The sequence below is a fragment of the Arthrobacter sp. Dra40 genome (genome assembly GCF_059091905.1).
Window position 1 is genome coordinate 1 of the sequence record NZ_JBNHHB010000017.1, and the last position, 55,837, is coordinate 55,837.

The 55,837-nt window shown below is 66.3% G+C and carries 55 protein-coding genes, 1 tRNA gene and 1 riboswitch (1 of these 57 cut by a window edge); of the genes, 39 read left to right on the top strand and 17 right to left on the bottom strand.

Going from position 1 to position 55,837, the window contains the following annotated elements:
* The coding region (locus AC5RWT_RS10375) for an HNH endonuclease (protein ID WP_494080156.1) at nucleotides 1-1,520 on the top strand (1,520 nt) is incomplete at its 5' end.
* 58 nt (nucleotides 1,521-1,578) lie between these two features.
* Here AC5RWT_RS10375 and AC5RWT_RS10380 read toward each other — a convergent pair.
* Nucleotides 1,579-2,346 carry a MerR family transcriptional regulator gene (locus tag AC5RWT_RS10380; protein ID WP_494080157.1) on the bottom strand — a complete coding sequence of 256 codons (768 nt, stop codon included), beginning with the start codon at nucleotides 2,344-2,346 and terminating at the stop codon, nucleotides 1,579-1,581.
* Nucleotides 2,347-2,471: 125 nt separating this feature from the next.
* Between AC5RWT_RS10380 and AC5RWT_RS10385 the strand changes: the two genes are divergently transcribed.
* Nucleotides 2,472-3,512, top strand: a complete 1,041-nt coding sequence (locus tag AC5RWT_RS10385) for a DMT family transporter (protein WP_494080158.1) — start codon at nucleotides 2,472-2,474, stop codon at nucleotides 3,510-3,512.
* 50 nt (nucleotides 3,513-3,562) lie between these two features.
* Here the strand turns inward: AC5RWT_RS10385 and AC5RWT_RS10390 are convergent, their stop codons facing one another.
* The gene (locus AC5RWT_RS10390; protein ID WP_494080159.1) at nucleotides 3,563-4,735 is read right to left on the bottom strand and encodes an acyl-CoA dehydrogenase family protein; all 1,173 of its coding nucleotides are present in this window, start codon (nucleotides 4,733-4,735) and stop codon (nucleotides 3,563-3,565) included.
* Between the two features lie 107 nt (nucleotides 4,736-4,842).
* Between AC5RWT_RS10390 and AC5RWT_RS10395 the strand changes: the two genes are divergently transcribed.
* Nucleotides 4,843-5,727 (top strand): hypothetical protein, encoded by an 885-nt coding sequence (locus AC5RWT_RS10395; RefSeq protein WP_494080160.1) that lies wholly within the window; start codon nucleotides 4,843-4,845, stop codon nucleotides 5,725-5,727.
* Between the two features lie 13 nt (nucleotides 5,728-5,740).
* On the opposite strand, the gene AC5RWT_RS10400 is transcribed toward AC5RWT_RS10395, so the two are convergent.
* Complete coding sequence (locus AC5RWT_RS10400) at nucleotides 5,741-7,741, bottom strand: acyl-CoA dehydrogenase family protein (RefSeq protein WP_494080161.1); 2,001 nt, start codon at nucleotides 7,739-7,741, stop codon at nucleotides 5,741-5,743.
* A gap of 167 nt (nucleotides 7,742-7,908) precedes the next feature.
* Between AC5RWT_RS10400 and AC5RWT_RS10405 the strand changes: the two genes are divergently transcribed.
* Nucleotides 7,909-8,946 (top strand): LLM class flavin-dependent oxidoreductase, encoded by a 1,038-nt coding sequence (locus AC5RWT_RS10405; protein ID WP_494080162.1) that lies wholly within the window; start codon nucleotides 7,909-7,911, stop codon nucleotides 8,944-8,946.
* Here the strand turns inward: AC5RWT_RS10405 and AC5RWT_RS10410 are convergent.
* Nucleotides 8,943-9,683, bottom strand: a complete 741-nt coding sequence (locus AC5RWT_RS10410) for an alpha/beta fold hydrolase (RefSeq protein WP_494080163.1) — start codon at nucleotides 9,681-9,683, stop codon at nucleotides 8,943-8,945. The genes AC5RWT_RS10405 and AC5RWT_RS10410 overlap by 4 nt on opposite strands.
* Nucleotides 9,684-9,871: 188 nt before the next feature.
* Between AC5RWT_RS10410 and AC5RWT_RS10415 the strand changes: the two genes are divergently transcribed.
* Nucleotides 9,872-11,242, top strand: coding sequence for an NAD(P)/FAD-dependent oxidoreductase (locus AC5RWT_RS10415; RefSeq protein ID WP_494080207.1), 1,371 nt, complete (start codon nucleotides 9,872-9,874; stop codon nucleotides 11,240-11,242).
* Nucleotides 11,243-11,266: 24 nt separating this feature from the next.
* Entirely contained in the window at nucleotides 11,267-11,815 is a 549-nt protein-coding gene (locus AC5RWT_RS10420) for a hypothetical protein (protein ID WP_494042805.1), read from the top strand.
* A 93-nt stretch (nucleotides 11,816-11,908) separates the two neighbouring features.
* On the opposite strand, the gene AC5RWT_RS10425 is transcribed toward AC5RWT_RS10420, so the two are convergent.
* A complete protein-coding gene (locus tag AC5RWT_RS10425) occupies nucleotides 11,909-13,297 on the bottom strand; it encodes an aspartate aminotransferase family protein (RefSeq protein ID WP_494080208.1) in 1,389 nt (462 codons plus the stop codon).
* A gap of 74 nt (nucleotides 13,298-13,371) precedes the next feature.
* Nucleotides 13,372-13,866, bottom strand: a complete 495-nt coding sequence (locus AC5RWT_RS10430; RefSeq protein ID WP_494042804.1) for an Lrp/AsnC family transcriptional regulator — start codon at nucleotides 13,864-13,866, stop codon at nucleotides 13,372-13,374.
* A 371-nt stretch (nucleotides 13,867-14,237) separates the two neighbouring features.
* Between AC5RWT_RS10430 and AC5RWT_RS10435 the strand changes: the two genes are divergently transcribed.
* The 17 genes from AC5RWT_RS10435 (at nucleotide 14,238) to AC5RWT_RS10515 (ending at nucleotide 29,939) form a co-directional block, all read left to right on the top strand.
* Complete coding sequence (locus AC5RWT_RS10435) at nucleotides 14,238-15,461, top strand: ABC transporter substrate-binding protein (RefSeq protein ID WP_494042803.1); 1,224 nt, start codon at nucleotides 14,238-14,240, stop codon at nucleotides 15,459-15,461.
* A complete protein-coding gene (locus tag AC5RWT_RS10440; protein WP_494042802.1) occupies nucleotides 15,461-16,624 on the top strand; it encodes an ABC transporter ATP-binding protein in 1,164 nt (387 codons plus the stop codon). The genes AC5RWT_RS10435 and AC5RWT_RS10440 overlap by 1 nt, the downstream gene beginning before the upstream one ends.
* Complete coding sequence (locus tag AC5RWT_RS10445) at nucleotides 16,624-17,574, top strand: ABC transporter permease (RefSeq protein WP_494080164.1); 951 nt, start codon at nucleotides 16,624-16,626, stop codon at nucleotides 17,572-17,574. Before AC5RWT_RS10440 ends, AC5RWT_RS10445 begins: the two co-directional genes overlap by 1 nt.
* Before the next feature lie 12 nt (nucleotides 17,575-17,586).
* Entirely contained in the window at nucleotides 17,587-18,384 is a 798-nt protein-coding gene (locus AC5RWT_RS10450) for an ABC transporter permease (protein ID WP_494080165.1), read from the top strand.
* 42 nt (nucleotides 18,385-18,426) lie between these two features.
* Nucleotides 18,427-19,782: a transaminase gene (locus AC5RWT_RS10455; protein WP_494080166.1), complete on the top strand. Its 1,356-nt coding sequence runs from the start codon at nucleotides 18,427-18,429 to the stop codon at nucleotides 19,780-19,782.
* A 37-nt stretch (nucleotides 19,783-19,819) separates the two neighbouring features.
* Nucleotides 19,820-20,158 carry a YnfA family protein gene (locus tag AC5RWT_RS10460; RefSeq protein WP_494080167.1) on the top strand — a complete coding sequence of 113 codons (339 nt, stop codon included), beginning with the start codon at nucleotides 19,820-19,822 and terminating at the stop codon, nucleotides 20,156-20,158.
* A gap of 70 nt (nucleotides 20,159-20,228) precedes the next feature.
* Complete coding sequence (locus AC5RWT_RS10465; protein ID WP_494080168.1) at nucleotides 20,229-21,002, top strand: SGNH/GDSL hydrolase family protein; 774 nt, start codon at nucleotides 20,229-20,231, stop codon at nucleotides 21,000-21,002.
* Between the two features lie 95 nt (nucleotides 21,003-21,097).
* Nucleotides 21,098-21,847, top strand: coding sequence for a VIT1/CCC1 transporter family protein (locus AC5RWT_RS10470; protein WP_494042797.1), 750 nt, complete (start codon nucleotides 21,098-21,100; stop codon nucleotides 21,845-21,847).
* 117 nt (nucleotides 21,848-21,964) lie between these two features.
* A complete protein-coding gene (locus AC5RWT_RS10475; protein ID WP_494042796.1) occupies nucleotides 21,965-22,456 on the top strand; it encodes a MarR family winged helix-turn-helix transcriptional regulator in 492 nt (163 codons plus the stop codon).
* A gap of 400 nt (nucleotides 22,457-22,856) precedes the next feature.
* Complete coding sequence (gene rpmB, locus AC5RWT_RS10480; protein ID WP_127512990.1) at nucleotides 22,857-23,093, top strand: 50S ribosomal protein L28; 237 nt, start codon at nucleotides 22,857-22,859, stop codon at nucleotides 23,091-23,093.
* Nucleotides 23,093-23,260 carry a 50S ribosomal protein L33 gene (rpmG, locus tag AC5RWT_RS10485; protein ID WP_127512989.1) on the top strand — a complete coding sequence of 56 codons (168 nt, stop codon included), beginning with the start codon at nucleotides 23,093-23,095 and terminating at the stop codon, nucleotides 23,258-23,260. The genes rpmB and rpmG overlap by 1 nt, the downstream gene beginning before the upstream one ends.
* A gap of 2 nt (nucleotides 23,261-23,262) precedes the next feature.
* Entirely contained in the window at nucleotides 23,263-23,568 is a 306-nt protein-coding gene (gene rpsN, locus AC5RWT_RS10490; protein ID WP_494042795.1) for a 30S ribosomal protein S14, read from the top strand.
* Between the two features lie 394 nt (nucleotides 23,569-23,962).
* Nucleotides 23,963-24,247, top strand: coding sequence for an HU family DNA-binding protein (locus tag AC5RWT_RS10495; RefSeq protein WP_353918931.1), 285 nt, complete (start codon nucleotides 23,963-23,965; stop codon nucleotides 24,245-24,247).
* A 149-nt stretch (nucleotides 24,248-24,396) separates the two neighbouring features.
* Nucleotides 24,397-25,008 carry a hypothetical protein gene (locus tag AC5RWT_RS10500; RefSeq protein WP_494080169.1) on the top strand — a complete coding sequence of 204 codons (612 nt, stop codon included), beginning with the start codon at nucleotides 24,397-24,399 and terminating at the stop codon, nucleotides 25,006-25,008.
* Between the two features lie 35 nt (nucleotides 25,009-25,043).
* Entirely contained in the window at nucleotides 25,044-25,709 is a 666-nt protein-coding gene (locus AC5RWT_RS10505) for a copper resistance CopC family protein (RefSeq protein WP_494080170.1), read from the top strand.
* On the top strand, nucleotides 25,702-27,903 hold the full coding sequence (locus tag AC5RWT_RS10510) for a bifunctional copper resistance protein CopD/cytochrome c oxidase assembly protein (RefSeq protein WP_494080171.1): 2,202 nt from the start codon (nucleotides 25,702-25,704) through the stop codon (nucleotides 27,901-27,903). The genes AC5RWT_RS10505 and AC5RWT_RS10510 overlap by 8 nt, the downstream gene beginning before the upstream one ends.
* Nucleotides 27,900-29,939, top strand: a complete 2,040-nt coding sequence (locus AC5RWT_RS10515; protein WP_494080172.1) for an NHL domain-containing thioredoxin family protein — start codon at nucleotides 27,900-27,902, stop codon at nucleotides 29,937-29,939. The genes AC5RWT_RS10510 and AC5RWT_RS10515 overlap by 4 nt, the downstream gene beginning before the upstream one ends.
* 82 nt (nucleotides 29,940-30,021) lie before the next feature.
* On the opposite strand, the gene AC5RWT_RS10520 is transcribed toward AC5RWT_RS10515, so the two are convergent.
* Complete coding sequence (locus AC5RWT_RS10520; RefSeq protein ID WP_494080173.1) at nucleotides 30,022-31,008, bottom strand: hypothetical protein; 987 nt, start codon at nucleotides 31,006-31,008, stop codon at nucleotides 30,022-30,024.
* A gap of 111 nt (nucleotides 31,009-31,119) precedes the next feature.
* Nucleotides 31,120-32,871 carry a helicase HerA-like domain-containing protein gene (locus tag AC5RWT_RS10525; protein ID WP_494080174.1) on the bottom strand — a complete coding sequence of 584 codons (1,752 nt, stop codon included), beginning with the start codon at nucleotides 32,869-32,871 and terminating at the stop codon, nucleotides 31,120-31,122.
* Nucleotides 32,872-32,941: 70 nt separating this feature from the next.
* On the opposite strand from AC5RWT_RS10525, the gene AC5RWT_RS10530 reads away from it, so the two are divergent.
* Complete coding sequence (locus tag AC5RWT_RS10530) at nucleotides 32,942-33,421, top strand: nucleoside deaminase (protein WP_494080175.1); 480 nt, start codon at nucleotides 32,942-32,944, stop codon at nucleotides 33,419-33,421.
* Between the two features lie 29 nt (nucleotides 33,422-33,450).
* On the opposite strand, the gene panD is transcribed toward AC5RWT_RS10530, so the two are convergent.
* Complete coding sequence (gene panD / locus AC5RWT_RS10535) at nucleotides 33,451-33,864, bottom strand: aspartate 1-decarboxylase (protein WP_494042787.1); 414 nt, start codon at nucleotides 33,862-33,864, stop codon at nucleotides 33,451-33,453.
* A gap of 126 nt (nucleotides 33,865-33,990) precedes the next feature.
* On the opposite strand from panD, the gene AC5RWT_RS10540 reads away from it, so the two are divergent.
* Nucleotides 33,991-34,905, top strand: coding sequence for a YrzE family protein (locus tag AC5RWT_RS10540; protein WP_494080176.1), 915 nt, complete (start codon nucleotides 33,991-33,993; stop codon nucleotides 34,903-34,905).
* Nucleotides 34,906-34,966: 61 nt separating this feature from the next.
* Here AC5RWT_RS10540 and AC5RWT_RS10545 read toward each other — a convergent pair.
* The 5 genes from AC5RWT_RS10545 to AC5RWT_RS10565 form a co-directional block, all read right to left on the bottom strand.
* Nucleotides 34,967-35,040: transfer RNA gene (locus tag AC5RWT_RS10545), tRNA-Gly, on the bottom strand.
* A 75-nt stretch (nucleotides 35,041-35,115) separates the two neighbouring features.
* Entirely contained in the window at nucleotides 35,116-36,384 is a 1,269-nt protein-coding gene (locus AC5RWT_RS10550; protein WP_494080177.1) for an ABC transporter ATP-binding protein, read from the bottom strand.
* 24 nt (nucleotides 36,385-36,408) lie between these two features.
* The gene (locus AC5RWT_RS10555) at nucleotides 36,409-37,251 is read right to left on the bottom strand and encodes a carbohydrate ABC transporter permease (RefSeq protein WP_494080178.1); all 843 of its coding nucleotides are present in this window, start codon (nucleotides 37,249-37,251) and stop codon (nucleotides 36,409-36,411) included.
* Nucleotides 37,251-38,228, bottom strand: a complete 978-nt coding sequence (locus tag AC5RWT_RS10560; RefSeq protein ID WP_494042783.1) for a carbohydrate ABC transporter permease — start codon at nucleotides 38,226-38,228, stop codon at nucleotides 37,251-37,253. Before AC5RWT_RS10560 ends, AC5RWT_RS10555 begins: the two co-directional genes overlap by 1 nt.
* Nucleotides 38,225-39,544: an extracellular solute-binding protein gene (locus AC5RWT_RS10565; protein WP_494080179.1), complete on the bottom strand. Its 1,320-nt coding sequence runs from the start codon at nucleotides 39,542-39,544 to the stop codon at nucleotides 38,225-38,227. The genes AC5RWT_RS10560 and AC5RWT_RS10565 overlap by 4 nt, the downstream gene beginning before the upstream one ends.
* Nucleotides 39,545-39,767: 223 nt before the next feature.
* Between AC5RWT_RS10565 and AC5RWT_RS10570 the strand changes: the two genes are divergently transcribed.
* The 4 genes from AC5RWT_RS10570 to dcd all read left to right on the top strand — a co-directional run bounded on the left by AC5RWT_RS10570 (nucleotide 39,768) and on the right by dcd (nucleotide 43,086).
* Nucleotides 39,768-40,583 (top strand): DUF1684 domain-containing protein, encoded by an 816-nt coding sequence (locus AC5RWT_RS10570; protein WP_494042781.1) that lies wholly within the window; start codon nucleotides 39,768-39,770, stop codon nucleotides 40,581-40,583.
* A 66-nt stretch (nucleotides 40,584-40,649) separates the two neighbouring features.
* Complete coding sequence (locus AC5RWT_RS10575) at nucleotides 40,650-41,267, top strand: DinB family protein (protein ID WP_494080180.1); 618 nt, start codon at nucleotides 40,650-40,652, stop codon at nucleotides 41,265-41,267.
* 92 nt (nucleotides 41,268-41,359) lie between these two features.
* Nucleotides 41,360-42,229, top strand: coding sequence for a tryptophan 2,3-dioxygenase (locus AC5RWT_RS10580; RefSeq protein ID WP_494080181.1), 870 nt, complete (start codon nucleotides 41,360-41,362; stop codon nucleotides 42,227-42,229).
* Between the two features lie 275 nt (nucleotides 42,230-42,504).
* The gene (gene dcd, locus AC5RWT_RS10585) at nucleotides 42,505-43,086 is read left to right on the top strand and encodes a dCTP deaminase (protein ID WP_494042778.1); all 582 of its coding nucleotides are present in this window, start codon (nucleotides 42,505-42,507) and stop codon (nucleotides 43,084-43,086) included.
* An 82-nt stretch (nucleotides 43,087-43,168) separates the two neighbouring features.
* On the opposite strand, the gene AC5RWT_RS10590 is transcribed toward dcd, so the two are convergent.
* The gene (locus AC5RWT_RS10590; RefSeq protein ID WP_494080209.1) at nucleotides 43,169-44,527 is read right to left on the bottom strand and encodes an MFS transporter; all 1,359 of its coding nucleotides are present in this window, start codon (nucleotides 44,525-44,527) and stop codon (nucleotides 43,169-43,171) included.
* A gap of 236 nt (nucleotides 44,528-44,763) precedes the next feature.
* Between AC5RWT_RS10590 and AC5RWT_RS10595 the strand changes: the two genes are divergently transcribed.
* Genes AC5RWT_RS10595 through mnhG form a run of 6 tightly spaced genes read left to right on the top strand, consistent with a single transcriptional unit; the run spans nucleotide 44,764 to nucleotide 51,183 of the window.
* Nucleotides 44,764-47,766 carry a Na+/H+ antiporter subunit A gene (locus AC5RWT_RS10595; protein WP_494080182.1) on the top strand — a complete coding sequence of 1,001 codons (3,003 nt, stop codon included), beginning with the start codon at nucleotides 44,764-44,766 and terminating at the stop codon, nucleotides 47,764-47,766.
* Nucleotides 47,763-48,236 carry a Na(+)/H(+) antiporter subunit C gene (locus AC5RWT_RS10600; RefSeq protein WP_494042775.1) on the top strand — a complete coding sequence of 158 codons (474 nt, stop codon included), beginning with the start codon at nucleotides 47,763-47,765 and terminating at the stop codon, nucleotides 48,234-48,236. The genes AC5RWT_RS10595 and AC5RWT_RS10600 overlap by 4 nt, the downstream gene beginning before the upstream one ends.
* The gene (locus tag AC5RWT_RS10605; protein ID WP_494042774.1) at nucleotides 48,233-49,855 is read left to right on the top strand and encodes a Na+/H+ antiporter subunit D; all 1,623 of its coding nucleotides are present in this window, start codon (nucleotides 48,233-48,235) and stop codon (nucleotides 49,853-49,855) included. The genes AC5RWT_RS10600 and AC5RWT_RS10605 overlap by 4 nt, the downstream gene beginning before the upstream one ends.
* Nucleotides 49,852-50,412 carry a Na+/H+ antiporter subunit E gene (locus AC5RWT_RS10610; RefSeq protein ID WP_494042773.1) on the top strand — a complete coding sequence of 187 codons (561 nt, stop codon included), beginning with the start codon at nucleotides 49,852-49,854 and terminating at the stop codon, nucleotides 50,410-50,412. Before AC5RWT_RS10605 ends, AC5RWT_RS10610 begins: the two co-directional genes overlap by 4 nt.
* Nucleotides 50,413-50,423: 11 nt before the next feature.
* Entirely contained in the window at nucleotides 50,424-50,693 is a 270-nt protein-coding gene (locus AC5RWT_RS10615) for an MrpF/PhaF family protein (protein WP_494043479.1), read from the top strand.
* The gene (gene mnhG / locus AC5RWT_RS10620; protein WP_494080183.1) at nucleotides 50,683-51,183 is read left to right on the top strand and encodes a monovalent cation/H(+) antiporter subunit G; all 501 of its coding nucleotides are present in this window, start codon (nucleotides 50,683-50,685) and stop codon (nucleotides 51,181-51,183) included. The genes AC5RWT_RS10615 and mnhG overlap by 11 nt, the downstream gene beginning before the upstream one ends.
* Before the next feature lie 61 nt (nucleotides 51,184-51,244).
* On the opposite strand, the gene AC5RWT_RS10625 is transcribed toward mnhG, so the two are convergent.
* Nucleotides 51,245-51,505, bottom strand: coding sequence for a DUF4235 domain-containing protein (locus AC5RWT_RS10625; RefSeq protein WP_494042772.1), 261 nt, complete (start codon nucleotides 51,503-51,505; stop codon nucleotides 51,245-51,247).
* Nucleotides 51,506-51,675: 170 nt separating this feature from the next.
* A riboswitch (TPP riboswitch) is annotated at nucleotides 51,676-51,809 on the top strand.
* A gap of 43 nt (nucleotides 51,810-51,852) precedes the next feature.
* Here AC5RWT_RS10625 and AC5RWT_RS10630 point away from each other — a divergent pair.
* From AC5RWT_RS10630 to AC5RWT_RS10640, 3 genes are read left to right on the top strand one after another with little or no spacing between them, the layout of a single operon-like run.
* Nucleotides 51,853-52,473: an ECF transporter S component gene (locus tag AC5RWT_RS10630; protein WP_494080184.1), complete on the top strand. Its 621-nt coding sequence runs from the start codon at nucleotides 51,853-51,855 to the stop codon at nucleotides 52,471-52,473.
* Between the two features lie 8 nt (nucleotides 52,474-52,481).
* Nucleotides 52,482-53,999: an ABC transporter ATP-binding protein gene (locus tag AC5RWT_RS10635; protein ID WP_494080185.1), complete on the top strand. Its 1,518-nt coding sequence runs from the start codon at nucleotides 52,482-52,484 to the stop codon at nucleotides 53,997-53,999.
* Nucleotides 53,996-54,793, top strand: coding sequence for an energy-coupling factor transporter transmembrane component T family protein (locus AC5RWT_RS10640; protein WP_494080186.1), 798 nt, complete (start codon nucleotides 53,996-53,998; stop codon nucleotides 54,791-54,793). The genes AC5RWT_RS10635 and AC5RWT_RS10640 overlap by 4 nt, the downstream gene beginning before the upstream one ends.
* A 34-nt stretch (nucleotides 54,794-54,827) precedes the next feature.
* Here AC5RWT_RS10640 and AC5RWT_RS10645 read toward each other — a convergent pair whose 3' ends face one another.
* On the bottom strand, nucleotides 54,828-55,700 hold the full coding sequence (locus tag AC5RWT_RS10645) for an aminodeoxychorismate lyase (protein ID WP_494080187.1): 873 nt from the start codon (nucleotides 55,698-55,700) through the stop codon (nucleotides 54,828-54,830).
* Nucleotides 55,701-55,783: 83 nt separating this feature from the next.
* Between AC5RWT_RS10645 and cls the strand changes: the two genes are divergently transcribed.
* A protein-coding gene (gene cls / locus AC5RWT_RS10650; protein ID WP_494080188.1) for a cardiolipin synthase crosses the window boundary here: on the top strand, nucleotides 55,784-55,837 show its 5' end (the start). Its footprint extends 1,425 nt past the window's final position; 54 of the gene's 1,479 nt are visible here — the first part of the coding sequence; its start codon is at nucleotides 55,784-55,786; its stop codon lies beyond the right edge, outside the window.

Sequence of the window (55,837 nt, forward strand, 5' to 3'; positions counted from 1 at the left end):
TCACCGCACGGGAGGACGCCAAGGACGCGATCGCCGCGGAGCAGGCCAAACTCATGGTCGCCCTGGATCAGCGGATGCGGGCCGAGCGGGCCGCCAAAGGCGTCCCGGCCGCCCGGCAGGGCGAGGGGATCGCCAAGCAGGTCGGGCTGGCGCGCCGGGAGTCCCCGAACCAGGGCGCTTTGCTGCTGGGCCGGGCCAAGGTCCTGGTCAATCAGATGCCGCACACGCTCAAGGCACTCAAGGCGGGGTACCTGAACGAGCGGCGGGCGGCGATCCTGGTCAGTGAAACCGACTGCCTCACCCCCGAGCACCGGGCGGCGGTGGATGAGGAACTGGCCGGGAACCCGGACCGGCTGCACGGGCTCGGGAACCGGCGGCTGGAGGCCGAAGCCAAACGCGCCGCCTACCGGCTGGATCCGCACGCGGTGGTGAAGCGGGCCGCGAAGGCCGAAGCGGACCGGTATGTCTCCTCGAGGCCCGAACCAGACACCATGGTGTCCGTGAGGACGTTGCTGCCGGTGGTGCGGGGGGTCGCGATGATGGCCGCGCTGCAGCAGGAGGCGGACCGGCTGGCCAATGCCGGGGACCCCCGGACCCGGGGCCAGGTGATGGCCGATACCGTGTTTGAACGCGTCACCGGTCGCAGCACCGCCGACCCGGCCGACCTGGAAGTCCAACTGGTCATGACCGACCGGACGATGCTGCAGGGCGAGAATGAACCGGCCTGGCTCACCGGCTACGGCATCGTCCCGGCTCAGTACGCCCGGGACCTGATCCGCCTGCCCCAGGACCCACCCGCAACATCCCAACCCCGCAGAGGAGGCATCCCGCCGGGAACGAACCAGCCTGGCACGAGCCCGCCGGGAACCGGGCAGAAGGCTCCGCCGGCCGGAACCGAGCCGGGCTGGAAGACCGCCCGCGAGCAGGCCCGGCAGGAAAGGCTGCGGAACCTGAAAATCGGCGGCGTGGAGGACGTCTGGATCCGGCGGCTGTATACCGCTCCCGAGGACGGGCAGCTGCTGGGCATGGACTCGAAGGCCCGGAAGTTCCCCGACGGGATCCGGCGGATGGTCATGGCCCGGGACGCGATCTGCGCCGCTCCCTGGTGCGACGCCCCGATCCGGCACATCGACCACATTGTCGCCTGGTCCGAGGGCGGGCCCACCACCCTGGCCAACGGGCAGGGGCTGTGCGAGCGCTGCAACCACGCCAAGGAAGCCGACGGCTGGTCCACCACACCCGTCGACGGGCCACGCCACGCCGTGGAAACGACCACACCCACCGGCCACACCTACACCTCCACCGCACCACCCCTACCCGGCACCATTGCTGGCGGACCGACAGCAGAGGCAGTGGCTGCGCCGGGTGGAAAGCGCACCGCAAGAGAACCGCTGTTGCTGGTGGAGGCGGCCCTCCGGCAAACGGCTGCGGGGGACGGTGGGCGCCTTGCTGCTAGCGCTGCGAGAGGATGGGCGGTTGTTCGGATTCCGCGGGAGGATCTGGTCCGCCCTGCAGCCTGACAGGGAGAACGGCGCGGGGACAAGCTCGAGGCTGGTTCCCACGCCGCTTCTGCGGAACCTATGCCAGGTGTTTGTCGGCGTAGATCTTCATGGCGTCCCTCACGAAGGATGCGCGTTGCTCGCCGCCGTAGTTGGCGCCGAACCGCGGGTCGGCCACATACATTTCGCCCAGGCCAGTGAAATAGCCGAAGGACACTTTCTGGCCGCCGTTGGCGCTGGAGAGCCAGTCGAATTGACGCCGTGCCAAAGTCTGGGCCTCATCGCTACTTGCAGCCAAACCGGCCTGCGCGGTGGCAACCCAATCTGCCATCAACTGCTTTGAGTGTTCCTTCCAAGATGTCCGCTCGGCGTCGGACATGCCGCGCCACCACCGGTCGCCCGTGGCGTAAGCGTCCTTTCCCCAGCGCTCTTCGACTTCCTGCTTGTACTGGGTGTGGTCGAATCCGTCGAACATTTCATCTGCCATGAGCTGTTCGCCCCTTTCCGTTTTGTTGATAGTGGTCCGTACTGAGGCGATCTGCCTTTCAAGTCGATCGCGCTCCTGCAGGAGAAGTTCCAGATGCCCGCGCAGAGCGGCCGTCGTATCCCGTGTGCCTTCCAGCACCTTGTTGATTTCAGGCAGACCCAATCCAAGCTGGCGCAGCAGGAGGATCCGCTGCAGCCGAACCAAGGCCTCGTCGTCGTAATAGCGGTAGCCGTTGTGGCCCGTGCGGCTCGGCTCCAGCAGGCCAATGTCCTGGTAGTGCCGCAAGGTCCTGCTGGTAGTCCCGGCAGCTCTGGCGATTTCCTGAATCGAATACGTTTTGACCTCCGGTGTCATACCCATAGCAACAACTATGAACCTTGACGCAACGTCAAGGTCAAGAAGTGTGGTGGCGGATTCATCGGCGCATTGTGCGGTCGGCATCGGCAGACGCAGACAGGAGCTACCGGGCGGGATAACATCGGCACGTGCACGCAGACCGGCCCGCTGATTCTCCCCGCGGCAGCCGCGGCAGGGTGCATCTGCCGGGCGGGAGGGCTCCTACTAAACGCCACGGCATCCAATTGCCGGTCCCACTGGCACTGCTGCTGGCGCTGCTCGCAGGAGTGGGGCTGGCCGTGCAAAGCCGGCTCAACAGCCAGCTGGGAATCGAACTGCAGGACAGTGTGGGAGCAGCCTTGGTCAGCTTCGGCACGGGCTTCGGGGCGGTGGTGCTTTTTGCGCTCGTGCGGCCGAAGGCGCGGGCCAAATTGCGTGCCGTTCCAGGACTGCTGCGACGGCGGGTGTACCCGCGCTGGTACCTGCTGGCGGGCGTCGTCGGTGCCCTCTACGTGTTTGCACAGGCGGCAACTGTGGGGCCAATCGGATTATCCCTGTTCACCATAGCGATCGTGACCGGCCAGATGGCCTCCGGCCTGCTGATGGACCGGTTGGGCATCGGGGCAGGCCGGAAGATTGCGGTCAGCGGGGCCCGGATCACTGGTGCCGTGCTCGCCTTCCTGGCAGCGATCCTCGCCGCCAGCGCCCATTTCGGGCCATCAACTGCAGTTGGCCCGCTGGTGTTGTTCATGCTCATCCCACTGTTGTCTGGGCTGTTGCAGAGCGTGCAGCAGGGCGTCCTGGGCCAGATCGGTACGGCGCATGGCAGCCCGGTGATCTCCACGCTGCTGAACTTCGGTGTGGGAACGGTGGCCCTGCTGGCGGTCTGGATCGTGCAGGCGATGATCATCGGGCATGCCGACCTCCTCACCGGGCAGTGGTGGCTGTATCTGGGCGGTCCGCTCGGTACCCTGATCCTTGCCGCTGCCACAGTTTGCGTGGCCAGCACCGGCGTGCTGCTGATGACGCTGACGGTGATCAGCGGACAGTTGGTGGGAGCGTTGGCTGTGGATATTTTCTGGCCGTCGGCGGGGAGCGTAGTCGGCCCGGAAACGCTGCTGGGCATCGGATTGACTGGCGTGGGACTGCTGATTGCGTCGCGTGCCGGCCGCCTTCGCCGCGCGGGCTGACTGAGGCAGGGTCGGCTCACCGCGAGCCCGGCCCGCATCCCCGCACCCCCTCAGCGGAAGGCGGGGAAGCCGGTGATTTTCTGGCCGAGGATCAAGGTGTGGACTTCGTCGGTGCCTTCGTAGGTGCGGACGGATTCGAGGTTGTTGGCGTGGCGCAGCGGTGAGTAGTCCAGGGTGATGCCGTTGCCGCCGAGGATGGTGCGGCATTCGCGGGCGATCTCGATGGCTTCGCGGCAGTTGTTGAGCTTGCCGACCGAGATCTGGTGCGGCTGCAGGTTCCCCGCGTCCTTGAGCCGGCCCAGGTGCAGGGCGAGCAGGAAGCCCTTGTTGATCTCCAGCGCCATGTCGACCAGTTTCTGTTGTGTGAGCTGGTAGCCGGCCAGCGGTTTGTCGAACTGCAGGCGTTCCTTGGAGTAGTCGACGGCGACTTGCCAGGCGTCGCGGGCGGCGCCCATCGCGCCCCAGATAATGCCGTAGCGGGCTTCGTTCAGGCACTCGAACGGCCCGCGCAGTCCCTTCGCGTTCGGCAGCAGCGCGTCGGCGGGCAGACGGACGTCGGTGAGTTCGATGTCGCACTGGATGGAGGCGCGCATGGAGAGCTTGGGCTCGATCGGGGTGGCTTTGAAGCCGGCGGTGTCGGTGGGAACGATGAACCCGCGGACACCGTCCTCGGTGTGGGCCCAGATGATCGCGACCTTGGCGACGGAGGCGAGGCCGATCCAGCGTTTGGAGCCGTTAAGCACCCAGTCGGCGTCGGGACCGGAGCCGTCGCGGCGGGCATAGGTTTTCATATTGGCGGGGTCGGAGCCGGCGGAGGGTTCGGTCAGGCCGAAGCAACCGATAGCTTCGCCGGCGGCCATCTGCGGCAGCCACTGCTTCTTCTGCTCCTCGGAGCCGTGTTTGTGGATGGCGCTCATGGCCAGCGAGCCCTGCACGGAGACGAAGGTGCGCAGGCCGGAGTCGCCTGCTTCGAGTTCGGCGCCGGCCAGACCGTATTCGACCGCGGAGCGGCCGGCGCAGCCGTAGCCGTCCAGGTGCATGCCGAGCAGGCCGAGCTTGGCCATCTCGGGCACGATCTCCAGCGGGAAGACCGCCTTTTCGTACCAGCCGCCGATGTTCGGCTTGATCGCGCTGTCCACAAAGGCACGGACGTCGCTCCGCAGCGCCAGCTCGGCATCACTGAGCAGCGAGTCGAGATTGATCAGATCGGCTTCGGCGGACAAGTGGAGCCCCTTCGTTCGGAACAAAGTTTCCGGCTCGGTGGCAGCCGGTTGTTCCCACGATAACCGCTGGCAGGAGCAGCGCGCCGTTGCGGCGCTACCATGGGCCAATGGACGACGGCGGTGCCTCCTTCGGCCAGATGCGCTCGGTAGGCGGAACAGACCCGGAGGACCGGGCAGCGTTGGCCATCCTGCAGATGCTGCAGGATTTGGAACCATGGCTGCAACGGGACCAGGCCTCCGTTGAACCGGGATCCCCGCTGGCCCAGCTGGACGAACAATTCACCGCGGCCCAAAGCGTGAGCAGTCTGCTGCGCCAGTCCTTGGCAGCGGCCACCGACAATGTGCTGGCCCTGCGCCGGCTGTTGTTCGAGGAACACGGCGGTCAGGGGCCGGCGGAATACCGGTTGCAGACGCACGCGCCGTACTCGCTGGTGCGGACGGTTATCGAATGCACGTCCACCGTGTTGTGGGCGCTGCTGCCGGCCGAGGGCACGGAGCGGGCTCGACGCAGTCTGGTGCTCGTTGCACGGGATGTGTTCAACGCGGCGTCGTTCTGGGATGCCTATCTGGCGGACTTTCAGCCCGAACGGCATGCCCGGGCGATGGAGTATTTTAACGGGCTGCGCCGCACGGTCAACGAGGTGGCGGAGTCGCTGCGGCTGCCGCCGATTTTTTCCAGGAAGGCCGACAATTCCTGGGGCTACGCCACCAAGAACCGGACACAGACCTCCATCCTGAAGGACCTGCGGACCGAGGACCTGCCGCCGTCGTTGATGTATGTCTGGCAGTTCTGCAGCGGTCACTCGCACGGCCTGGAGTGGGCGGCCATGGGGGGATCGCGCTACCCGGATCCGTTCAACGAATTCGGCACTGGGACATTCCGGGCGGGGAGCATGGAGCAGCTGCGGCAGATGTGCGATGTCTCGCTGAATCTGGTGCCGCGGGCCTGGGAGGTCTTCGACGCGCAGCGCCGGGTGTGGCCGGTGCTGTAGGTGGCTGGTTGAATCAGCGGTAGGCGCGGTGCAGGTTCTCCTTGGTGGAGACCCCGGTTGGGCGTTCCGAGATCCACGGTCCGGTGCCCTCCGATGGATCCAGGATGCCGGCTTCGAACCACGTGTAGTCGCCGGCGAGCACCCGAGCGGCGAGCTTGCCGTCGCTGGCGTCCGAATTGCGCCAGAGTTCGCCGAAGAGCTGGTGGATCCGCTCCCTGGACTGCAGGCAGAAGGCGTCCGCCAACTGGTACGCTGCCTTGCCTTGTGCAGGGTCCTGGCTCCGCAGCATTTCGGCATGGCTGCAGCTGGCGGCCATGGCGAAGAGTTCGGCGCCAATATCCACAATCCTGCCCAGGAACGCTTGCCGCTTCTCCAGCCCCGCCTGCCATCGGCCCATGCCAAGGAACGTCTGCCGGGCCAGCCGGCGGGACGAACGCTCGATGTAGCGCAGATGCTTAGCCAGCAGGCCGAAGTCTTTATAGGCCGTGGGATTCATGCCTTGGCCGGCGAGCAGCTGAGGAAGCCATTTGGCGTAGAAGCCGCTGGCACCCACGGCCGCCTTTGCCTTGGCCTGGAGATCGGCGTCGGCCGAGGCCAAATCTCCGGCGGCGGACAAGTGCGCGTCCACAGCCTCGCGGGCAATCAGCAAATGCATGATTTCGGTGGAGCCTTCGAAGATCCGGTTAATCCGCATGTCGCGCAGCGATTGTTCGGCCGGCACGGCGCGTTCGCCGCGGGCGGCCAACGACTCGGCGGTCTCAAAGCCTCGGCCACCGCGGATCTGGACCAACTCGTCGGCAATTTTGAAAGCGAATTCGCTGGACCACAGCTTGGCCAGCGCTGCTTCAATCCGGACGTCCTTCATGCCGGCATCGGCGAGTCCGGCAGACAGCTCAAAGACTGCGTTGAGGGCAAAAGAGCTGGCGGCGATGAAGGCGATCTTCTTGCCGACCGCCTCATGCTTGCCGACGGGCTTGCCCCACTGCACGCGCGCGTTGGACCATTCCCGGGCGATCTTCAGCGACCATTTACCGCCAGCCGCGCAGAGCGCGGGGATCGAGAGGCGACCGGTGTTCAGCGTGGTCAACGCGATTTTCAGGCCCTGCCCTTCACGGCCCAGGCGGTTGGCCGCGGGGACACGGACGTTGTCGAACCGGGTCACGCCGTTTTCGATGCCCCTGAGGCCCATAAAGGCGTTTCGGTTTTCCACCGTGATGCCCGGGGAGTCAGCTTCCACCACGAACGCTGAGATGCCGCCATGCTGCCCGTCGTGCTCCGGGACCTTGGCCATCACCACCACCAGTTCCGCGATCACCCCGTTGGTGGTCCAGAGTTTGCTGCCATTGAGCAGGTACCCCTCGCCGTCCTCGGTGGGAGTGGCGGTGGTGCCGAGCCGCGCGGGGTCGGAGCCGACGTCGGGTTCGGTGAGCAGGAAGGCGGTCACGGCGCCGGCCGCGCAGCGGGGCAGGTATTCGCGCTTTTGTTCTTCGGTGCCGAAGACCTTGACCGGCTCGGGAACGCCGATGGACTGGTGGGCCGAGAGCAGCGCTCCGAGCGAAGGATGTACCGATCCCAGCAGCATCAGGGCGCGGCCGTAATAGAGCAGCGACAGCCCCAGACCGCCATATTCGACCGGGATCTTCATGCCGAAGGCGCCCAGTTTGGCCAAGCCGTCGAGGTATTCGTCCGGGATCTTCGCGTCGCGTTCTATCCGTGCCCCGTCCATGCTGCGGGCGTACTCCTCCAGCGCCGCCAGGAACGCCTCGCCGGCCGCACGCTCGGACGGGCTCGGCAGCGGATGCGGGTGGATCAGGTCGAGTTCGAACCGGCCCATGTACAGGCCCTTGGCGAAGCTCGGCCGAGTCCATTCCGTTTCGCGCGACGCCTCGGCCAGTTCGCGCGCGTCCCGTTCGCTGGTCTCCGCCGGGCCGGCCGTCCCTGCTTCGGCGGGCAACGGTCCAGCGGCGGCCTCCGCGCTGGCGCTGGCTTTTTTCTGGTCGGTCTCGGCGCTCATGGCAGTCCCCTTCGACGCGGGCCTGCCGGGCTTCAGGCCCTGTGCTGTCCCCTCATGTTACTTCCCGGTAGCTCTTTTGCCGAGGGTCTTTTTCGCGCCTGGGGAATATCCCGGATTACCTGAAGCTTCAACTAATGGAACACTGCACGCGACCCCCGGGAGCATTAATGGACTTCGGCATCTTCACCTTCGGCGAACTGACGCACGGCCCGGACGGTGAGGCGTTGTCGCCCCGGCAGCGCCTGGAGGAACTGGTCCAGCTGGCGAAGATCGCCGATCAGGCGGGCATCTCCTTCCTGGGGCTCGGCGAGCACCATCGCAAGGACTTCGCCATCTCGGCCCCCGAAGTGGTGCTGGCCGCCATCGCGCGAGAGACCACCACGCTGCGCCTGGCCACCGCCGTCACGGTGTTGTCCACCCAGGATCCGGTTCGGCTGTTCGAGCAGTTCGCCACGCTGGACCTGCTCTCCGGCGGCCGGGCGGAAATCATCGCGGGCCGCGGTGCCTTCACCGAGTCCTATCCGCTCTTCGGCTACGACATGGCCGACTATGACGGCCTGTTCGAAGAGAAGCTGCAGCTCCTGCTGGCCGCCCGCGAGCAGGAGAACCTGAGCTGGAACGGAACGCACCACCACAGCATCCGCGGCATGGACGTGGCGCCGCGGCCGCTGCAGGAGAAGCTGCCGGTCTGGGTCGGCGTGGGCGGCACGCCCTCTTCCTTCGAGCGCGCCGGCCGGCTGGGCCTGCCGTTGTACTTGGCGCTGCTCTCCGGACCGCAGCACTTCACCCGGCACATTGAGTACTACCGCGAATCCGCCGCCGCGCACGGGCACGACCCGGCCACGCTGCCGGTGGGAACGGGCGGCCATTTCTTCGTGGCGCCTACCTCCCAACAGGCCCGCGATACGTTCTACCCGCACTACCGCGCCTACTTCGAGCAGAACATGCCGCGGCCGGCGGGGCATTTCCCGCGCGAGACCTTCGAAGCCTGGGCTGGCCCAGGCGGGGGACTCTTGGCCGGAAGCCCGCAGGAAGTGATCGACAAGATCATGGAGCAGTACCAGTTGTTCGGCCACGACCGCTACATGGCGCAGGTGGGCCTGGGCGGACTACCGTTCGCGGACACCGCCCGGTCCATCGAACTGCTCGCCACCGAAATCATGCCGGTCATCCAGCGCGAAACCCACCCGGCCAAACGGCCCTAGCTGTTCTCCGCGGCCTCTACATGCCGCAGGATCGCCTCGGCGCAGGCCGCCGGCTGCTCCCAGTGCACCATGTGCCCGGCATCCTGCACCGAGGTGTGCCGCCAGTCCGGGTGCGTGGCCAGAAAATCCGCGACGGCGCCAGGCGGCCGGGTGGGATCCCGTGTGCCGGTCACCACCAGGGTCGGTGCCGATACCAACTCCGCCACCTCCGGCGCCGCACCGGTCACGCCGGCCAGCAAACTCTGGCGAACGACGGCGGGGTGTCGCCTGAAGGTGGCCAGGAACGTTTCGCGGTCGCCGCCTTCCGGCTCGGTGCCGCCCCGAAACCACGCTCCGAGCAGCTCCTCGCCGGCGGCCAGGTCTGCTTCCGGATCGGAAGATTCGTCGCCGAACAGCCGGGTCAGCTTGTCGACGGTTGCCGCCGACGGTGCCACCGGAACCATCCCTACCAAGGTGAGCGACGCCGTCGTGCGCGGGAAGCGTGCCGCGATGGTGGCGGCGATGCTGCCGCCCAAGGAGTGCCCCACCCAGTGCACAGGCCCGCCGCCGAATCGTTCGGCCATGCTGGTGGCGGCGTTCTCCACCGTCCAGTCGAAGCCCGCGCGAGGGTCGCTGCCGTAGCCGGGGAGGTCCGCGGCCACCACCCTGCGGCCGCCGGCGGAGAGTAGGTCCGCCAGCGGTTTCCAGTACGCCGCGGAGCAGGCCCAGCCGTGGAGCAGGACGATGGGTTGGGGCATGACTTGATTATGCACGGGCCGGCGCCCGCTCCCGGGGGTGCGTATGCCAGCTGCTCTGGGCGTGGACCGCAAACAGGTGGCCTTCATGGGGTACTGGCGGGCCGGTAAGGCCGAACTGTAGCGGTTGCCATTAGCCTGTCCCTAGCGGGCCGCCGCTCCGGCGGCCGGGACAAGGAGTTGGTGTGGCGATTGTCAACGGCGAAGTCTCTTTTTGGTATGCCGACGGCGGGCTGCCCGAGCCCGGCCCGGCACTGACGGAGAGCACGACGGCGGACGTCGCCGTGGTCGGGGCGGGCTACACCGGTTTGTGGACGGCTTACTACCTGAAGCAGGCCCGGCCGGATCTTGACGTGGTGGTGCTGGAGAGCCGCTTCGCCGGCTTCGGCGCGTCGGGCCGCAACGGCGGCTGGCTGACCAACAGCATGACCGGCGGCCGCGACCACTATGCCGCCAGCCACGGCCGCGAGCTGACCGGCCGGTTCCAGACGCTGCTGAACCAGACCGTGGACGAGGTCATCCGGGTGGCCGCGGCCGAAGCCATCGACGCGGACATGTACAAGGGCGGCGAACTGATCGTGGCCCGGAACCCCGCGCAGCTGCAGCGGCTGCAGGCCTGGGCCGCGGCGGAATCGGTCTGGCCGGAGGCCGGCGCCCGGCTGCTGGATGCGGCGCAGACCAACCAACGCATCCGGATCGACCGGGCAGTCGGATCGCTGTTCCAACCGCACTGCGCGCGGATCCAACCGGCCAAGCTGGTCCGCGGGCTGGCCGACGCCGTCCGGCGGATGGGGGTGCGGCTGTACGAGGGAACCACCGTCACCGACATCCAGCCCGGCCATGCCCGCACTGACCGCGGGACCGTCCAAGCGCGGTACATCCTGCGCGCTACCGAAGGCTTCACCGCCGGCCTGAAATCGGCGCGCCGGGACTGGCTGCCGATGAACTCCTCGCTGATCGTCACCGAACCGCTGCCGAAGGACGTCTGGTCGGAGATCGGCTGGGACGAGGCAGAGGCCCTGGGCGACATGGCCCATGCGTACATGTACGCCCAGCGCACCGCCGACGGACGGATCGCGCTCGGCGGCCGGGGCGTGCCCTACCGCTACGGCTCCGCACTGGACTCCGACGGTGCCACGCAGCCGAAAACCGTGGCACAGCTGGCCGATATCCTGCATTCGATGTTCCCGGCCACCCGCGGCGCCCGCCTGGAGCATGCCTGGTCCGGCGTGCTGGGCGTCCCGCGCGACTGGAAGGCCACGGTCGGCCTGGATCCGCAGACCGGGCTGGGCTGGGCCGGTGGCTATGTGGGCACCGGCGTCGCCGCCACCAACCTGGCCGCCCGCACCTTGCGCGACCTTATCGTCGATCCGGACAGCGAGCTGACACGGATGCCGTGGGTGAACCGGAAGGTGCGCCGCTGGGAGGTGGAACCGCTGCGCTGGATCGCCGTCCAGGCCATGTACGCCGCCTACCACGCGGCCGACCGCGCCGAGGACGGCCGGCTGGAATCCACCTCGCTGGTTGCCCGGATTGCGGATAAAGTTTCCGGGCGCGGCTGACCCCGCCACTGCCATACTGAATCCATGGACGTTGACGGACAGGTGGAGCCGGACGGGTTCTGGGCCATGGTGGCCGAAGGTGAACAACGCATCCGGGAGACGTTCCCCGAGCTGCCCTGTTTCGCCCTCGCCAATTGGGACGGCCCCGTCATGGTGGGGGAATGGATTGAAGATAACGGACCGCACGGGCTGCTGCACGGCGATCCAGGACTGGGTGTGCCCCATGCCCAGGTCTTGACCACCGTGCACGGCGTGAACCAGAGCATCCGAACGATGCGGCTGGGGTCGGGCCCGATGGCGACGGACACGGACTCCTTTCGGCAGAAACTCAACGAGTTGGAGCTCCAGGAACCGCGGATGGTTGGCATCGCCGTCGACGGTGACGAGGTGGAGTTTGCGCTCTGGCAGGACGGCGGCAAATGGTGGGCCGGCGCGGAGCGTGACGGCTACGGCATCATGATCGAGGCCGCCGGGCTCGACCCGGACCGGGTGGCGCTGCAGAGAGTGGCCAGCATCGAACCGTACCTGGACGCGCGGCGCGTCTGGCTGCGGCAGGTCCGCGGCGAAGTCTAACTACGACGGCGGGTGGCCGGCTGTGAGCCGGCCACCCGCCGCCTTCTCATCCCAAGGTCGGGCTCCCACCCCTTGGGGGTCAAGGGGTGCTGGTCAGAGGTGGTTCATGCCCTCCACCAGCACGGAGCGCAGGATCTGTTCAATCTGGTCGAACTCGCGCTGACCCACGGTCAGCGGCGGGGCCAGCTGGACCACGGGGTCGCCCCGGTCGTCGGCGCGGCAGTACAGGCCGGCGTCGAACAGCGCGTTGGACAGGTAGCCGCGCAGCAGGTGCTCTGATTCTTCGTCATTGAAGGTTTCCTTGGTGGCCTTGTCCTTGACCAGTTCGATGCCGTAGAAATAACCCTCGCCCCGGACATCGCCGACGATCGGCAGGTCCAGCAGCTTCTCCAGCGTCTTGCGGAAGGCCGGAGCGTTCTCCTTGACGTGGTTGTTGAGGCCCTCGCGCTCGAAGATGTCCAGGTTGGCCATCGCGACGGCGGCGGAGACCGGATGCCCGCCGAAGGTGTAGCCGTGGTAGAACGTGGTGTCGCCGTGCTTGAAGGGTTCGAACAGCCGGTCGGAGGCGATCATCGCACCGATCGGGGAGTAACCGCTGGTCATCCCCTTGGCGCAGGTGATCATGTCCGGCACGTAGTCGAAATCGGTGGAGGCGAACATGGAACCGATCCGGCCGAAGGCGCAGATGACCTCGTCGGACACCAGCAGGACGTCGTACTCGTCGCAGATTTCGCGCACCCGCTCGAAGTAGCCGGGCGGCGGCGGGAAGCAGCCGCCGGAGTTCTGCACCGGTTCCAAAAACACCGCGGCCACGGTGTCCGGGCCCTCGAACTCAATGGCTTCGCCGATCCGGTCGGCAGCCCAGCGGCCGAACGCCTTCGGGTCTCCCAGACCCTCGGGTGCGCGGTACTGATTGGTGTTGGGAACGCGGAAGGCGCCCGGGACCAGCGGTTCGAACGGCGCCTTCATGTCCGGGATGCCGGTGATGGAGAGCGCGCCCTGCGGGGTGCCGTGGTAGGCGACGGCGCGGGAGATCACCTTGGTCTTGTTGGGTTTGCCCTGCAGCTTGAAGTACTGCTTGGCCAGCTTCCACGCCGATTCCACGGCTTCGCCGCCCCCGGTGGTGAAGAAGACACGGTTCAGGTCGCCCGGCGCATGGTGGGCCAGGCGCTCGGCCAGTTCGATGGCCGCCGGGTGGGCGTAAGACCACAGCGGCATGAAAGCCAGTTCCTTGGCCTGGCGGGCGGCGGCCTGGGCCAGTTCTTCGCGGCCGTGGCCCACCTGCACCACAAAGAGCCCGGCGAGCCCGTCGATGTACTCGCGGCCCTGGTCGTCGTAGATGAGGTGGCCTTCGCCGCGGGTGATCACCGGAACGTTGCCTCCGGCGGCCAGCGGCGCATGCCGGGCCATGTGCATCCACAAATGGTCGCGGGCAGCCTGCTGGCGGTCCGTTCCCATCGGCGTGGTGTAAGTCCGGCGCATCGGTGCGTCGGTGGTGGTCCCGGCCGGTGTGCCTTGGCCCGGAATGCTGGTGCTTGGCGATGCGGATGTCTGTGTCATCGGGTTCCCCAGTTGTATTCCTGCTTGCGCAGCGAGAGGTACATGAATGTTTCAGTGCTCAGGACGCCGGGAATGCCGCGGATCTGGTTGACCAACCGCAGCAAATCCTGGTCGTTTTCGCAAATAACTTCGGCCAGAATGTCGAATGACCCGGCGGTGACCAGGCAGTAATCCACCTGGTCCAGTGCGGCGATCTTGTCCGACACTTCCAGCAGATCGGCGGCGGTCTTGATGCCCAGCATGGCCTGCCGGGCGAAGCCCAACTGCAGCGGGTTGGTCACCGCAACGATCTGCACGATGCCGGCGTCGGTCAGCTTCTGTACGCGTTGGCGTACCGCCGCTTCGGAGAGGCCAATGGCCTTTCCAATCGCGGCGTAGGAGCGCCGGCCGTCTTCCTGCAGCTGCTCGATGATGGCCTTGGAGACCTCGTCAACCGCAGCGCTGTGGGAGTTGCCGATGTGGCCGTGCCCGGCACCGGGGAGCAAGGTCAAGCGTATCCACCTCCTGTGAAACGGATCGCCGCCATCGGCGGGATTGCTTGCTATTGAATCCGTTGTCTGCGGCTTGCGCAAGTAGTGGATTCGAAAAATTTTGCGGCTGTAACTATCGAAATACGAACTCCTTGAGGTTACTATCTGTTGTGAAGCGGGTCACAGGCCTTTTCTGGTGCGGGAGTCCGGTGAGCAGTGCATACTTCGCGGGTGCATTGCGCCCGGATCGGGGAAATCGCAACCAAAGGGGCATGTCCCGCTTCGGATTCCGTCGTGTAATCAAAAATTTACAACTGAAACTATTGTCGGTCGCTCGGGTGTCTGGGAGTATCAACGCAACGAGGTCCACTCCGACGACTGGGGAGCATCAGATGCCGAAACGACTACCTGAAGACCCACGCCTGCGCGGCCTGATTGCCGCGCAGATGTCCCGCCGCAACGTACTCATGGGCGCCGGAGGACTCACCCTGGCGGGGCTGCTGGCCGCCTGCGGCACCGGCGGTACCGGCAGTTCGTCGAATACCAGTGCGGCGGGCGGACTGACGCCGGCGGAAGACGTCTCGGACCAGGAAAAGGTAGTCAATTGGGCCAACTGGACCCTGTACCTGGACTACGACGACTCCAACCAGACGTACCCCTCCCTCGAGGCCTTCAGCAAGCAGAGCGGTATCAAGGCCAGCTACTCCGAGGATATTGACGGCAACGACACGTACTTCGGCAAGATCCAGGGCCAGCTCGCCGCCGGGCAGGACATCGGCCAAGACGTCATCACGCTGACCGACTGGATGGCCGCGCGCTTGATCCGGCTGGGTTATACGCAGGAACTGGACCACGCAAACATCCCGAACATGGCCAATCTGCTGAAGCCCCTGCAGGATGTGGACTTCGACCCCGGCCGGAAGAATTCCCTGACCTGGCAGTCCGGCTATGCCGGCATTGCCTGGAACAAGGAAGCGGTTCCTGGCGGGCTGAAGACCGTGGCCGACTTGTGGAAGCCGGAGCTCAAGGGACGCGTGGAAGTGCTGGACGAAATGCGCGACACGATGGGCCTGCTGATGCTGGAGAACGGCGTGGACATCTCCGGTTCTTGGGGGACGAAGGAATACGACGCCGCGCTGGAAGTGCTGCAGAAACAGATTTCCAGTGGCCAGATCCGGCAGGTCAAGGGCAACTCCTATAAGGAGGACCTGATTTCCGGCGATGCCCTGGCAGTGATCTGCTGGTCCGGCGACATCACCCAGCTGAACTTCGAGGAAGGCGACAAATGGGAATTCGCCCTTCCGGAAGCCGGTGGCACCCTGTGGTCGGACAATCTGATGGTGCCGATCGGATCCCCGCATAAGAAGAACGCGGAAGCCCTGATGGACTACTACTACGACCCGGTGAACGCAGCGACCGTCGCCGCCTACGTTAACTTCATCTGCCCGGTGGAGGGCGCCAAGGAGGCCATGGAGAAGATCGACCCGGACCTGGTGGACAATCCGCTGATCTTCCCCACCGATGAGGACCTGGCCAAAGTCAGCGTGTTCCGCAGCCTGGAACCAGACGAGGAAACCGACTTCAGCGACCGGTTCCAGCAGACGATTGGCAACTGATGACTCAGGCATCCCTGCGGACAGAGAATGCGAGCGCCGTCGGCGAAGAGAGCGGAGCGGACTTGGTGCTGGGAGCCATCACCAAGCGGTTCGGTGATTTCGTCGCGGTGGAGGACCTTGACCTGACCATCCCGGCAGGAAAGTTCTTTGCCCTGCTGGGGCCCTCCGGTTGCGGCAAGACCACCACGCTTCGCATGGTGGCCGGTCTGGAACAGCCCACCTCCGGGACCATCAGCATTGGCGGCAAGGACATCAGCAGGTCCGGCGCCCATCAGCGGCCGGTCAACACGGTCTTCCAGAACTATGCGCTGTTCCCGCATATGAGCGTGCTGGACAACGTCTCGTTCGGGCTTCGACGGCGCAAAGTCCGCGATGCCCGGGCACAAGCCGCGGCGGCGCTGGAACTGGTCGAGTTGTCGCACCTGGCCGCACGCCGGCCGGCCCAGCTCTCCGGCGGACAGCAGCAGCGGGTGGCATTGGCGCGCGCGATCGTCAACCACCCGGCCGTGCTGTTGCTGGATGAGCCGCTGGGTGCGCTGGACATGAAGCTGCGCCGGCAGATGCAGGTGGAACTGAAGAAGATCCAAACCGAGGTCGGCCTAACCTTTGTGCACGTAACCCACGACCAAGAGGAAGCCATGACCATGGCGGACACGGTGGCCGTCATGAACGCCGGCAAGGTGGAGCAGATGGGGGCCCCGCGCGAACTGTACGAACTTCCGCGCACGGTCTTCGTGGCGAACTTCCTGGGCAAGTCCAACCTGGTCGCCGGCGACATTGTGGAGGACCGCGGCGACGCCGTCGTCGTCAATGCCAACGGGAACAGGCTGGCCGTGCTCAAGGAGCGCTCCACCGTGCACCAGGGCCGGGCCCTGATCGGCATCCGGCCGGAAAAGCTGAGGATGATGTGGCCGCAGGAGGCGCCGGCCGACGCGGCCAACGTCCTGCACGGCACGGTGCTGGACACCTCGTTCACCGGAGTCAGCACCGATTACCTGGTGGAGGTGCCAGGGGTCGGTACCGTGGGCGTTTTCAGCCAGAACCACGGCCAGCAGTTGGCCCAGCCGGGCGACGGCGTGGTGCTCAGTTGGGACACGGAGCACGCCTTCGGCCTGGGCGGCGCCGATGACGCGCAGTACGGGGCGCCAGAGGTCGACGACTGATGAGCGTGCAGGCCACGGCGGACAAGACACCGGCGCCGGACAAGCGGCGCGGCGGCAGTGAGCGCGGCAGCGGCGAACTCAAGGAGGAGCGCCGCCGGGGGCGGATGGGCTACTGGCTGATCCTGCCGGGGTTCTTGTTCCTGCTGCTGTTCTTTGTGCTGCCCGTGTTCTCGCTGCTCGCGACGTCGCTCTATGCGAAGCCGCCGGGAGCGGACATCGGCCAGTTTGTGCCCGCGCTGGAATTCAACAACTACGTGCGGATGCTGGGCAGCTACTGGCCGGAGCTGCTGCGTTCCTTCGGCTTCGCCCTGATCGCGACGACCGCGGCGCTGCTGATCGGATATCCGATGGCCTACCTGATTGCTGTCCGGCTGCGCAACCATGCCCTGCTGCGCGGCATCCTGCTGGTGCTGATCATCGCCCCGTTCTTCACCAGCTTCATCTTGCGCACGCAGGCCTGGAAGCAGATCCTCGCCGACGAGGGGCCGGTGGTTTCCGTGCTCCGCACGTTCGCTGTGCTGCCGGACGACGGCCGGCTCACCGCCACCGCCTTCGCCGTGGTCTGCGGCCTGACTTACAATTTCCTGCCGTTCATGGCCCTGCCCATCTACGCGAACCTGGAACGGCTGGACATCCGCTTGATCGAGGCCGGAAACGATTTGTATGCCAGCGGCTTCACCACCTTCCGGACGGTGACGCTGCCGCTGTCGATGCCCGGCGTGATTGCCGGAACGCTGCTGACGTTCATTCCCGCTACCGGCGACTACATCAACGCCGCGCTGTTGGGCAACAACCGGGACACCACCATGATCGGCCAGGTCGTGGACTCCAGATTCTTCCGAGTGGTCGACTATCCCGGGGCCTCGGCGCTGTCCTTTGTGTTGATGCTGGCGATCCTGGCCCTGGTCTTCATCTACGTGCGCCGCTTCGGCACCAAAGAACTGCTGTAGGGGGAAACCACGGTGAAAAACTCTTTCGGCCGCTGGCTAATTCCTGTGATCGGCGGACTGGCGTTCGTCTTCCTGCTGGTCCCGATCGCCTACGTCTTCGCGTTTTCCTTCAATGACGCCGGGCGCACCAACCTCACGTGGCGCGGCTTTACCTGGGACAACTGGCGCAACCCGTGCGGCGCTCCGGAAGTCTGCTCGGCGCTGGGCAACAGCTTGCAGATCGGGGCCACGGCCACGCTGATCGCCGTCGTCCTCGGAACGGCCATCGCCATTGGGCTGGTCCGCTACCGGTTTAAGTTCAATGCCACCGCCAACATGCTGATCTTCCTGCCGCTGGCCACTCCGGAGGTTGTCCTGGGGGCCTCGCTGCTGGCCCAGTTCCTGAATGTGGGCGCGGAACTGGGCAAGGGAACCATCATCATTGCGCACACCGTTTTCTGCATCTCGTTTGTGGTGGTTACGGTCAAGGCCCGGGTGGCCAGCCTTGACCCGAAGCTGGAGGAGGCAGCAGCCGACCTGTACGCCTCGCCGATGCAGGCGTTCTGGCGGGTGACCTTCCCGCTGCTGTTGCCGGGAATCGTGGCGGCCGGCCTGCTGAGCTTCGCGATCAGCTTCGACGATTTCATCATCACCAACTTCAACTCCGGCAATGTGGACACCTTCCCGAAGTTCATCTACGTGGCCGCCACCCGCGGCATTCCTGCGCAAGCCAATGTGATCGGCTCGGCGATGTTCATCATCGCGCTGCTGATCGTCATCGGCGGCCAGATCCTTGCGCATCGCCGCGCCAAGATGCTGGCCGCTCGCTGACGCCCCGCCCGGCTGCTGCCGGCTCGTAGTGAGGAGTACTACATGATCGATCGGAACCGGCTGGCCGAGCTGTTCGAGCGCGAACTGCAGGACTTCGAAGCCAAGCACCCCCAGTCCAAGGCGCTGTATGACGGCGCCGCCCACCTCTTCGGCAAAGTCCCGATGACGTGGATGAACAAGAAGGCGGGCGGCTTCCCCCTCTATCTGGAGCGCGCCCGCGGTTGCCGGGTGTGGGACGTGGACGGCCTGGAGTACGTCGATTTCGCGCTGGGGGACACCGGCGCGATGGCCGGCCATTCCCCGCAGCCCACCGTCGACGCCATCATCCGGCGTGTCGCTGACGACGGCGGACTGGCCACCATGCTGCCGACTGCCGACGCCGAGTGGGTGGGCGCCGAGCTGGCGCGGCGGTTCGGTGTGGAACGCTGGAGCTTCTCGCTCACCGCTACGGATGCCAACCGCTGGGCCATCCGGCTGGTTCGCGCGCTGACCGGCCGGGGCAAGATCCTGTTCAACCCGTACTGCTACCACGGGTCGGTGGATGAGTCACTGATCGTGGCCGGTTCCGACGGCGAGGGAATGAGCCGCCCGGGCAATGTCGGCGCGCCGGTGGATGTCACGGAGACCAGCAGGGTGGCGGAGTTCAACGATCTCGCTGCCCTGGAGCGGCAGCTTGCCCACGGCGACGTGGCGGCGGTGCTGATGGAGCCGGCACTGACCAACATCGGCATCGTGCTGCCCGAACCGGGCTACCTGCAGGGCGTGCGGGAGCTGACCCGCCGGCACGGGACGCTGCTGATCATCGACGAGACGCACACCTTCTCCGCCGGTCCCGGCGGGGCTACGGCGGCTTGGGCGCTCGAGCCGGACATCGTGGTGATCGGAAAATCGATTGGCGGCGGCATTCCGTGCGGTGCCTACGGGCTCAGCGCCGACCTGGCTGAGCGGGCGCTGGGCCGGGCCGACTTGGACCTGGTGGACATGGGCGGCGTCGGCGGCACATTGGCCGGTAACCCGCTGTCCGTGGCGGCCATGCGGGCCACGCTTCAACACGTCTTGACGGACCGGGCCTTCGATTCCATGATCGGCCGGGCCACGGAATTCGCCGCCGGCGTGCAGAGAGTGATCGACACCTATTCGCTGCCGTGGTCGGTTTCCCAACTGGGCGCGCGTGCCGAATACCGGTTCGCCAACCCGCTGCCCCGGAACGGCACCGATTCGGCGGCCAGCCACGACGGTGCGCTGGAAGACTTCCTGCACCTGTATCTGGCCAACCGCGGCATCCTGCTCACCCCGTTCCACAACATGGCCCTGATGTGCCCGCAGACCACCAGCGCCGACGTCGAACGGCATCACGAGATTTTCGAAGAAGCCATCCGGGAGCTGACTAACCACTGAGGCGCCGGGCCCGCCGACGGCTTGGGACAATGGCTGCATGACGTTCGCCAAATCCGCCATCCTGTTTGTCCTGGCCGCCGTTGCCGAGATCGGCGGCGCGTGGCTGGTCTGGCAGGCCGTCCGCGAGGACCGCGCCTGGTGGTTTGCGGGGTTGGGCGTGATGGTACTGGGTCTTTACGGTTTCATCGCCGCGCAGCAGCCGGATGCCAACTTCGGCCGGGTGCTGGCCGCGTACGGCGGCGTGTTCATTGCGGGGTCGCTGGCCTGGGCCATGCTGCTGGATGGATTCCAACCGGACCGCTGGGATTACCTTGGGGCCGGAATCGCGCTCGCCGGCGTCGCGGTGATCATGTACGCGCCGCGCAGCGGCAGCTAACGGGCCATAGCCGGCCGGAAGATTAGTGAACCGAGCCGCGGCCGGAGCCGTTCTTTGTTAATCTGTTCCGGTGACATTTACACAGCGTTTTGTGGCTCTGGGGGATTCATTCACCGAAGGAGTAGGGGATTACGACCCCTCGTTGCCCAACGGCGTGCGCGGCTGGGCGGACCGGGTGGCCGAGCAGCTCATGCTGGCCGACTCGGGCTGGGGCTACGCCAACCTTGCCATCCGGGGCAAGAAGATTGCCCAGGTGCTGGACGAACAGGTCGACGCGGCCGTCGCGCTGAAGCCGACCATGGTCACCCTCTACGCCGGCGGCAATGACATCCTGCGCCCGCGGGTAGACATCGACGCTTTGATGGCCGGCTACGAGACCGGCGTCGGCAAGCTGGCTGCCACCGGCGCCGACGTGGTGCTGTTCACCGGCTTTGACAGCGTCGCCTCGGCGGTCTTCGGCAAGACCCGCGGCCGCACGGCCATCTACAACGAATGGGTGCGGGAGATTGCCGACCTGCACGGAGCGAAGATCGTTGACTACTGGCGGATGCGCGAGTTCCGCGACTGGCGCTACTGGGACGCCGACCGGCTGCACATGTCCACCGCGGGCCACACGTTGATGGCCAAAAAGGTGCTGGAACTGCTGCAAGCGGAAGACGTGATCGATCTGCCCACGCTGCCGGATCTGGCGGTGCTGTCCCGCCGCGCTGCCATGGTGGCCAACGTCCGCTGGGCGCGCGAGTACCTGGGGCCGTGGATCGGGCGGCGGCTGCGGGGCACCTCCTCCGGCGATTCGCTCACGCCAAAGTACCCTCAGCTGACCGGGCTCCACGCCACCGCCTGAACAACCCTGCTCCGGCCGGACCAAGTTCCCGGCCAGCTGCTGAGGGTTGGCTGTCCTGTCTGGAAGCTGGGCGCGCGGAGTGCTTGGCTTGTTCCATGGACTCAGACTCCCGGATCCAGCCAGCGAACCAACCCGAGTTCCACGACGACGAACCGCACGACGTCGTTGGTCTCGCCGCCCGCCTGAACTGGCTGCGCGCCGGTGTTCTCGGGGCGAACGACGGGATTGTTTCCGTTGCCGCGCTGGTAGTCGGCGTCGCGGGCGCCACCAGCGACTTTGGCACGCTGCTGACGGCGGGCCTGGCAGCGGTGATCGGCGGCGCCATCTCCATGGCCTTGGGCGAGTATGTCTCCGTTTCCAGCTCCAGCGACAGCCAGAAAGCGCTGATCGCCAAGGAAAAACGCGAACTGCAGGAACAGCCGGAAGAAGAGCTTGCCGAACTGGCCGCGCTCTACCAGGACCGCGGGCTGACGCCGGGAACGGCAATGCAGGTGGCCAAGGAGTTGACCGCACACGATGCGCTGGCCGCACACTTACATGCGGAACTGAATATTCAGGACGACGACGTGGTCAGCCCGTGGCATGCAGCCTTCGCCTCCGCGGTAGCCTTCCTGCTCGGTGCCACCTTGCCGATGCTGGCCGTGCTGCTGCCGCCGGCCGAACTGCGGATCCCGATCACCTTCGCAGCCGTTCTCGTGGCACTGGCCGCCACCGGAGCGGTCGGAGCCTGGCTCGGCGGCGCCAAGGTCTTCCGGGCGTCATTCCGGGTGGTTCTGGGCGGCGCGCTGGCGCTGATGGCCACCTTGCTGATCGGCACCTGGCTGGGCGGCACCGGGGTGGTCTAGAGCCCAGTTCAAGCGTGGTGTGGCGCATTTCACAAAACTCGTGTCAACGCCAGTGCGTCCTGCTGGCCCTTCCCGAGCCAACAGTTGAAGGATCAAGTTTTGTGGCAGAATGGAGGCATGACCTCTGCACGCTGGCTCGATCCCGAAGAACGCCAGGCTTGGCTGGCTTTGCTGGCGGTGTCCACCCTGTTGCCCGGCACCCTTGACGCCCCGCTATACCGCGAGGGCAAGCTGACCCTGTTTGACTACCATGTCCTGGCCATGCTGTCGGAAACTCCGGACCGCTCGCTGCCGATGAGCGAACTGGCGTCCCGGACCTATTCCTCGCTGTCCAGGCTCTCGCATGTGGTGAAGAAGCTCCAAGGCCGCGGCTGGGTCGAGCGGGCCCAATGCGCCGAGGATGCGCGGGTCACCATGGCACTGCTCACGGAGGCGGGGATGGAAGCGATCCAGTCCCTGGCGCCGGGGCATGTCGAAGCCGTCCGCCAAGCGGTTTTCGATGGGCTGGACCGCCGGGATGTGCAGGACCTAGAGCGGATCGGCAAGAAGATTGTGCAGCAGTTGGAGCCCGGCAGTTGGGTGCTGCGCGAGCCCCGATTGAACGCCTGAGGCGCGCATTCGCGGCCGAGGGGGCGGCCGCCGTCGTTGGTTTGATCCAAACGGCTGCTACCCCTAAGATGGAAAGGCGTTAAGTCACGCAGCATCGGCACCTCCTTGCCAAGGTAAGGCGGTGCGGGTACTGTGTGGCGTCCGTGTTTACCTAGAAATGAGGATCGCGGATAGGCCGTTCTTCCCCCGGGAAGATGTGGTTTATTTGCACCTGACTTCACCGTCTTCCCCGCGGCGAGGCACTTCGGCTGGATCTCACCCCGCCAGGTTCACCTCCGGAAAGTCGCAGTAATAACGGTGTCACAACTGGTGGCGGGCGCTCTTACACGCAGATTCGCAGGCCGCTTTACTTCGTCTCTGCGTCAGGTCCGTCATATTTACTACAACTGGAGGAGAGATCATGGCAGCACACTGCCAGGTGACCGGAGCCGAGCCCGGCTTTGGCCACAGCATTTCGCACTCGCACCGCCGCAACAAGCGCCGGTTCGACCCGAACATTCAGAAGAAGCGCTACTGGGTTCCGTCCCTGCGCCGCAATGTCACGCTGCAGGTTTCGGCCCGCGGCATCAAGACCATTGACGTCCGCGGCATTGACGCAGTCGTCACCGAGCTCCTCGCGAAGGGTGTGAAGCTCTAGTGGCAAAGGACAAGGACGTACGTCCCATCATCAAGCTGAAGTCCACCGCTGGCACCGGCTTCACCTACGTGACCCGGAAGAACCGTCGTAACGACCCGGACCGCATTGTCCTGAAGAAGTACGACCCGGTCATCCGCAAGCACGTCGAATTCCGAGAGGAGCGCTAAACATGGCCAAGAAGTCCAAGATTGCTCGCAATGAGCAGCGCAAGGTCGTTGTCGAGCGTTACGCCGCGAAGCGTGCCGAGCTGAAGAAGACCCTGGTCGACGCGAACGCGACCGACGAGGCCCGCGAAGAGGCACGCCTGGGCCTGCAGAAGCTGCCCCGCAACGCCTCTCCGGTCCGCGTCCGCAACCGCGACCAGATTGACGGCCGTCCCCGCGGCACGCTCCAGAAGTTCGGCATCTCCCGCGTGCGGTTCCGTACCATGGCGCACGCCGGCGAACTGCCGGGCATCAAGAAGTCCAGCTGGTAAAAACCTGCTGGCTTCATCGTGAAGCTGCTTGAAGGGCGGCGGTCCCAGTCCGGGACCGCCGCCCTTTTTCATGCCCGGAGGGCTTCTTCGGAGCACCTTCGGCCCGCCCGGGATCACCCTCAGGGACCCATAAAATCACGACGACGGTGCCCGCGGTTGCGGGGGAACGGTGCGCCCTCCGCGACGCGCGGAGGGCGCACATCATATGCTCTGGGCGGAAAAAGCGTGCCCCCGAGGGCAGAATCGGCCCAAATTCCGGGTAATTCGCTAAAAATTCCGCCAGATTCCGCGGATTTTGCCGGATCTTGGTGGCCAAGCTGGTAAGTTTTCGCACAGTAGCTTTACGCAGCCGCGGAAGCTCTGACCAAACCAAAGCAGTCCAGGAGGACAAAAATTGGCTATCAACCGCAGTGAACTTGTTGCAGCTGTTGCAGACAAGGCTGGCACCAGCCAGACCGCAGTGAACGGTGTCTTGGACGCTGTCTTCGACATCTTCGCAACCTCCGTCGCCAAGGGCGAGAAGATCACCATCCCGGGCTGGCTCGCAGTCGAGCGCACCGACCGTGCTGCCCGCACCGGCCGCAACCCGCAGACCGGCGAATCCATCCAGATTCCGGCCGGCCACAGCGTGAAGCTGACCGCTGGTTCCAAGCTGAAGGCTGCTGTCTCCAAGAAGTAGTCCACACCTTTGCTTCCGCAGGACCGTCACCGGCAACCGGTGGCGGTCCTGCTGTTTAACCCTTGGCTTCTACGGGCGGTAAAATAGAGCCCGGGTGTGCGCCGTATGGTGCCGCATCCGAAGAATTATCGGGACGGAGGACTGAGGGCATGGTCCAGCGGGAAGGTCGGCTGCTGCGCGGCTGGCTGGGCGCTGCCGTAGCCACTTCCCTCGCCTCGCTCTCGCACTTGGCCGGCGGCGGCCACGTCCCTGCGCCGGCCGTCTGGCTTCTGGCGTTTGCCCTCGCCGGGCTGGTCTGCGTCGGCTTGGCCGGCAAGTCGCTGTCCTGGACACGTCTGCTGGCCGCCGTGGGAACCAGCCAAGCGATCTACCACCTGCTGTTCCAGTTGGGCCACGCCGCTCCTGCGGGTGTCCCGACGGCGGTCGGCCATGCGGGCCATCACGTTGCACTGCTGCCGGCCGGATCGCTGGTCTCCGAAGCGTCTGCCCAGACGGCCACGGCCGCGACTCCCGCCATGCTGGCCGCCCATCTGGCTGCCGCTGCGGCCACTGTCCTGCTGCTGCGCCGAGGCGAGCATGCTGCGGCCGCGCTGGCCGGGACGGTGGCCCTAGCCGCGCCCCGCAGGCTGAGCAGTTGGCGCCCGATTCCCCGGCCCCGGCTGGCCGCCCCGGTGCAACTGCTGATCCAGCCATTCGCGGCCCTGGGGGTTCCGTTTCTGGCCTTGCGGCACCGGGGGCCGCCGTTGCGTCACGCTTTCTGACCCGCGCCCTGCGCATCCCCCGACGAAAGAACGTGATGAACCCTCATCTGAACATCCCTGTCCCGGTGCGTGTCAGTACCGACGAGTCTCCGGCTGCCCGGCGGCGCCAGGAGGAAGGCCTCCGTGCTGCCCGGCAAGCCACCGCCCGCCGGCTGCTCGCGTCCGCCCTGATCGCCATGCTGCTCTGGCTGGCCTTGGCGCTTGCGCTGGCTCGCCCGGCCGCGGCCCACGACGAACTGATCAGTTCGACGCCCGAGAACGGTGCCGTCCTGGACACCCAGCCGGGGGAGGTCACGCTCACGTTCAGCGCGACCGTGATGGACATCGGCGCCACTACCCAGGTGCTGGACGGAGAGGGCACCGATTGGGCGGCCGGGGCTCCAGTGCTGAGCGGCAGCAAGGTCAGCATTCCCCTGCGGGACGGCATGCCGGACGGTGACTACCAGCTGGGCTGGCGGGTGGTTTCCAGCGACGGCCACCCGATCGAGGGCACGCTGAAGTTCTCCGTGGCGGCGGCGAGCCCTGCGGCGTCTTCCGCCGCCGACGGCGTCGGCAACGCCGCCGAGGCCGCCGGACCAGAGGATGGTCCCAGCAACATCGGACTCTTCGTCGCCCTGGGCGCCGGCGCGCTGGCCATCGCTGCAGGCCTGGCCGCTTTTGTGATCAGCAAGCGTGGCGGAGGCACGGACGGTCGTGGCTGAGCGGTTGGCTCCACCAGCTAAACCACGTCCCGCGGCGATTACTGCCGACGGGATCGGCAGGGGATGGGTCCTGGCCGGAGCCGTGGTTCTGGTCCTGGCCTTGGTTGCCGCCCTGCTCTATTCCGGGGCTGCCGCCGCCCGGCAGCTGTCCGATCCCGGCGCCCTGACCCGCTGGGCGCTGCCAGTCGCCAAGGCCGCCAACAACACGGCACTGTCCGTGGTCATCGCTTCGCTGCTGTTCGCCGTCGGGATCCTGCCCAAGCAGCTGCGTCCCAACCGCAGGCCCGGCAGAGGCGACGAGGGGCCCGAGCACCCGGCCTTCACGGCCGCGCTGCGGCTGGCCGCGGTCGCGGCGGTCGTCTGGACGCTGGCCGCGACGGCCGTGCTGGTCTTCAGCTTCTCCGACATTGCCGGTCTGCCGGTCAGCGGGGATGCCAGCTACACGGCCGGATTCGTGGGATTCATGACGGACATCGGCACCGGCCAGGCGTGGCTGTCCATCACCATCGTGGCCGCCATCGTCGCCACGCTCATTTTAGGGATCCGCTCGCTTCCCGGCCTGGGCATGACGCTGGCGCTGGCCACCGTGGGCGGGCTGCTGCCGATGGCGCTGATCGGGCACTCCGCCGGCGGCGACGACCACTACGGAGCCGTCAACTCGATCGGCCTGCACCTGCTGGGCGCCTGCCTTTGGGTGGGCGGCATCATTGTACTCGCGGTCATTTCCGGAACGCTGGGCACCAAGGACATTACCGGCCAGGTGCTGCGCCGCTACTCGTCGCTGGCGCTGATCAGCTTCTTCCTGGTCTTCTTCTCCGGCATCATCAACGCGTCCATCCGGATCACCTCGCTGGACCAGCTCTCCAGCCCCTACGGCGTGCTGGTGGTCATCAAGGCCCTCGCCACGCTGCTGCTGGGCGCGATCGGTTTCATGCACCGGCAGTGGATCATTCCGGAGCTGGGCACCAAGTCCGGCAAGCGGGTCCTATGGCAGCTCATCACCGTGGAACTGCTGGTCATGGCGGCCGTGTTCGGGATCGCCACGGCACTGGCGCGCACGGCGCCGCCCACGCCGGAAGAACTGCCGGTGGATGCCTCCCCGGCTCGCATCCTGACCGGTTACGACCTGCCGCCCGAACTGGTCAGCGGCAGCTGGCTGACCGTCTGGCGCTGGGACTGGTTGTGGGTCACGTTCGCCTTGGTCACCGGCATTGCCTACCTGGTGGCCGCCGTCAGGCTGCACCGCCGCGGCGACCGCTGGCCGGTGGGGAGGACCGTCAGCTGGATTGTCGGCTTGCTGGCGCTCACCTACGTCACCTCCGGTGCCCCGGCCGTTTACGGGATGGTGCTCTTCAGCGCGCACATGCTCGACCACATGGCGCTGACCATGGTGGTGCCGCTGTTCCTGGTCCTGGGGTCGCCGATCACGCTGGCGCTGAAGGCGCTGCCGCCCCGCGGGGACGGGAGCAAGGGCCTGCGCGAATGGATCCTCTGGCTGGTGCACTCGAAATACTCGCAGGTCATCACGCACCCGCTCTTTGCCGCGGCGAACTTTGCCGGCTCGATCATCATCTTCTACTACTCGCCGCTGTTCCGGTTTGCCCTGGACGAACACACCGGCCACGAGCTGATGAACCTGCACTTTTTGTTGACCGGCTATATCTTCATCCTGACGATGATCGGCCAGGACCCGCTGCCGCGGCGGGCCCCGTACCCCATGCGGTTGTTGATCCTCTTCGCCACCATGGCGTTCCACGCCTTCTTCGGTGTGGCCCTGACCAGCTCGACGGCCCTGATCCAGGCCTCCTGGTTCGGCAGCATGGGGCGGGAGTGGGGCCTGTCGGCCATGGACGACCAGCAAGTCGGCGGAGCCATCATGTGGGGCGTCGGCGAAATTCCAACCCTTTGCGTAGCCGTCGGAGTGGCGATCATGTGGTCGCGTTCCGACGCCCGGGAAACAAAGCGTAAAGATCGTTCAGCCGAGAGGAATAACGACGCCGAGCTGGCAGCTTATAACGATATGTTTGCCAAGATGGCCCGGCAGGACGAACGCATGGTCCCGCCCGGGGCCGTCAGGCCGGCCGCCGGTCACCGCGCGTCCGGAGGCCACCATGACGCACCGAAAACCACCAACGGGCAGGAGCCCGCTCCGGACCCGGATAACGCCGGCCGGACCCAAGGAGAATCCAGATGACTGAGGCTGCCGAGACCATCCGCACCAACTACCGGGTCCGCGGATCCGACCTAGTGGGCCGCAACTGGCTCAACACCGGCGGCAAGCAGTTGGGCCTGGAAGACCTGCGCGGCAAGATTGTGCTGTTGGATTTCTGGACGTTCTGCTGCATCAACTGCCTGCACGTGCTGGACGAGCTGCGGCCGCTGGAAGCGAAGTACAAGGACGTGCTGGTCACGGTCGGCGTGCATTCGCCCAAGTTCGAGCATGAAGCTGACCCGGTGGCGCTCGCCGCGGCGGTGGAGCGCTACGAGATCCAGCATCCGGTGCTGGACGACCCCGAGCTGGACACGTGGCAGGCCTACGCAGCCCGGGCCTGGCCGACGCTGGTGGTCGTCGACCCCGAGGGCTACATCGTGGCGCACCTGTCCGGCGAGGGGCACGCCGGCGGCCTGGAGTCGCTGGTGAAGGAACTGGTGGCCGAGCACGAAGCCAAGGGCACGCTGCACCGCGGCGACGGCCCCTACGTCCCCGCGGAAACCACCGCCGGCGACCTGCGCTTCCCGGGCAAGGTCATCCCGCTGCCGGACGGAGTCGGGTCCGAGGGCGGCTCCTTCCTGGTCACCGACACCGGACACCACCGGCTGGTGGAACTGGCGGCTGACCTCTCCACGGTGCTTGCGACCTATGGCTCCGGCGAGAAGGGCTGGCAGGACGGACCTGCCGGCGAAGCCAAGTTCAACGAACCCCAAGGCCTGGCCCTGCTGCCGGAAGAGATCCGCAGCCAGGCGGGCTACGACGTCGTGATTGCAGACTCCGTGAACCACCGGCTGCGCGGGCTGTCGCTGGCCACCGGCCAGGTGACCACGGTGGCGGGCAACGGCGTGCAGCGCCTGCTGGATGCGAACACCCAGCGCACTGCACCGGGCATGGCGCAGGCGGGTCCCGGGTCGGTCGCGGACGAAGCCCCCTCCGGCGAGGCGCTGGAAGAGGAACTTGCCGAAGCCATCGCTTCGAACTGGACGCAGCTTGCTGCCGATCCGCTGGCCGTCTCGCTCAGTTCGCCCTGGGACGTCTACTGGTCCACTCGGCTGAACGCAGTAGTGATCGCCATGGCCGGCGTGCACCAGATCTTCACCCTCGATCCGGTCTCCGGCAAGGTGGCCATCCTGGCCGGCACCGGGCTGGAGGGCCTGCAGGACGGCGATGCCACCGTGGCCTGGTTCGCCCAGTCGTCCGGCCTCGCCGGTGACACGGCCGGCAACATCTGGGTTGCGGATTCGGAAACGTCGGCGCTGCGCAAGATCTCCTTCGTGGACGTCAACGGCGAAAACCGGGTGCAGGTGTCCACCGCCATCGGCGCCGGTCTCTTCGACTTCGGCTTCCGCGACGGCGCGGCCGCCGAGGCGCGGCTGCAGCATCCTTTGGGCGTGGCGGTCCTGCCGGACGGCTCCGTGGCGGTGGCCGACACCTACAACGGGGCGGTACGCCGCTACGATCCGGCCACGGAGACCGTCTCCACGCTGGCGCGGGGCCTGGCCGAGCCGTCCGACGTGCTGCTGGACACCACGGCCGTGGCCGACGGCGGCGAACCGCTGCTGCTGGTGGTCGAGGCGAACAAGCACCAGCTCATCCGGCTGCCCATCCCCAAGGAAGCGCTGACCGTGGACGAGGGCGCCTCGCAGACGCAGCGGCCCAAGACCGAGGTTTCGGCCGGCCCGCTCGCGCTGACCGTCCGCTTTGCCGCCCCCAAGGGCCAGAAGCTGGACGACCGCTGGGGCGATCCCACCCAGTTGAAGATCTCCTCCTCGCCGGAGAATCTGCTGGTCTCCGGCGGCGGCACGTCGGTGGGCCTGCTGCGCGAACTGGTGCTGTCCGACGAAGTCACCGGGGGCGTCCTGCACATCACCGCCCGCGCGGCGGCGTGCGACGGCGAGCCAGGCGGCGAGATCCCGGACCACGCCGCCTGCCACCTGTACCAGCAGGACTGGGGCATCCCGGTAGTCATCGGCTCGGGAACCGGGGAGCTGACGCTGGACCTGCGCGGGCTGGACTAAACAATCCCCGCAGCAGATCAATGCCGGAGGCGGACAGGGATTCCTGTCCGCCTCCGGCATTGATCTGGCGGGGCCGAGGCTGCTAGTACTCCACCACGGGGGTCAGGGTGACGTTTTCGTCGTTGACGGAGAGCCGGCCGGTGAAATCGAACTCCTGCTTCAGTTGGCGTTCCACAGAGGCCCCGGTGAACAAGTCGATTTCCACCACGTTCAGCTTCGCCACCCCGCGCAGCGGGCTGAGTACCCAGCTGCCCTTGAACGGCTCCACCCTGACCTCGGGATACTCCTCGATCGACCAATCGATGGTGTCGTCTTGGACCCGGTCCATTGATGCGCTGAACGGACAGCCGGAGGGCTGCAGCACGCGCTGCTCCGCACACGAGTCGAGGAAGGCATTGACCTGGCCGCTCAGATCGTCCACCAGCTTAGGCGTGGCGGCCGTTGCCAGCGAGAGCCGGGCGTCCTGGGCGTTATGCGGGCCGGTCAATACGGATTCGACCACCGGTGCGGCGAAGTAGTCGCTGGCGTAGTGGGCCTCAAAGCTGCCGGGGTAGAACACGGCGAAGGAACTCTTGCCCTCCGGCAGGGCCACCCGGGTGCCGTTCAGCGAGGCCTCGTTTTCGTTGACTACTTCCACGCTGATGGTGGGCAGCGTGCTGGGCACGAAGGACCACTGGTTGAAGAAAAGCCACGTGGTGCCGGTCTTTTCCAGGGTGAAGGTCGTGCTGTGGGCAACGCCGTCGACCGTGTAGCTGACCGGCTGGTTCACCCTGTTGTCGCCCGCCGAAACCGGATCCTGGATTTCCAGGTTTTCGAGCGTGTCCACGGAGGCTTTGAGCGCGGCGCCATCGAGCATGGCTGCATTGGCGTCGGGCACGGTGGCGTGGAGCAAACCGAGCGCGGTCCCGCCGTCGCCGTCTTCCAACGCGTTGAAGTAGGCCTTGACCTGGTGCTGCGGGCTGAAAACGAACGCATTGACCAGCACAATAGTCAGCGCGGCAGCGGCCACGGCAAGCATCAAGCACAGCAGCCACGTGGCTACGGTCCTCAGTACTTTTGAATTTCCCACCATCACTACGTTACCCGGTGGCGGGACGGTTGCCGGGATCGGCATGGTGCAGGTTACTGCGCCGACGACGGCGGTGCGCGCCTGCCAGCGCCGACGACGGCGGCGCGCCCGCTACCAGCGCCGGCGGCGCCGCCGGGTCCCGAACAGTCCGCGCACCAGTTCACGACCCAGGACCGAGGCGGTTTGCAACGCAAAATCTTTCAGGGCGTCGTTGTCGGTGCCCTGCGGCGAGGATTCCGGCCGGGACGAAGTCGCTTTGCGCGGCCGGGACTGCCGCGGTGGTGCCTTGTCCGGCAGGGCAGGCGTGGGTTCCTGGCCGTGCGGTGCCGGTGGGGCTGGCCTGGCCGGACGCGTGGACGGACGGCCGAGGATCGTTTCTTCGATCCGGCGGGCCTCGGCCTCGATGTCTGCCGGGGTCTGTGGGGTGGTCTGCTGCGTAGGCGAGCCGTCCGCCGTCGTGCTGGCCGGACCACTGCCGGTCCCGGAGTTGCCGGATCCGGAGGCGGCGGGCACCGGTACGCCGGTGAGTTTTTCGAACGCCGAGCGGCTGTCCACCACCGGCCCGTAGACCGGCAGCAAGGACGAACCGTCCAAGATCTCCCGCACGGTGGCAGCCGGAGAGGAGCCCATGGTGGAGCCGGGGGAGCAGAGCCGGGTCCAGGCCACCGGCGTCGGGGCGCCCTGCTCGTTCATCACGGTCACCACCGCTTCGCCGATCCCTGCGCTGGTCAGTACTTCCTCGAGGTCGTAGTCGCTGACCGGGAAGGTGGAGACGGTGGACTTCAGCGCCTTGGCGTCCTCGGGCGTGAAGGCGCGGAGCGCGTGCTGCACGCGGTTGGCCAGCTGGCCCAGCACGTCCGCCGGAACATCGCGCGGCGTCTGGGTGACAAAAAAGATCCCTACGCCTTTGGAGCGGATCAGCCGCACGGTGGTGGCGATCGACTGCAGGAACGCCTTGGACGTGTCGCGGAACAGCAGATGCGCCTCGTCCAGGAAGAACACCAGCTTGGGTTGTTCCGCGTCCCCGATCTCCGGCAATTCAGCGAACAGGTCGGCGATCAGCCACATCATGAAGGTGGAGAACAGCAGAGGGCGCTGCTGCAGCGAGGACAACTCCAGGCAGGAGATGATGCCCCGGCCGTCTTCGGCGGTGCGCAGCAGTTCGGAGGTGTCGAACTCCGTCTCGCCGAAGAACGTGTCCATGCCTTGGGCCTCCAAGGACACCAGCTCGCGCAGGATCACTCCGGCGGTGGCCTTGGACAGTCCGCCCAGGTTCGCGAGGGCCTCTTTGCCGTTGTCGGAGACCAGGAACTGGATCACGGCACGCAGGTCCGCCAGATTGTAGAGCTCCAGGTCGTTCTTGTCCGCGTAGTAGAAGACCAGCTGCAGGCTGGATTCCTGCGTCTCGTTCAGTTCCATCACCCGGGACAGCAGCAGCGGGCCGAAGTCGGAGATCCTGGCGCGGATGGGGACACCGGTGCCGTCGCCGCCCAGCGAAAAGTACTCCACCGGGTAGGCGGACGGCTTCCAGTCCTGCCCGACGCTTGCCGTCCGCTCGGCGAGCTTGCTGCTCCCGGCCGACGGGGTGGAGAGGCCGGTCAGGTCGCCCTTGATGTCCGCCAGGAACACCGGGACACCATGCGCCGAGAGCTGTTCGGCGATGATCTGGAGCGTGATCGTCTTGCCGGTGCCGGTGGCACCGGAGATCAAGCCGTGCCGGTTCATCATGGACAGCGGCAGCCGTGCCGCTGCCTTCGGGTGCACCTGGCCGTCCACCAGCGCTGCGCCCAGGTGGATGGCCGGCCCGTCAAAGCTGTAGCCCTGCCGGATTGCTGCCGCGTGTTCTGCCGGAGTCCGCACCATGGCAGCAGCGTAGACCACGCCGGTTGTCAGCCAAAGACCCGGCTGCGCCGGTCTCTGCCATAATCAGCGCATGGAACTGGCACCAGAGGACCTCAGGCACCTGCGCCGCTGCGTGGAACTGGCTCGTGAAGCCTTGGATGACGGGGATGAACCGTTCGGCTCGGTGCTGGTCGATGCCGTCGGCAACGTGCTGTTCGAGGACCGCAACCGGGTCAAGGACGGGGACCAGACCCGGCATCCGGAGTTCGAGATTGCCCGCTGGGCGGCCAGCAACCTCGCACCCGAGGAACGCCTCACGGCGACCGTTTACACCTCGGGCGAGCACTGCCCGATGTGTTCGGCCGCGCACGCCTGGGTGGGGCTGGGACGGATCATCTACGCGGCGTCGTCAGAACAGCTGGGCCGGTGGCTGGCGGAATGGCGCATCGAACCCGCGCCGGTGGCCGCGTTGCCGATCCGGATGGTGGCGCCGGGGATCCAGGTCGGCGGCCCGTCCGCCGAGCTGACGGACGAGGTCCGCAGGCTGCACCAGCGGTTCCACCGGGGCTGAGCAGCCTTCCGGCTGGGACAGCGGGGAGGTTACTTAACCGCGTACGGCGGCCGCATCAGCCCTTCGTTCACGGACTCAGCGGGGTCGGAGCCCAGCTCAACGATCTTGTTGTCCGCGTCCACATGCACCACGGAGGGAACGAAGGACCGCGCCTCGGCGTCGGTCATGTCGGCATAGGTGATCAGGATGACCAGGTCACCTTCATGCATCAGGTGCGCAGCGGCCCCGTTGATACCGAGGACGCCTGAACCGCGTTCACCGGCGATGGTGTAGGTCTCCAGCCGGGAACCGTTGGTGACATCCACGATGGACACCAGCTCGCCGGGAAGGATGTCGGCAGCGTCCAGCAGGTCGAGGTCCACGGTCACGGACCCGACGTAATGCAGGTCGGCGTGCGTCACCGTCGCACGGTGGATCTTGGACTTGAACATTTTGCGCATCATCGGGTCCAAGTTTAGTCTTCTTCCGGCCACTGGTGAAACGGATCCGGTTCTGGTTTGACGCTAGCGCCGCGACTAGGGTATTGCCACCAGAAGGCAGCGATGCGATCCATCGAAGCAGGAGTCATCATGAGTTCGGATATCGGCAGGGATCGGTACGACGACGGCACTCCACGACAGGGAGCCGATGCTCCGGCAGGTTCAGGGGAACCTCGAGAGCCCGAACCAGCGCCGATGGAGGCATCAGCTCCGCCTACACAGGCCATGCCGGCCGCCACACCAACAGAACCTGCGCCCACCCAGGCGACGCCGGTCGCGGACTGGGACCAACAGCAGACTGCCGCCTTCGAACGCCGGCCCACCGCGGACAGCATGGACCCGGATGCCGGCCGCGGCAGACCAGACGGAGCAATAGCAGCCGAACGGAGCTACAGCGACACCAGCGCCTACCGGCCTGAGGCAGCCCTCGACGCGGAGTCGCTGTATCTGCGGGAACACAATGCCTACGGCGGGCTGAGGCTGGGCTCGGCGTTCTTCGGCTGGTTGGCGGCATCGGGTTTGATTGTGCTGATCACGTCGGCGGTTGTGGGCGTGGCCGCGGCCTTCGGGATGGCCAATGAGACCGAAGTGCGCGGCTGGTTGAACAACATCACGGAAAGCGGCGGCGCGGCAGCCATCACCGCAGGGGTAGCGCTGGGGGTCATCTTCTTGCTGGCGTATTTCGGCGGCGGCTACGTGGCAGGACGGATGGCGCGGTTCGACGGACTCAGGCAGGGCCTGGCGGTATGGCTGTGGGGCATCGTGATGTCGGTCATCGCCGGAGTGATCGGGCTGGCCGTCGGCGGTTTGGGTGTGCTGACGGGGCCGGCCCCGGTGCCGGTCGTTGAGCGGCCCATCCAAGATTTGACTATTCCGGGCCTGATCGCGCTGGGAGTGGTGCTGCTGGCCAGCCTGGCCGGGGCGCTTCTGGGTGGCGCCACCGGCATGCGCTACCACCGAGCCGTTGACCGATCCGGCTTCGAACCGGACGAGGACATCGAGTAGTCACGCACCGACGGGCAACAGGGCAAAGAGAAGCACCCCGGCCCATGGGCCGGGGTGCGAGTGGAGCGGGCGACGGGAATCGAACCCGCGTATCGAGCTTGGGAAGCTAGCGCTCTACCATTGAGCTACGCCCGCACAGGATCCGGCGAGAAAGCCGGATCCGGTCAACAACGAAACCGAGTTTACCCCAGGTCCGCGGCCAGCCGGAATTCAGGCCGGCTGCCCGGCCGTGGAGGCCTCGCGCTCGCGGGCTTCGCTGATTTCTTCGGCCCGGGCGGTGTTGGCCTCCTGAGTCAGGGCCGCCCCGGCTTCCGCATCACGAGTGAGGTTGTCGCCGGTTTCCGGATCGAACAGGTGCATCTTGCGGCTATCCAGCCACAGTTCGGCCGGGCGCCCGCCGCGGATCCGGCTGGCGGCGTCCAGCGTGACGACGATCTGCGGCCGCAACTCGTCGGCGTCCATGTCCGCGGCCAGCGAGTTAAGCAGCTCGCGGACCTCCGGATCCGGGTCGAAGTTGATGTAGCCGTACTGTTCGTTGCCGAGCCACTCGGTGTGGGTCAACTCGGCCATAAACGAGGAACCCATGTGCTTTTTGTGCTCTTCCACCAGCGCAGCATCCTCGAAGAATTCCGGCCGCAGGCCCACCAGAAGTACTTTCTTGCCCGCGGCGGCTCTCGCCTTGTCCTCAGTGACCGGGATGTTCCCAATCGGCGTCTGCAGGACGTTGCCCTCCAAGGTGGCCGGCAGGAAGTTCATCGAGGGAGACCCGATGAAGCCCGCCACGAACAGGTTGACCGGCTGTTCGTACAGTTCTCGCGGGGAGGCGATCTGCTGCAGCACCCCCTTCTTCAGCACTGCCACCCGGTCGCCCAGCGTCATTGCCTCGGTCTGGTCGTGCGTGACGTAGACGCTGGTGACGCCGAGCCGGCGCTGCATCTGCGAGATTTCCGAACGCATCTGGCCGCGCAGCTTGGCGTCCAGGTTGGACAGCGGCTCGTCGAACAAGAACGCATCGGCCTGCCGGACGATCGCCCGTCCCATGGCCACGCGCTGCCGCTGGCCGCCAGAGAGGTTGCCCGGTTTGCGTTCCAGATGATCGGTCAGCTCCAGGGTCTTCGCGGCGTCGGTGACCAGTTTCCGGATCTCGTCCTCGGTGTGCTTGCCCTTGGCCAACCTCAGCGGGAACGCGATGTTCTCGAACACGGTCAGGTGCGGGTAGAGGGCATAGTTCTGGAACACCATGGCCAGGTTCCGGTCCCGGGGCGCCTTCTCGTTGACGCGCTTACCGTCGATCAGCAAGTCGCCGGAGGTGATGTCCTCTAGCCCCACGATCATGCGCAGCAGGGTCGACTTGCCGCAGCCGGATGGGCCCACCAGGATGATGAACTCGCCGTCGTCTATGTCGATGCTGACGTCGTTGACTGCGGGGAAGCCGTCGCCGTACTGCTTGACGAGGTTCTGCAACGTGATCGATGCCATGGGATGTCCTTTCCTGCCGCGGGCTTAGCCCTTGACGGCGCCTTGGGTCAGGCCGGAGACGATTTGGCGCTGGAACAACAGGACCAGCAGCACAATGGGAATGGTGACAATGATTGCCGCCGCGGAGATCGCGCCGACCGGCGACTCGAACTGGGAAGCGCCGGTGAAAAAGGCCAGCGCCGCAGGGACCGGTCGTGCGGCCTCAGTCGAGGTCAGGGAGATGCCGTAGACGAAGTCGTTCCAGGCGATGAAAAACGCGATGATCGCCGTGGTGAAGACGCCGGGCGCGGCCAGCGGCACGATGGCCTTGCGGAAGGCTTGCCACGTGGTGGCTCCGTCCACCTGCGCGGCCTGTTCCAGTTCCCACGGGATTTGCCGGAAGAACGCCGCCAGCGTCCAGATGGAGATGGGCAAAGTCAGCGACAGGTAGGGAATGATGAGGCCCGGCCACGTGTCGTACAGGCCAATGTTCCGCCAGAGGTTGAACAAGGGCGTGACGATCGAGATCACCGGGAAGATGGATACCGCCAGGGCGGTGGTGAGAATGACCTTCTTGCCCGGGAAGTCCAGCCGGGCAATGGCATAGGCGCAGAGCGTGGCCAGGACAACGGCGATGAACGTTGCGATCAGCGCGATGCCGATGGAATTCCGCAGGGAACTCAGGAACAGATCCTGCGCCGAGCCGACCAGGATCTGTTCATAGTTGGATCCCGTCCACGTGGCCGGCAGGAACTTGCCCGAGGTCAGTTCGCTGGGCAGCTTGAAGGAGGTGGCCAGAATGGACGCCACCGGAAACAGCGCATAGATCAGCACCAGTATGGAAATGATGATCCACGTCACCCGCTCCTTGGTCCGTGATGCTTTCATCACTTGTCTCCTCTCTGGCTGGCCAGATCCACTTTGAACAGCTTGATCGCGATGAAACAGATCAGCAGCACACAGACGAACAGCAGCACCGACACCGCCGATCCGAGGCCGATCTCCAACCGCCCGATGGAGGTCCGGTAGGCCAGCAGCGAAAGCACCTCAGTGTTAAACGCGCCGTTGGTCATGATGAAGACGTTGTCGAATATTCGGAACGCATCGAGCGCCCGGAACAGCACGGCAACCATGATCGCGGCCTTCATGTTCGGCAGGATCACCCGGCGCATCCGTTGCCACCACGTGGCGCCGTCCACTTCCGCGGCTTCGGTCAGCTCGTCCGGCACCTGCGCCAGCCCGGCCAGCAGCAGCAGCGAAATGAACGGGGTGGTCTTCCAGATTTCGCTGGCCATGATTACGGCCAGCGAGGTCCATGTGCCGGCGAACCAGTTGAGGTCCGGATCGATTCCGGGCACCCAATTGAACCAGGTGTTCACGAAGCCGGAGTTGATATCGAACATATAGAACCAGGCGAACGCGGAGACCACAGTGATGATCCCGTAGGGGACCAGGATGGCGGTGCGCAGCCAGCCGCGCACCGCCTTGAGCGCCTTGTGCATCACCAGCGCCAGCGCGAAACCCAGGATGAGTTCGACGACGACGGTCACCACTGTGATCAGCAGCGTCACCCCGAGGTCCCGCCACCAAACCATGTCCGTGAGGATCACGCCGTAGTTGCCCAGCCCGATGAACTCGCGCTCGTCGGGGGCCGTGAGCCGGTAGCTGAACAGCGAGTCGAACAATGCCTGCAGGATCGGGTAGGCCGTGACGGCCAGCATGATGACGAAGGCCGGGCCCGCCAGCCACCAGCCCAGTCGGCGCTCGGCCTTGGCCCGATCACTGAACTGTTGAATGGCGCGGCGCCGGCCGGTGCGCCCGGTTTGGCCGCTCGGGAGAGTGGGAGTTTCGGTCGCGGTGCTCACAGCAGGTTCTCCCCCCGTAGGACGGAAACAATGAAGTCCGAGGTCTCCTGTGGCGTGATGGCGGGATCCACCTGATCCGGCGGTGCGAAATTCTGCTGCAGGCTGGTGGAAACTTCGTTATAGAAAACCGTCTGCGGACGTGGCGCCGACAGTTCCAAGGATTCGCGGATGGTGTCGGCCATCGGGAAGGAGTCCTTGATCCGCGGATCGTTGTACGCCTCGGTGTTCGAGGGCGGGTTGCCATTGGTAAGGAAGTACTCGGCCTGGTTCTCCGGGGTGACGATGCACTCTATGGCGGCGTAGGCCAGATCGGGGTGTTTGCTGGCGGCCCCAACGCCCAGGTTGATGCCGCCGAGCGGCGGCGCCGATTGCTCGCCTTCGGTCATCCGCGGGTAGAGAGTCCAGCCGATGTCCTTAATCAGCGATGCATCCAGTGTGCCGTCCTCCACCGAGGCGTTGGTCGCCGGCCAGACGAACGGCCAGTTCACCATGAACGAGCCTTTGTCGCCTTGGAAGAGGATCATCGAATTGTTCTCGTCCTGGGTTGGCAGCCCCGGCCCGCCCAGCCCGTCCTTGCCGATGGTGGAGATGACCTGGGCGGCTTCCGTCCCGGCCTTGCTGGCCAGACCCAGCTCGATCTGGTCGGCCTGGGCCTCGGGGTTCTCCAGAATGTGGCCGCCGGCCGATTCGACCAGGGCATTCAGCCAGACGGTCATGGATTCGCCGCGCTGGCCCTGCACGCCCAGGAACTTGTCTTCCTTGGCGGCGGCATCGATCAGTTGTTGCCAGGTGACCGGCTTCGTCATGTCCAGGCCTGCTGCCTCGGCCACCGACTTCCGGTACCAGAGCAATTGCGTGTTGGCCCAGAACGGAACGGCCACGAGTTTGTCTTTCCAGGTGGCCCCGGTCAGAGCCCCCTCCACGACGTTCTGCGTGGTGCGCTGCGCGACAGTGTCCGGGACCGGAGCCAGGAATCCCGGCTCCGCCAGTTCGGGGATGAACGGTGGGTCCAGGCTCATAATGTCCAGCGACGAGTCGCTGGCCGCCAACCGCCGGGCCAGCTGCTCCCGCTGCGATGCGGCGTCATTGGGCAGCAGCGAGGTTTCGATCCGGTACTCGCCGCCCGCGGCCTCGGTACATTTTTGGGCGATCGCCGCCTGGCCGCCCGCGTCCGGGTTGATGTACCAAGTCAGAGTGGGAGGTCCCTCCTCGGCGCCGCAGCCGGCCAGCAGCGTGGCTCCGAGGGCCAGCACCACGGCCGCTCCGGTTCGAGCTGTACCGCGCCGGCAGCGCGGCCGGTATCCGTCTCTGGGCATCGGCACTAGCCTCCACGTTCTGGTAGACGCTCCGGCTGCCCGGCTTCTGTCGCTTTTATGTGCCACGCAGCCTCGTAGAAGTAGAGCGTATTCTCCCGCAGGCAAATGCGCCATGGTTCGCGCGGGCCCGGAACCGGCTGGCCAGGGGAATACGGCGAGCAGGATGGGACGTTGTGCCGCATACCGTCCGGCAACTGCGGGCGTAGCGTGAGGGAAGGCGAGCATGGGGAATTCAGGTGAAGACGCCCGGCGGCGGGAAAGCTGGCTGCGCTTCCGGGATCACCGGAACCAGGCTTTGGCCGTCGAGCACGGCTGGCTGACGCTGACCTCGCTGCAGTGGCTGCCCGCCGAGCCGGCACCGCTGGACCAGGTCCCGGGCCTGTGGAGCGCCAACGGTCCCGCATCCGCCGGCGGACATGCCACCCTGACAGCAACCGCCGACGACGGCTTGTACTTCATGGAAACCGGCGAGCCGGCGGTGGGGACGTTTACGGCCACTTTGGGCAACGAGGAATCGCTGCTCTGGGTGCGCCGCGGCAGCATCGCCGTCGAACTCGCCGCCCGCGGCGACCGCTACGCCGTCCGGACCCGGGACAATAATTCGCCGGTGCATGCGGACTTCGAGGCCGTTCCGGTCTTCGACTACAACCCGGATCTGGTGGTGGCCGGCAGGTTTGATGAATACGACCAACCGCGGACCCTGCCAATCGCCACGTCGAACCCGGACGTGCCTGGCGCCATCACCGCGGTGGGCACGGTCAGCTTCGAACTGGACGGCACCCGGCACACGCTGGTGGCCGAGCCGGAGAAACTGGGTGCGTTGTCGCTGAACTTCCATGACGCCACCAACGGCAACACCACTGCGGGTTGGCGTTCCGTCGCCACTCGCCGTCCCGGCCCGGACGGTACCGTGCTGATCGATTTCAACCGGGCCACTAATTTTCCCAGCGCTTTCACCGACTTTGGCACCTGCCCGATGCCGGTTGACGGGAACGTCATCGCGGCCCCGGTGGAAGCCGGTGAACGCCGGGCGCGCTGACATTATTGCGCTGACTTCCGGGGCCGCTTGGTGGCGCCGGACGCCATCCTGCGGCAGGATCGTCGAATGGGACCGACAGCGGACGACTTCCGCATCATCACCGACGACCTGACCGGCCGCTTTGCGGAACTGCCGGACGATGCCTGGGGTAAGCCCGCGCTCGAACTGGCGTGGGACTGCCGCGAGACGGCCGCCCACCTCATGGACGACTTCGCGTTCTATGCGATGCAATTGTCCGGCCGCCAGCCGCCGCAGGATGACTACGTGGTGTTGGTGGATCCGCCGCCGTGGCGGTCATGCGGGCCGGAGATCTTGTTCTGGCCCGATCCGGCCACGGGGACGGCCGGAATCGTCAGCTGCTTCGACGCCGCGGCCGGCCTGCTGTATGCAGTCACCGCCACCGCACCGACGGGGCACCGGGGCTACCATCCGGCGGGAATCTCGGACGCGTCCGGTTTTGCCGCCATGGGTGTGGCTGAAGCCGTGCTGCACGGTTTCGATATCCTCGCTGCCCACGGGATCGGCTACCGTCCGGATGATGTGGTGATTGGTCGGGTGCTGGACCGGATTTTCCCGGCGTCGGAGCGGACTGACGATCCGTGGCAGGACCTGTTGCGGGCCAGCGGCAGGACCCCGGAAACACGCGGACAGACGTGGCGTTGGGACTCGTCGGTCCGCGGCTGAGGGCGGAACGCGGCGACAGGAGCGTTCCCGAGCCCTGCGCCGTAGGCTGGTAGCAGTCCTGCAATGTGGCAGGGGAACCGATGGAAGCCGCTATGACCGTAGACAAGAACACCCGCGGGCTCGAAGAAGATATCGAGACCGACTTTTCGGACAAGATGAGCTACGGCTCCTACCTGTCCTTGGACCAGTTACTCTCTGCCCAGCACCCGGTCAGCCGGCCTGAGCACCACGACGAACTGCTGTTCATCATCCAGCACCAGACCTCCGAGCTGTGGCTGAAACTGGTGCTGCACGAGTTGCGCACGGTGCGGCAGAAACTGCGCGACGACGACCTTCGCTTCGCGATGAAGGGCATCGCCCGGATCAAGCACATCCAGCGCTCGCTGACCGAGCAATGGTCGGTGCTGGCAACGCTCACGCCGTCCGAATACGCCGAGTTCCGCGGGGCGCTCGGGTCGTCGTCGGGCTTTCAGTCCTATCAGTACCGCGCGGTGGAGTTCCTGCTGGGCAACAAGAACAAGGGCATGCTGGATGTTTTCGCGAATGATCGGGCCGCGCAGGCCCTGCTCGCGGAGCTGTTGGAGCAGACCAGCGTGTACGACGAGTTCCTGGCCTATCTGCACCGGCACGGCTATCGGGTTCCGGCGGAATTGCTGGACCGGGACGTGACCGAGGCACACGTCTTCAACCAGGAACTGGTGGAGATGTTCACCTCCGTCTACGAGAACGCCGGGCGGAATTGGGACGTCTACGAGGCCTGCGAGGAACTGGTGGATCTGGAAGACAACTTCCAGCTCTGGCGCTTCCGGCACCTGAAAACAGTGGAGCGGACCATCGGCATGAAGCACGGCACCGGCGGATCCTCCGGCGTCGGCTTCCTCCGCCGGGCGCTGGAGCTCACGTTCTTCCCCGAGTTGTATGCGGTGCGCACGGAGATCGGCAAGGCTGCACCGGTCGAATAAGGCTGCGTCTAATAAGGCAGCGTCGAATAAGGCTGCGTCGAATAAGGCTGCGTCAAATAAGGCAGCACGAAGGGCCGCGGATGAGGGCTGCCGGCGGAGGCCGTTCGTTCCCCCGCCGGCAGCGGTTAGGTGGCCGCCAACGGATCTCGAGCGGCCCGACTGATTCCATGGTCGCACCCCAACACGGTTCGGGACAGGGGGCGGAGCACGGATGCGCCAGGGGGCGGCAGCGTCATGCGGCGGGGGAGGGGCCCAGTCCCGTGTATTTTTAGAGTGTGCTGATCTCCGACCGTGACATTCGTGCCGAAGTGGACTCCGAACGCATCATTCTTGATCCGTTCCAGCCGGATATGATCCAGCCCTCGAGCGTGGACGTGCGGCTTGACCGGTTCTTCCGGCTGTTCGACAACCACAAATACGCACACATCGACCCGCAATTGGAACAGCCCGAGCTCACCCGCCTGGTGGAGGTGGACCCGGACGAACCGCTGATCCTGCATCCGGGTGAATTTGTCCTCGGCTCCACGTACGAGACGGTGACGCTGCCCGACGACATCGCCGCCCGGCTGGAGGGCAAGTCCTCGCTGGGGCGGCTGGGCCTGCTGACCCACTCGACGGCAGGATTCATCGATCCCGGCTTTTCCGGACACGTAACCCTTGAGCTCTCCAACATGGCAACGCTGCCGATCAAGCTCTGGCCGGGCTCCAAGATTGGCCAGTTGTGTTTCTTCCGGCTGTCCTCGCCGGCCGAGCACCCGTACGGCTCCGGCGAATACGGCAACCGCTATCAGGGCCAGCGCGGGCCCACCGCGTCGCGCAGCTACCAGAATTTCCACCGCACGGTCATCGAACGTTGACCCGGCCGACTGCACCGGTTGTGCAGACCGCGCTGACGGTGCAGCCAGGGCCCGCGGGGCGGGCGCAGGCGGGCCGGCGGACTCAGGCCGCGGGAGTGGTGGCCCGCTGGATTTTGGCCGGGGCTTTGACCGGCAGCAGCATCAGCAGGCCGACCAGCAGCACCACCAGGATGCCCAGGATGCCATAGCGCTGTTCGCCGAAGACGGTGATAAACAGTGCGAACAGCGATGGCGCCAGGAAGCTGACGGCCCGGCCGGTGGTGGCGTAGAGGCCGAAAAACTCGCCCTCCTCGCCGTGCGGCGCGAGCCGGGCCAGATAGGCCCGCGACGACGACTGTGCCGGCCCGACGAACAGGCACAGCAGCAGGCCGAACACCCAGAAGGTGGTGTCGCCGGTCCAGACGTTGCCGAAGAACACATGGTCGCCGGCGCCCAGGACGAAGATCGCGGCGGCCGCGACGATCAGTCCGGACAACGCCCAGACGATGACGTTTTTCGGGCCGACCCGGTCGTCCAGCACCCCGCCGCACACCGCCCCCAGCGCCGCAACCACGTTGCCGGCGATGGCGAAGACGATCACTTGGCTGAGTGAGAATCCGAAGGTGCCCGCGGCAATCACCCCGCCGAAGGTAAACACCGCGGCGAGCCCGTCGCGGAAAATGGCGCTGGCGATCAAGAAGAAAATCGTGTGCGGGCTGGAGCGGAAGATCGCCTTGATCCGGCGGAAGAGCAGCCCGTAGGACGCGAAGAAACCTAGCGACGCGGCCGCCGGCTGCCGAGGGATCTCCGGCACGGCAAACAGCACCGGCAGCGCGAACACCATGAACCAGACGGCGCAGAACACCGCCACCATGCGGATGTTCAGCCCGTCGTCCGCCGTGGCCCCGAACCAACCGCTTTCCGGCAGGACAAACCCGACGAGCACCAGCGCCAGCGCCACGACGCCGCCAACATAACCCATGGCCCAGCCGAAGCCGCTGACTTTGCCGATGGTCGACGGGGTGGAAATTTGCGTCAGCATCGCGTAGTAGTTCACATTCGCGAACTCGAAAAAGACGTTGGCCAGCGCGATCAGCGCTACGCCCAGGAACAGGAACCCCGGCGACGGGAAGACAAAGAAGCAGAGGCCGGTCAGCACCGCCACCGCCACACTGTTGACGCCAAGCCAGAACCTGCGGCGGCCGCCGGTGTCCGAGCGCTGGCCGGTAACCGGCGCCAGCAGCGCGATGGCCAGTCCGGCGATGGCCAGTCCGTAGCCGAGGACTTCCGAGGCGAACGCGTCGCCGCCGAATGCATCGCTGGTCAGGTAGACAGTAAAGACAAACGTTGTCATCACGGCGTTGAAAGCCGCCGAACCCCAGTCCCAGGACGCCCAGGCTAGGACGTGCTTCTTATTCAGCCGTTCCGCTGCCGCACTGCCCGCTTCTTGGGTTGCCGGCATACCGGCCGAGTCAGTCATACCGCGATGCTATCCGTTTCGCTCGGTGCGAACTTTGAGCAGCGCCGTCAGCCCCGTGAATCTTTGCCGAACAGTGCGTCTGAGGGCCTGGCGGAGGAGGCTTGGCGGCCGGATGCGACACCCCGGCGGGGCGGAGTCGTTTATGCCATGAGTAGAATGAAGCATGGCCTTGTTCGCCTAATCCTTGCCAAACTTGAAGGAAGTTCCGGAGTATCCCCGTGCTGATTGTGCTCACCCTGCTTTTTGCGGTGGCCTTTGTAGCGCCTTTGATTTTCCGGAAACTCGGTCGGTCAACCTTCTACATTCTGGCTGCGGTTCCCGCCGCCGGGTTCATCTGGCTGATCGCCACGTTCGGCAGCTACACCGGCGCGAACCAGAAAGCACTGAGCGGCGCTCCCAACGCTCCGCCGTCGGAAGTCTACTCCTGGGTGCCGGGCCTGCAGCTGGAGCTGGCGTTCCGGATGGACACGCTGGCCGCGGTCCTCTGCATCCTCATCCTCGGCGTCGGCGCCCTAGTGCTGTTCTACTGCGCCCGCTATTTCAAGGCCGACGATCCCGACATCGGTCCTTTCGGGGCACAGTTGCTGGCCTTCAGTGGCGCCATGTTCGGTCTGGTCACCGCCGATGACCTGATCCTGATGTACATCTTCTGGGAACTGACCAGTGTTCTCTCCTACCTGCTGATCGGGTATGCCAGGCACCGGCTGTCGGCGCGTAGGTCGGCGTTGCAGGCCTTGATAGTCACCACCTTGGGTGGCCTGGCCATGTTGGTCGGCATCCTGATGATTGGCCAGACCGCCGGCACTTACCGGATCTCCGAGATCCTCGCAGACGCCAGTTCGCTCATGGCCCACGGACAGATCATCGATATCGCCATCCTGCTGATGCTTGTTGGGGCGATCAGCAAGTCGGCGTTGGTGCCGTTCCACTTCTGGCTCCCGGCGGCAATGGCCGCGCCGACGCCGGTCAGCGCCTATCTGCATGCAGCGGCCATGGTGAAGGCCGGCATCTACCTGGTGGCCAGGCTGTCTCCCGGATTCTCCAGTACCGAGTACTGGCACGCCGTCGTGCTGGGACTGGGGCTGCTGACCATGTTGGTGGGCGGCTGGCAGGCTCTGCGCCAGCACGACCTGAAATTGATCCTGGCCTACGGCACGGTCAGCCAGTTGGGTTTTCTGACCCTCGTGGTAGGACTTGGGTCCCAGGAAGCCGCCTTGGCCGGCTTGGGCTTGTTGCTGGCCCACGGCTTCTTCAAGGCGACGCTGTTCCTGGTGGTGGGCATCATTGACCACCAGTCCGGAACGCGTGACATCCGCGAACTGTCCCATCTGTACCGCAGAGCCCCGAAGCTCTTTCTGGTGGCCTTAATCGGTGCCGCCTCCATGGCCGGCCTGCCTCCGTTGCTGGGCTTCGTCGCCAAGGAGTCGGTCTACGAAGCCTTCATCCACCGCGAGGAGGTCTCCGGTTGGGTGGGCGGTCTGCTGCTGGCCGGCATTGTGGTTGGATCCATCCTGACGTTCGCCTACAGTGCCCGCTTTATCTGGGGTGGGTTCGCGGCCAAACCCGGGCTGGAGGCCATCGAGTTCAAACCGGTTCCGTGGACCTTCCTGGCCGCGCCGGCGATCCTGGCCGTGGCCACCTTGTTGTTCGGGCTGTGGCCGGTTCCGGTGGAAGACGCAGTCGAGCCGTATGCAGGGCTTTTCCCGCTGGACACGGTGGCCACGCATCTAGCGCTCTGGCACGGATTGACCCCGGCGCTGGGCCTGACCGCAATCACCCTTGCCGCCGGCGTCGCCTTGTTCTTGCTGCGCACGCCGGTGGCCGCCTTCCAATCGAAGATCCACTTCATTCCGGAGGCCGACCGGATCTACCGCGGCATTATCGGTGCGCTGGACGAGGCGGCCATCTGGGTCACCGGCCGCACCCAGCGCGGTTCGCTGGTCTTCTATCTATGCGTGATCCTGATCGTCGCCATCGTGACGCCGTTGACCGCCGTCGTGCTGATGGATGCCCCGCTGCCGGAGAGCCTGGTGTGGTTCGATACGCCGGCGCAGGCCATCGCGGGGCTGATCGTGGCGGCGGGAGCGCTCGGTGCCATCCGCGCCAATAAGCGCTTCATGGCGGTGCTGATGGTTTCGGTGACCGGCTACGGACTGGCCTTTATCTTCGCCATCCAAGGTGCTCCGGATCTGGCCCTGACCCAAATGCTGGTGGAAACCATCTCCCTGGTGGCGATCGTGCTGGCGCTGCGTTCCCTGCCGGCGCGGCTGTGGCTGCGCACACCCGGCCGTTTCAAACTGCTGCGCGCCGTCATCGGCGCCGCCTTTGGATTGACCATGATCGTGATCGCGATGACGGCGATGGCAGCACGGACGGCAGATCCGGTATCACTTGCCCTGCCGAAGCTGGCCTACGAGGACGGCGGCGGCCGGAACATCGTCAACGTCATCCTCGTGGACATCCGTGCGTGGGACACGTTCGGGGAGATTTCCGTGCTGGCACTGGCAGCTACCGGCGTGGCAAGCCTGATCTTCATCCGCGGCCGCGGGGACAAGCGGCCGCCGTCCGTTGACGCCGTCGCCAGCGGCTCGGTGGGCCGCGGCTACGAAATGGTGGCGCACTCGGACCGCGAGGCAGCAGCCCTGGCGACCGCCCGCAAGTTCGCCGTTGTGCCGCGTGACGCCTGGCTCGTGGCCGGCCGGACCCTCGCGCCGGAACGTCGGTCCATCATCTTCGAGGTGATCACCCGGCTGCTTTTCCACTCCGTGATGATCTTCTCCGTCTACTTGCTGCTGGCCGGCCACAACCTGCCCGGCGGTGGGTTCGCCGGCGGGCTGCTGGCCGGCATTGCGCTCACTGTCCGCTATCTGGCCGGCGGGCGGGTCGAGTTGGCTGAAGCCACGCCCGTCAGCGCCGGCCTGCTGCTGGGCGTGGGGCTTGCCGCCGCGGCCCTGACGGCCGTCGTCCCGCTCTTCCTGGGCGGCCAGGTCTTCCAAAGCGCCATCATCGAGTTCAGCCTGCCGGTCTTCGGCGACCACAAGTTCGTCACCTCGACGATCTTTGACATCGGCGTCTACCTGGTGGTGGTCGGGTTGGTGCTGGACGTGCTGCGCAGCTTCGGCTCGGAAATCGACGAACGAACCGAAGAACGTACGTCGCGCAGCCGAAAAGCTTCAGAACTCCAGGCGCCGGCAACGATCGAGGAGGAGGTGTCCAAATGACGGTCAACCTGACATTGCTGCTGGTGATGGGCGTGCTGTTCGCAGTGGGCGTCTACCTGATCCTCGAACGTAGCCTGACCCGCGTGATGCTCGGCCTGATGCTGATCACTAACGGCGCCAACCTGCTGCTGCTTAGCACTGGTGGGCCGGCCGGGCTGGCACCGATCTTCGGCGTTGACGTCCCCGCCGAAACCTACAACGATCCGCTGCCGCAGGCCTTGATCCTCACGTCCATCGTGATTTCCTTTGCGGTCACAGCGTTCATGCTGGCCATCATTTACCGTTCCTGGGTGCTGGGACGGCAGGACGAGGTCCAGGACGATATCGAAGACCGCCGCGTGGCCAACCAGCCGACCTTCGATGCCGAAGACGACGCCGAAATTCCGGCGGAAACCACCGAGTTCGTTCCGCCCGACGAGGCGGAGGAAACACCTGCTACCAACAGGGCCCGGACGGAGAGGGAGAAGTGAACGCCGCACAGATTGCTCCGCTGGCAGTAGTCCTGCCGCTGCTGGGCGCTGCCTTGGCGTTCGTGCTGATCCGCCATCCCAATGCCCAACGCCGTACCGGTGCCATCACGCTGACCGTGACGCTGGCGCTGGAGGTCGTCATGCTGGCCTCGGCCTGGGCCAACGGCGCCCAGGCTGTGAATATCGGCGGCTGGATCCCGCCCTTTGGGATCACCATGGTGGTCGACGAGCTGTCCGCGCTGATGCTGGTGGTCTCCTCGGCCGTCAGCCTGGCGGTGCTTTTGTATGCCTCCGGCCAGGGCATGGCGGACAGCGACGAAGAGGGTCCGGTATCGATCTTCCACCCGACCTACCTGATCCTGGTGGCTGGTGTGTCCAACGCCTTCCTGACCGGTGACCTGTTCAACCTCTATGTGGGCTTCGAAATGCTGCTCACGGCCAGCTACGTGCTGATGACTCTGGGAGGCACCAGCCCGCGCATCCGCGCAGGGGTGACCTACGTCGTCGTCAGCGTCATCTCCTCGATGCTGTTCCTCGTGTCCATCGCGATGATCTACGCGGCGACCGGAACCATCAACATGGCCGACCTGGCGATCAAGCTCGGCGAGTTGGATCCGTCGATGCAGATGACGCTGCACCTCATGCTGCTGGTGGCCTTCGGCATCAAGGCGGCGGTCTTCCCGCTGTCCTTCTGGCTGCCCGACTCCTACCCGACGGCGCCGGCGCCGGTCACCGCGGTGTTCGCCGGCCTGCTGACCAAGGTCGGCGTCTACGCCCTGATCCGCACCGAGACGCTGCTGTTCCCGGGCGACCGGCTGAACACGTTCCTGATGGTGGTGGCCGTGCTGACCATGCTGGTCGGCATTGTGGGCGCCGTGGCCCAGATCGACATCAAGCGCATGCTCTCCTTTACGCTGGTCAGCCACATCGGCTACATGGTGTTCGGTTTGGCGATGTCCTCGGTGGTGGGTCTGGCCGCAGCCGTCTACTACGTGGCGCACCACATCACGGTGCAGACCAGCCTGTTCCTGGTGGCAGGCCTGATTGAACGCCGCGGCGGCACCACCAACATGGACCGGTTGGGCGGCCTGGCCAAGCTGTCGCCGATGCTGGCCATCCTGTTCTTTGTGCCGGCCATGAATCTGGCCGGGATCCCGCCGTTCTCCGGCTTCCTGGGCAAGATCGGCTTGGTGCAGGGAGGCGTGGACCTGGGCACTCCGATCGCTTGGGTGCTGGTGGCGGGCAGCATGATCACGTCGCTGCTGACGCTGCTTGCCCTGGCCCGGGTCTGGAACCGCGTGTTCTGGCGGCGCCCGGAGGACGCCGAGCACCCGGATCCGGTCCTGGTGGCTACCAAGCCCGACGGCTCGGCGGTACGAACCACCCGCCACGTGGAGGAGCGTCCGCACGGGCGGTTCACCGGGCGGGGCATCGTCCAGTTGCTGCCCATGCCGATGGTCTGGCCGACGATCGGGCTGGTGGCGATGGGCGTTGCCCTGACGGTATTCGCCGGGCCGCTCTTCGACCTGAGCGACCAGGCTGCGCGGGAGATGCTGCAGCGCACGCCGTATATCGAGGCGGTCCTCGGCGAGGGCGCGATGCAGGGGGTTGCCCCGTGAGGAAACCGCGCATTTCCATCTGGGTTGAGCTGCCGCTGCTGGCGTGGCTGGTCTTCCTCTGGGGTGCCTTGTGGCAGGATTTCAGCCCCGGCAACCTGATCTTCGGTTTGTTGATCGCATTGGTCATAGTGAACCTGTTCTATCTGCCGCCGGTCGAACTCAGCGGGCGCTTCAATCCACTGGCGGCGGTGGTCTTCGCCGCGACCTTCGTCTGGAAAGTGGCCGTAGCGAGCTTTGAAGTGCTCTGGCTGGCCCTGACCACCGGCCCCAAGCTGCGCAACGCGGTGGTGGCGGTGCACCTGCGAAGCCACTCGGACCTGCTGGTGACGGCCACCGGGCACGCCATCTCGTTGATCCCGGGCAGCTTCGTGGTGGACGTTGACCGGTCCACTTCCACGCTCTACCTGCACGTGATCGACGTAGCAACCAAGGAAGCCGCCGAGGACTTTCAGGCCGAGGTACGGAAGATCGAGGCGGGCCTGATCAGGGTGATGGGGACCAAGGAAGAACTGGAACTGGTCAAGGCTGAAGGCACCGGCAGAGGAGGAGCAGCGTAAACATGGAAATCATGCCGGTTGCCCAAATCATCGTCAGCGCGGTCCTGGCCCTGGCCTCGGTGCTGGCGCTGGTCCGCCTGGTCCGCGGGCCCTCGCTGTTGGACCGGTTGCTGGCCATCGACGTGCTGCTGGCGGTTGTCTGCGCCGGACTGATTGTGGACATGGCTGCCAAAGGCCACATGAACAATCTGACGCTGGTCGTGGTGATCTGCCTGGTCGGCTTCATCGGCTCGGTCGCCGTGGCCCGCTTCGTCACCGATGGGCGGCCGCGTGAACACTGACCTGATCCTCGACATCGTCACCGCCGCCTGCTTGATCACGGGCTCGGTGATGTCCTTGGCCGCGGGCATCGGCCTGCTGCGGTTCCCGGATGTGCTCTCCCGGATGCACGCCGCCACGAAGCCGCAGGTGTTCGGTTTGCTGCTGCTACTGACCGGCTTGGGGCTGCAGCTCGGCAACTGGGCGGCCGTGCCCCTGCTGCTCATCGCTTGGCTGTTCCAGCTGCTCACCGTGCCGGTCTCGGCACACATGGTGGGCCGCGCCGGATACCGCACCAAACACTTGCGCAGGGAAATCCTCAGCGTGGACGACCTCGACGCGGTGGTGGAAGCGGCAGCCGAAGAAGAGCCCGACGCGGAGATCGACGCCGGTGGCGTCGGAGCCGCAGAGATCGACCCGGTAGAGGGCGACGCCGCAGAGATCGACGCCGCTGCGACCGCGGCCGGTCCAGTCCGGAATGAGCAGGACTCTACCGGCACGCACAAGGACTAGAGAGCAGCGGGGACGGGGCCGCAGCCCCGTCCCCGCCAGCGCGTCCGCCGAACGTGCCGCTTTAGACGATTTCCGGCGTCTTCTCGTAGTGCAGGACTGCCTTTGCGGTGGCCCGCTTGAGCAGGACCTGGATCACCCGTCCCACCGTGCCGGAGACCGCAGCGAAAACGAGAGCAGAAGCCACGCTGTTCTCCAGGTCATCGTCGGCCTGGGGTGCGTCGCGGCCGGTGACCTTCTTCCACGCGTAGCCCAGCAGGTGGGTGGCTGCCAATCCCGCACCAATACTTACCAGGGTGCCTAAGAGCCTCAATATAACGGTCATGCCTGCTCCTTCCCGGGGCGCTGCGTCCCCGTGTCATCAGCTCTGCCGCTCCCAGCCTACTGCCCGGCACCGGCCCGGCCCGCTGCCGTCGTGCATTTTCCGCGGGATGGTGGCTGAATGGGCCCGCCGGGCCGGGCGAGTGTACACTGGTGCGTGCTGCTAGACAGCACCGATAACGACAGGGGAGCGTCCGACCGACCGGCACACGCCGGACACCGGGAGGGACGCTGAGAGTGCGGAGAGACCGCAGACCCTCGAACCTGCTCCGGTTAGTACCGGCGAAGGGAGTCGAGTTCTCGGGGCGCGCCACACGGCCGCCCTCCCCTCCTGCACCCAGGAGGATTGAAGTGAGTACCGTTTCGAATGCACCGACCACGCCCACTCCCGCGCGCAAGCAGCGCTACGGCTGGCGGGTGGTGGACATCGTCGTCGCCTCGGTGGTGGCCGTGGCCGTCGGCGTCATTTTCTGGGCCTGGTCGGCGGCGTGGCCGCTGATCGAGGGCCTCACCGTTGCCTTCCCACCCTCTGCCGGCCTCTACACCGGCGGATGGCTGATGGCCGGCGTGCTGGGCGGGCTGATCATCCGCAAGCCCGGCGCCGCAATCTACTGCGAGATGCTGGCAGCCATCGTCTCCGGCCTGCTGGGCACCAGCTTCGGCATGAGCGTGCTGGTGTCCGGCCTGATCCAAGGCCTGGGCGCAGAATTGGTCTTCCTGCTCTTCCTGTACCGGAAGTTCAACCTGCTCGTGGCGATGCTGGCCGGCCTCGGTGCCGGCCTGGCGCTGTCGATCAGCGAGAACATCCTGTACAACATGCTCTGGGCCCCCGAATGGCAGCTGGCCTATGTGGGCTTCGCCGCCGTGTCCGGTGTGGTGATTGCCGGGGTGCTGCCCTGGCTGGCGGTCAAGGGCCTGGCGAGGACGGGCGTGCTGTCCTCCTTCGCGGCGGGCCGCACGGCAGACGTCTGAGCCGTTCCATGGGACTGCAGAGTACGACGGCGGTGCCCGGCCCGGTGCCGGTTCTCGCCGAGGTGTGGGGCTGGCGGCATGCCGGCCGTAAATCACCGGCGGTCAGCGGGGCCAGCTTCAGCATTGCTCCGGGTGAGCGGGTCTTGTTGCTGGGTGCTTCCGGCGCCGGGAAGTCCACGCTGCTGCACGCCATGGCGGGCGTGCTGGGCGACGACGGGGAAGGCGAGGAAGCTGGGCGGCTGACCGTGGCCGGGCTGCGCCCCTCGGAGGCCCGAGGCCGGGCCGGGCTGGTGCTGCAGGATCCGGAAAGCCAGCTGGTGCTGGCCCGGGTGGGGGACGAGGTGGCCTTCGGGGCGGAGAACCTGTCCGTGCCGCGCGCAGAGATCTGGGGCCGGGTCCGCGAATCCCTGGCCGATGTTGGACTGGACGTGCCGTTGGACCATCCCACCGCGGCCCTCTCAGGCGGCCAGAAACAGCGGCTGGCTCTGGCCTCGGTGTTGGCCATGCGGCCGGGACTGCTGCTGCTGGACGAGCCGACCGCGAACCTGGACCCGGACGGCGTGCAGGAAGTGCGCGACGCGGTGGCCCGGGTGCTGGACCGGACCGGCGCCACCTTGGTGGTGGTCGAGCACCGGGTGGCAGTCTGGGCGGACGTGGTGGACCGGGTGATCGTGCTGGCGGCCGGAGGCGGCGTGTTGGCCGACGGCCCGCCGGACAAGGTGCTGGCCGAAAGCGCCACTCGCGCCCGGCTGGTCCAGGCCGGTGTCTGGGTTCCCGGACACACTCCCCGGCTCAAGCTGCCCGCCGCTCCGGCTCCCGGCGGCCCCTTGCTGCAGGCGGTGGGATTGGACGTGGCCCGAAGCCGGAAGACCGGGCCGGTGCTGCGCGGCGTGGACCTGGACCTGCACAGCGGACAAGCCCTGAGCATTACCGGGCCCAATGGTGCCGGCAAGTCGACGCTGGCCCTCACGCTGGGCGGCCTGCTGGCGCCCGCCCGGGGGGAGCTGTCCGCCACCCCTTCGCTGCACCGCGGCGCGGCGCCGTCCCCGGTGAAATGGAAGTCCGCCCAGCTGGTGGCCCGGATTGGCAGCGTGTTCCAGGAACCGGAACATCAGTTCCTGACCAGCACGGTGCTCGATGAGCTGGAGTTCGGTCCGCGGCGGGTGGCGAAGCTGCCCGAGGCGGAAGTCCGGCAGCGAGTGGACACCATCGCCGAACGGCTCCGGCTGACCCGGCTGCTGCGGGCCAACCCCTTTACGCTGTCCGGCGGCGAGAAGCGCCGGCTCTCGGTGGCCACCATGCTGGCGACCAGCCCGGACATCCTGCTGCTGGACGAGCCGACCTTCGGGCAGGACGCCAACACCTGGGCGGAACTGGTCACCCTGCTGGCCGAGCTGGTTGCCGACGGCAAAAGCGTGGTGTCGGTGACTCACGACGCCGATTTCACCGCGGCGCTCGGCGGTGCCGCCGTGCGCGTGGCCGGCGGCGGAGTCCGACCGGTGCAGACGCTTCGGAGGGCGGCATGAGCGTGGACCTGATGACTCCGCGGCTCGCCGCTTCGCCGTTCAGCCGCGCCAACCCGGTGTCCAAGCTGGCGGCCGTCGCCGTGATTACCGTGGTGGTCATGCTCAGCGTGGACTGGGTCAGTGCGTCGGTGGTGCTCGCGGCCGAGCTGCTGCTGATGCCGGTGCTGGGCGTGAACCCGTGGCTGCTGTTCAAGCGCGGCTGGCCCTTGCTGGCGGCGGCGGCCACCGGTGCCTGGGCCACGGCATTGCTGGCGGAGAAGACCGGGGCCGTGCTGTTCCAGCTCGGGCCGGTGGTGTTCACCGAGGACTCGGTGGCCGGCGGCATCGCCATCGGCCTGCGTTCGCTCGCCGTCGCCCTGCCGGGCATTTTCCTGCTGCTGACCACCGACCCCACGGATCTGGCCGACGCGCTGGCGCAGAAGCTGAAGCTGCCGCACCGGTTCGTGTTGGGGGCACTGGCCGCCATGCGGTTGGTCGGGCTGTTGGTGGAGGAATGGCGCACGCTGGGTCTGGCCCGCCGTGCCCGCGGGGTGGGCGCCGAAAACCGGCCCGTGGCCAAGGCCGGCGCGTTCGTAGGGCAGGCGTTCGGGCTGATTGTGCAGGCCATCCGGCGGGCCACCCGGCTGGCGGTGGCCATGGAAGCGCGCGGTTTTGGCGCGGGTCGGCGGACCTGGGCGCGTGAGTCCACCTACAGCACGGTGGACGTTTGGGTGCTGCTGGGCGGCGTGCTGATCGCCGGTGCCGCGGCCGCGGCAGCCGTGGCCGCCGGAACCTGGAACTTCATCTTCGTCTGAGCTTGAGCCGGACGGCGGCAGGGACCGGCGGACGCTACTCCCGGCTGCCTTCGGCCAGCAGCGCGGTCAGTTCCTCGGTTAACTCCGGCGACACCGGGATTTCCTTGCCGTCGATGCTCTTCACCGGTGCCAGCAGCCGGATGCTGGAGACCAGCCAGACGGCATCGGCCTCATAGAGGTCGTCCGGTTCCAAGGGCCCGTAGCCCAGCTGCCATCCGGCCGCGGCGGCCGCCTTGAACAGCACCGCCTGGGAGGTGCCCGGCAGGATGCCGCTCTCCAGCAGCGGCGTGACCAAAGTCCTGACGCCATCGCGCACCCGGGCCATCAGCACGGTGGAGGTGGGTCCTTCGAGGACGCGGCCGTCGCTGGACGTGAAGATGACGTCGTCGGCGTCGTTCTTGCGGGCATAGCGCAGGGCCGCCATGTTGACCGCGTAGGAGAGCGTCTTGGCGCCCATCAGCAACCACGGGGCACGTTCGGCCAGCGAGCTGTCATAGCCGCGGTCCAGCAGCAGCACCGAGATCCCGTCGGTGCGCTGGCGCTGTCCAGCCGACGGCGGCAGCGACGCTTGGACCCAGGCGGTGGGTGCGGCTGCGCCTTCCACGCCGCGGGTCACCATCAGTTTGATCACCAGCTCCTCGACGGGCGGGTGCTCCGCGATGGCCGTCTTGATCGCACGCTCCCACGCGTCGGCCGGTGGCAGCTGCAGATCCATGGTTTGGGCGGATGCCGCCAGCCGGTCCAGATGCGCCTGCACCTTGCGCGGTATGCCGTTCACGGCCAGCAGGGACTCGAAAATGCCGTCCCCGCGGGTGGCCCCCTGATCGGTGGCCATGAGCTGAGGCTGTGAAGCATCTGCGATGCGGCCCGCCTCGTAGGCAGGGTCCAAGAACACCAGAACTGTCATACGCCTAGCTTAGTTTGTCGCTGGCCGCCGGGTAGGCTGGGGAGGATTGCGCCGGCACACGGCGGGAGGGGAGGAGCAGCCGCGTGCTGTGGTCGTTTGCGGGGCTGGGCACATTCCCCGACTGGGTCGTCGTCATT

Bases quoted from the DNA above. Each gene is read 5' to 3' on its own strand.
- AC5RWT_RS10460 (WP_494080167.1), top strand. From the start codon at position 19,820: ATGACGTTCGCCAAATCCGCCATCCTGTTTGTCCTGGCCGCCGTTGCC.
- AC5RWT_RS10590 (WP_494080209.1), bottom strand. From the start codon at position 44,527: ATGCCGGCAACCCAAGAAGCGGGCAGTGCGGCAGCGGAACGGCTGAAT.
- AC5RWT_RS10455 (WP_494080166.1), top strand. From the start codon at position 18,427: ATGATCGATCGGAACCGGCTGGCCGAGCTGTTCGAGCGCGAACTGCAG.
- AC5RWT_RS10575 (WP_494080180.1), top strand. From the start codon at position 40,650: ATGGGACCGACAGCGGACGACTTCCGCATCATCACCGACGACCTGACC.
- AC5RWT_RS10645 (WP_494080187.1), bottom strand. From the start codon at position 55,700: ATGACAGTTCTGGTGTTCTTGGACCCTGCCTACGAGGCGGGCCGCATC.
- AC5RWT_RS10470 (WP_494042797.1), top strand. From the start codon at position 21,098: ATGGACTCAGACTCCCGGATCCAGCCAGCGAACCAACCCGAGTTCCAC.
- AC5RWT_RS10570 (WP_494042781.1), top strand. From the start codon at position 39,768: ATGGGGAATTCAGGTGAAGACGCCCGGCGGCGGGAAAGCTGGCTGCGC.
- rpmB (WP_127512990.1), top strand. From the start codon at position 22,857: ATGGCAGCACACTGCCAGGTGACCGGAGCCGAGCCCGGCTTTGGCCAC.
- AC5RWT_RS10600 (WP_494042775.1), top strand. From the start codon at position 47,763: ATGACGGTCAACCTGACATTGCTGCTGGTGATGGGCGTGCTGTTCGCA.
- AC5RWT_RS10395 (WP_494080160.1), top strand. From the start codon at position 4,843: ATGGACGACGGCGGTGCCTCCTTCGGCCAGATGCGCTCGGTAGGCGGA.
- panD (WP_494042787.1), bottom strand. From the start codon at position 33,864: ATGATGCGCAAAATGTTCAAGTCCAAGATCCACCGTGCGACGGTGACG.
- AC5RWT_RS10380 (WP_494080157.1), bottom strand. From the start codon at position 2,346: ATGGGTATGACACCGGAGGTCAAAACGTATTCGATTCAGGAAATCGCC.
- AC5RWT_RS10555 (WP_494080178.1), bottom strand. From the start codon at position 37,251: ATGAAAGCATCACGGACCAAGGAGCGGGTGACGTGGATCATCATTTCC.
- AC5RWT_RS10410 (WP_494080163.1), bottom strand. From the start codon at position 9,683: ATGCCCCAACCCATCGTCCTGCTCCACGGCTGGGCCTGCTCCGCGGCG.
- AC5RWT_RS10525 (WP_494080174.1), bottom strand. From the start codon at position 32,871: ATGGTGCGGACTCCGGCAGAACACGCGGCAGCAATCCGGCAGGGCTAC.
- AC5RWT_RS10515 (WP_494080172.1), top strand. From the start codon at position 27,900: ATGACTGAGGCTGCCGAGACCATCCGCACCAACTACCGGGTCCGCGGA.
- AC5RWT_RS10580 (WP_494080181.1), top strand. From the start codon at position 41,360: ATGACCGTAGACAAGAACACCCGCGGGCTCGAAGAAGATATCGAGACC.
- AC5RWT_RS10625 (WP_494042772.1), bottom strand. From the start codon at position 51,505: ATGACCGTTATATTGAGGCTCTTAGGCACCCTGGTAAGTATTGGTGCG.
- AC5RWT_RS10445 (WP_494080164.1), top strand. From the start codon at position 16,624: ATGAGCGTGCAGGCCACGGCGGACAAGACACCGGCGCCGGACAAGCGG.
- AC5RWT_RS10425 (WP_494080208.1), bottom strand. From the start codon at position 13,297: ATGCGCCGGACTTACACCACGCCGATGGGAACGGACCGCCAGCAGGCT.
- AC5RWT_RS10420 (WP_494042805.1), top strand. From the start codon at position 11,267: ATGGACGTTGACGGACAGGTGGAGCCGGACGGGTTCTGGGCCATGGTG.
- AC5RWT_RS10530 (WP_494080175.1), top strand. From the start codon at position 32,942: ATGGAACTGGCACCAGAGGACCTCAGGCACCTGCGCCGCTGCGTGGAA.
- AC5RWT_RS10400 (WP_494080161.1), bottom strand. From the start codon at position 7,741: ATGAGCGCCGAGACCGACCAGAAAAAAGCCAGCGCCAGCGCGGAGGCC.
- rpsN (WP_494042795.1), top strand. From the start codon at position 23,263: ATGGCCAAGAAGTCCAAGATTGCTCGCAATGAGCAGCGCAAGGTCGTT.
- AC5RWT_RS10550 (WP_494080177.1), bottom strand. From the start codon at position 36,384: ATGGCATCGATCACGTTGCAGAACCTCGTCAAGCAGTACGGCGACGGC.
- AC5RWT_RS10565 (WP_494080179.1), bottom strand. From the start codon at position 39,544: ATGCCCAGAGACGGATACCGGCCGCGCTGCCGGCGCGGTACAGCTCGA.
- AC5RWT_RS10640 (WP_494080186.1), top strand. From the start codon at position 53,996: ATGAGCGTGGACCTGATGACTCCGCGGCTCGCCGCTTCGCCGTTCAGC.
- AC5RWT_RS10540 (WP_494080176.1), top strand. From the start codon at position 33,991: ATGAGTTCGGATATCGGCAGGGATCGGTACGACGACGGCACTCCACGA.
- AC5RWT_RS10405 (WP_494080162.1), top strand. From the start codon at position 7,909: ATGGACTTCGGCATCTTCACCTTCGGCGAACTGACGCACGGCCCGGAC.
- AC5RWT_RS10615 (WP_494043479.1), top strand. From the start codon at position 50,424: ATGCCGGTTGCCCAAATCATCGTCAGCGCGGTCCTGGCCCTGGCCTCG.
- AC5RWT_RS10505 (WP_494080170.1), top strand. From the start codon at position 25,044: ATGAACCCTCATCTGAACATCCCTGTCCCGGTGCGTGTCAGTACCGAC.
- AC5RWT_RS10500 (WP_494080169.1), top strand. From the start codon at position 24,397: ATGGTCCAGCGGGAAGGTCGGCTGCTGCGCGGCTGGCTGGGCGCTGCC.
- AC5RWT_RS10435 (WP_494042803.1), top strand. From the start codon at position 14,238: ATGCCGAAACGACTACCTGAAGACCCACGCCTGCGCGGCCTGATTGCC.
- AC5RWT_RS10635 (WP_494080185.1), top strand. From the start codon at position 52,482: ATGGGACTGCAGAGTACGACGGCGGTGCCCGGCCCGGTGCCGGTTCTC.
- AC5RWT_RS10440 (WP_494042802.1), top strand. From the start codon at position 15,461: ATGACTCAGGCATCCCTGCGGACAGAGAATGCGAGCGCCGTCGGCGAA.
- AC5RWT_RS10475 (WP_494042796.1), top strand. From the start codon at position 21,965: ATGACCTCTGCACGCTGGCTCGATCCCGAAGAACGCCAGGCTTGGCTG.